Genomic DNA, 57671 nt, shown 5'->3' on the forward strand with positions numbered 1-57671 from the left:
ATTTTACCGCAACTCGGGGTGTTTTCAGCAAAATAGTTGTATTTTTTGAGCCAGGAGTTATTTTCTTAAACAGCTTTCTCAATATTATCAATTTTACATACGCTATGACTGAGATCGTTACTTCCAAACCAAAAGTAAAGTGGAAAAAAGCGGGAAATTTTTTAGCAAAACAAGCCCTAATTATGTTTGCGCAATTGATTCCGGTTGCCGTTGGGGTATACCTGGGTATTGTTGCCAGTGATTGGAATGCAGAACAAAAACAAAGAGCTGCACAAAAAGAGTTTCTGAACAATTTACACCTGGAGCTTTTATCCAACAAAATGAAAGTAGAAAAAGCTGTTGCCTATCATGCTGCTGCAGTTGCAAATGCAGAAAATTTACAAAAATCGTTGAACCAGGAAACATTGAACAAAGGTTTCTGGGCAGCCGGTGGATGGGGATTGCTTCAAAACTGGCAAGGTGTGCAAGTTCCTACCTTGGAAAGCTCGGTATACCAAACGGGTATTATTGGGAATACACTTTCAGGTTTAGATTTTAAGACCATTAATACCATTGCACAAGTATATAATTATCAAGCAGATTACAAGCCTTTATCAGAAAAATTGTTTACTGATAAGATTGTGAATTTAGAGGGTGACGAATCGGCAAGCTATGTTTTGGGAAATTTTGGATGGTTGAAAAGTTTTGTTGAAATCGAAAAAGAACTTTTGTATCAATATGACATAAGTTTAAAACACTTAAAAGGTAAAGCAGCAACTTTATAACTTTCTTTCTCTGAACATTTCATGCTGACATCCGAAATTATTCAGCACAGCCTGCTATTAGTTACTTCTTTTGAAAAAGCAACTGGTAAACAATTGATCCCTTTATCAGCTAACTCAACTGAAACAGCGGAAACCTTATATGCAGCGCCTTTTGTACTGGTTTCTCATGGAACAGAAGCTGACCCTGTTTTTAACTACGCCAACCTGACAGCTCAACAGCTCTGGGAACTGGATTGGAAAAACTTTATTAAAATGCCTTCGCGCTTATCTGCCGAAAAAATATCGCAGGCAGAACGGCAAGCCATGCTGGAAGAAGCCCGGAAAAACGGATATATTTCCAATTATCAAGGTGTACGGATTTCCAGTACAGGCAGGCGGTTTATCATTAAAAATGCCATCTTATGGAATATATACGATGAGCAGGATATCTACTGCGGACAAGCAGCCACTTTTGCCCAATGGGAATTTCTATAAGCTTCTCGCTACCACGTATAGTTTATCGGCTGCCAGTAACAGACTTTTCATATTCAATAACCACAGGTGGATGCGATGGGCGGTAACGGATATCCAGATAACTGGCATTAATATAGGTAGTTCCCTCCTGCTCTATTTGCCCATATTGCTCGTGAATATGGCCGAATATATGGTACTTTGGCCGGATATACGTAATCTTCTTTCTCAAGTCTTCGTCACCTACTGCTATTTCTCTCACCGTCATATCCAGGATACCGGCTGGGGGGCCATGGGTTACTACTATATCCGTATCTTCTGAAATGAGTTTCCAGTGTTTGCGGATATCATCTCCGGGGTAGCGGTTAAAAGCCCAGTTGTGATAAAATGGCGTAACTGGTGATCCCCAAATTTTTATTCCTTCTACTTCTACCATCGAATCGTTCAGGTAGATACAATTCTTCGGTACCATCAATTCAAACAATTCCGGCTCTTTTTCGAGGTAAAAATCGTGGTTGCCTCCGATAAATAGTTTATAGGGATGTGGTAATTGGCTATACCACGTTAAAAAGTCTTCTATTTCTTCCGCCTTGCCAAGGGTACTTATATCTCCGGCATGAATCAGTATGTCTCCTTGCGGTAATTGCAGCGAATGGTGCTGCCCATGTGTATCAGAAATGCAGATTATCCTCATAATGTATTTGGCCATGGTCCAGAGTCAATGGTCCACAGAAATAGGTCTTTTGTCAGTCAACAGTCATTACTCATTCGTGTCGTACCATTGTTTTCGTAGGTCTACCAACAAGGCGTTTACGGCAGCATACGCTGGTTGGTTGGGTAAAAGAGAGTGTTTATATAGCTCTTCCATCTGTCTGGTTTTTTCTTCAGCCATATGTACCAGTTCTTCATAAGAGAATTCTCCCCGCCTGATCTGTAATAAGAATTCCCGGTTTGGCCGCCTGACCAGTACCTGATGTTGCGTAGCTATTTCGGTAGCCATTTCTAGCAGCCGGATGGTGTGCATCATATTTTTAGCATCGTAATTTTTACCATGTTGCAAAGTATTGGCATACCGTTCTTCGTTGCGTTTGTCTACCCATTCCCAATATTCTTTGTAATCTTTACAATAGGTAGAATAGCCATCTTTGTTGAAATACAGGTATGTTGCCGGAACCATTCCTTTCGGTACACTGCTTACGGCCACATCGTTGGATGCTTCTTTCCGGTATATACCTTTAAATCCTAGCTTATCCTGCCCGTCAGTCAGTTTAGCCTGCAGGTCAATATATATAGCATAGACATTCCGCATGTGCGGCACATTTACTAATCCGCAATATTCCTGCGGTACCCCTTCCCTTTCCAGCCACTCTTTAGCTGCTACTGCCTCTGACCCTGAGGTGATATAACAAAAATCCAATACATCTTTCCGCTTCTGCTCTACCGGATTCAGGATTTTTTTGTTCAATCCTCTGGCTTTCTGTATCTGGCTGATGGCATATCCGGCAAAGGTATCTTTGCAGAGTTTAGACAGAAACATTTCCGGTTTAATTAAATTGAAAAGCGAATGTTTGTACAGAATGCAATCTTCCGGTGCGTTGAGCATTTCCAGAATATTCGGGTTGTTCCGGTTAAGCAGTTCAATAAACCGTTTCAACTCATAGTACACTACATCATTCGATTCGTTATTAATCTGTTCAATATACCGTAAGCTATAATATTCTTCTTTAGGAAGCACAAATACTCCTTTAATATCAGTGTCAGAAGTGGGTAAATCTGTGCCATAGGCTCTACTCCCAGAAATACATTCAAACAATAGCCAGTTTTGTTGTTTTAGTTCTTCTATGGTCATAGGGTTGATGGGCTAATGTACTGATATGCTCATGGGCCGATGATTTAGTAAGACCACTTTAAGAAACAGAATATCTGCAATTTAGCATTTGGCTAATAGAAACTGTTAAGTCCTTTGAAAGAACCTAACAGTTTCTATTAGATAGGTCTACCTTGTAACAGTTAAGATTCCTCAGTATATGCTATACTAACCAATCAGCATATAACCACATCAGCAACTTACTCTGCTTTCGGAAACCGGTCAGCCATTTGCCTTTCTACCATCCAGCCCGGATATACCTTTGGCGGTTTACTTACTTCATCGAGTTCTTTCAGGTCTGCATCCGTAAGCTGAAAGGTAGTGGAATGAATGTTTGATTTTAATTGCTCAGGGGTTTTAGCCCCAATAATGGTACTGGTTACGCCTTTTTGCTGCCGTACCCAGGCTAAAGCTACTTCCGCTGCAGATACGCTGTACCCCTCTCCAATCCTGTTCAATACATCAATTATATCATAGGCTTTTTCTTTATCTATAACCGGGAAGTCAAAGGTATCTCTGCGGGAACCTCCGCCAGTATTGCTTTTCTCTCGGCTGAACTTCCCTGATAGAAATCCCCCGGCTAGCGGACTCCAGGGCATAAAACCCAGATTCTGATCTACAGCCAAAGGAATTAGGTCATGCTCTGCATCCCGGTTAGCAGCCGCATAAAAATACTGCATGGCGACAAATGAATGCCAGCCCTGCTTATTGGCTATGCCTATGGCTTTCATCACCATCCAGGCAGGCCAGTTGCATACCCCTACATACCGTACTTTCCCACTTTGCACCAGGTCGTGCAGGGTATGTACAATTTGCTCTACGGAGGTGGCATAATCTACCCCATGTACATACAACAGGTCAATATGATCCATTTGAAGCCGCTGCAAGCTTTCTTCCACCGACTGCATCACATGGTATCTGGAAAGCCCTAGCTGGTTCACTCCTTCTGCCATGCGGCCCCGTACTTTGGTGGCAATAAACAGATTATTCCGGGAAATACCTGTTTGTTTCAGGCTTTCACCCAGCAGCTGTTCTGATAAGCCAAAAGAATATACATTGGCTGTATCAATAAAATTAATGCCGGCCTCTACCGAGGCTTTTACCAATTGGTTTACTTCGTCCTGGGTTTGCCGGCCTATAGCTTCCCAGTAGCCTTTGCCTCCAAAGGTCATAGCTCCCAGGCAAAGTTCTGACACCAGTACACCAGTATCAGCTAATACATTGTATTTCATAGGGTTTTAGGGTTTATAAAATGGTTAGAAAATTAATTACACCTATAAATGGGCAAGTTCATCAAGTCAATTATGCTAGCCGGGCAACGTTCCTTCGCTAGAAACTATGCCCATAATCCGGGTTTTTATATGTTTCCTGTGTTAATAGACGTATATTTGGTTTTTCTATTGTATTCAACCAACAGCCTCCGCACAAAACGTATATGAAATTAGTCTTACGCAGATTCGACCTGCCTTTACGGCATACCTTCACTATTTCGTATGACTCCAGAGATATTCAGGAAACCCTGATTGTAGAATTGCAGGAGGGTGGCATCAGCGGGTATGGAGAAGCTACGGCAAATCCCTATTATGGCGTTACCGTGGAAGGCCTGATAGAAGTGCTGGAAAAGCTACGTCCGGCTATTGAAAATTACACCCTGGAAAGTCCGGAAAACTTCTGGGATTATATGCAGCCTCATTTAAAGGATCATTCTTTTGCCCAATGTGCCCTGGATATGGCAGCGCATGATTTATACGGAAAAAAACTAGCGAAACCCTTGTATCAGCTTTGGGGCCTAACTACTGAAAAAACACCGCTAACTAATTATACCATTGGTATTGATTCTATTGAAAAGATGGTATCAAAAATGAAAGAAATGCCCTGGCCCCTGTATAAAATTAAGTTAGGTACGAAAGACGATGTAGCTATTATCCAGGAGCTTCGCAAACATACCCATGCTACCTTCCGGGTAGATGCCAATTGTGCCTGGGAGGTGGAAGAAACCCTCCGGAATGCAGCTATATTTGCTAAATTAGATGTGGAATTTATTGAGCAGCCACTAAAAGCGGATAACCTGGCCGGCATGAAAGAAGTATTCAGCCAATCGGTGTTGCCACTGGTGGCCGATGAAAGCTGTATCGAGGAAAAGGATGTAGCTAAATGTTATGGACATTTTCATGGCATTAATATCAAACTGGTAAAATGTGGGGGCCTTACCCCTGCCCGCCGCATGATTGCCGAAGCAAAAAAACTGGGCATGAAGGTAATGGTTGGCTGCATGACGGAATCCAGTGTAGGTATTTCAGCTATTGCCCAGCTGCTGCCGATGTTAGATTATGTAGATATGGATGGCGCTTTGCTGTTGAAAGAAGATATTGCCAGAGGCGTAACCATTCATGATGGCAAAGTAAGGTACCCGGCAACCAATGGCACTGGCGTGGAACTGCTGAAGTAAATTCAAACAAACAATGAAATACACTGTAGCTTGGCTTCTAGAGCAATATCAAAAAGACAGTAAAATTAAGTATGTCTTTTTCTGGGGGCATCAGCCTACAAAAGACGGCAGTATCAGTGAAAGTTGCTTTAGCCAATGGTGGCCATCTCCATTTACGGTAGATGGGATAGCATACAAAACTGCCGAACACTGGATGATGGCGCAAAAAGCCCGGTTATTCGAAGATCAGCATCAGTTGAACCTTATTCTTACTTGTTCTTCTCCGGCTGAAGCCAAAAAACTAGGCAGACAAATAGCTAACTTTGATACTAATTTATGGGATCAGCATAAATATGCATTTGTTGTGGAAGGGAACTATCACAAATTCTCCCAGAACGCAAATTTACGCACGTTTCTTCTCCATACAGGCGAAAGAGTGTTGGTGGAGGCTAGTCCGGTGGATAGTATTTGGGGAATTGGTATGGCAAAAAATGATGAAGCTATTTATGATCCTACGAAGTGGAAAGGAGAAAACTTGTTAGGCTTTGCTTTAATGGAAGTACGTGACCAACTTAAGGCTTTCCAAACAATATCCTACAGTTAGTAGTAAGGATGACGCTACTGATTATTGAGTTATAAAACATAGTTTCTTTTAGTTACTACCCATTTACTTATCACTTGAACGAGGTTGTACACATAGACCATTTACCAGGAAGAACACTGACTGTAGAAGGGAAAGAGCACCTCTATTTCAGTGGTACCTCATACCTGGGAATGGCCAGAAATGAAGCTTTTCAAAAGCATCTACTGGAAGGAATACGGTTATATGGCTCTAATTATTCCAGTTCCCGCATCTCCAATCTAAAACTCCAGATTTTTGAAGAATCCGAAGCGTATCTGGCTCAGTTTACCGGAGCAGAAACTGCCCTTACCATGTCCTCCGGCTTTCTTACCGGGCAAATGGTAGTTCGGCTTCTGGAAAATAAAGGCCGATTTCTGTATGCTCCACGTACGCACCCGGCCCTCTGGCGCACTCAGGCAGATTTTTATGATGGTTCTTTCAATACCTGGGTGGCTACACTCCCGGAAACAATTGGCACTTTTCCAGAAAACGACCTGATTCTAATCACCAATTCTCTGGACCCACTCCTGGCACAGCCGTATGATTTCAGCTGGGTTGCCCATTTGCCTGCTTCTAAAAGCATTACCCTTGTCGTAGATGATTCCCATGGTTTTGGTGTACTAGGAAAAGAAGGAGCAGGTATTTTTTCAAAATTACAGCCGTATACTAATATTCGCCTGCTAGTACTTTCTTCTCTGGGTAAAGCCTTTGGTATTCCGGGCGGTGTAATTCTGGGTGAGAAAGAAACAATTGACCAATTTAAAGCAAATCCATTTTTTGGGGGAAGTTCGCCGGTTATTCCAGCGTATTTATATGCCTTTTTGCAATCTAAAGCAATCTACCAGCAAGAACGGGAGAGACTGTTTCAGAACATCCAGTTATTTACCAGCCACATTGCAGGCTTGTCCATCTTTGACTACTTTTCCCGGTATCCGGTTTACTACACCCGGCAACACCAACTGTGCACTTATTTAAAAGATAATGGAGTACTCATTTCCAGCTTTCCCTATCCCTCTCCCCAAGATGACTTAATCACCAGGGTTATTATCAGCAGCCTGCATACGGAAGAAGATATTCATACATTAGCTAAGTTAATAGAGGAGTTTAGTAGCTGAGTTTATACACACTATTTGCTTTTTAGCTACCTATTCTACTATGTACGATTCTTGCAGAAACCTCTCATTTTTTTCTTCTCATCTTCCAACGTTTTTTGCTAAATCTCAAAAATCGCTATATGCTATAAGTCTGGCATACAAATTTGTATGTTAGAATTTTTTCGCAAGTCGGTTTACCTGGTAAATGCATGAGAGTTATCCATAAAAGGCACATCTATAAAACGGGTATTTCAAGCCGACACTGTTACTATGCGCTGGGATGCTACATTAAGGTGTAAAAAAATTTATTTATAACTTATGAGATCCTTACTGTTATCGCTTATTGCATTTCCTTTACTGTTTTCTTGTAATAATGTAGATGTATCACCCAAAGAAAAAACAACGGTTGAAACCCAAAAACCTACCACAAACACAGCACAAAGCCCATTGGTAGGTAATTATGTTAAGCTTGCTGATGATGACAGTTCACAGCCTATGCCTAGCGTATCGCAATTGGTATTTATTGATGATAAACATCAGTTGATTTTACGTGATCAAGTAGTTGATTTACTCTACACCGGTAATCCTACATATATCTCTACGCAACAAGACTTTCCTTATACGCCAGGCGGCATAGCCAGAGTAGAAATAGGTGGGTTAGCAGATCAAACAACTTACCGGATTAACATTAGTTACTGGGCTAAGGATGCGAAAAATGGTACGTATACTATGGGCGCTACCTACAGAAAAAATTAGACATATAGTATTAAACAAAAGTGCCTGTACTGTAACAGTACAGGCACTTTTGTTTTTGTATAAAGGTATACAAGCTTTATTTATTTACTTAGGCTTTCACAAATTTAATGTACCCTATTTAAGCAGTATAGGCGACTTAAGGCATTACTACCTATACTATTGGGCACTTTATCAATTGTTGCGCCATTTTCCTGCATTCGATTGAGTAAAGTCTATATTCTACTATCCTTGCTTATAAGGAAGAAATACTTCAAAGGCGCTTCCCTGGTTTGGCTGGCTTTCCACTTTGATTCTGCCGTTATGTCCCTGTAAAATAGTTTTTACATAACTCAGCCCCAATCCAAAACCCTTCACGTTATGCACATTGCCGGTAGGGACCCGGTAAAAACGGTCGAATATACGGCTGATGGCATCTTTGGTCATTCCAATCCCTTTGTCGGCAATCCGGATGCTGATCCCCTCTGGCTGACTCCAGGTGTGAATACTAATTTGTGGAGCTTGCGGAGAGTATTTATTGGCATTGTCAAGCAGGTTATGAATAATATTGGTAATATGTACTTCGTCTGCTTCAATTACGGATTGTTCGGCTTCCAGATGTAAATCTACGGTTCCTTCCCGTTTTTCGATTTGTACACCAATGTTTTGCAGCACATGGTCAATTACTTCATGCATATCTACCTGCGTTAGTTTTAACTTCACTTCTCCTCTATCTAACATGGCCGCTTGCAATACTTTTTCGACCTGTTGCCCCAGGCGTTTGTTTTCATCCCGGATAATATGCAGGTACCTGTTCATTTGGATAGGATTTTTATTTACTGCTTCGTCCTGCAATACTTCACAAGCGAGGGATATCGTAGAAATGGGTGTTTTAAACTCATGCGTCATGTTGTTAATGAAGTCATTCTTTACATCCGAAAGCTTCTTCTGCTTAAGGATGGTAGCAATAGCAAAATAGAAACAGCATAAAATCACGAGAATGAGTACACCCGAACTGGTAAATACTGTCCACATTTTACCCATAATAAACTCTTGCTGCGTAGGAAAATACACAAACAACATATCGTTATGGCTGAATACATCGGTTGGAAACAACGTAGTTTTATATACATTATCAGGCATTTGCATCGTAACCGTATGAGAAGAAGCCATCACTACTTTATGTTTTTGTCCGGATATTACCCCATACTGGTAAGGGATTTCTATTTGCCGGTTGCGGATTTCTATGCTTAGCAGCGAATCCAGGGTTTGCTTATTTACCCGTTCGGTAATAGGGAGTTCTTTTTGTACCAACTCCCGGAAAACCTCACCAACCATTTCAGATTTGTGTTGTACCTTTTCAAAGTTCTTCTTTAAGTCGTCTTTTATGCGTACAGCTGAATCGGCCGGAGCAACTGCTGCCTGCACAGGCTTGGGAGTAGCTTTCTTAACGTTAGGCTTCTCCCGTCGTCTTTTGCCAATCATCAAATCAGTGCCTGGTACCCGTTCCCAGGTAAATGCCTGCAGTAAAGAATCACGGTTGAGCCTGCTCTGCATAAGTTCTGCCGGAAAAGAAAGCGTAAGATTGGGTAAATCTGTGCGGTTTGGCCAGGATAGAATATCTCTTGGATCATCAGAAAAGGAATAGATATAGCTGTTGGTAGCCTGCTCTTGGGTGGGCACATCTTCCGGCTGAACCTGGCTGTTTTTTTTCCCATCCTTTTTTGGCAAGGGTGTGTTTTTTTTGCTTCTACCCGGAACATTCTCATCTTTAAGGGCAGGTGGCAATCCCATCTGTTCCCAAGGAAGATCCTGTAATAACTCCTGCATATGAATATCCATCAGCACATTTATATCAGGGAAGGATACATGCGTATTGTGCTGCGACCATTCATCCAGAGGCAGATAAATGGAATCATAGAGAGAAAGCTTATCCATGGTTATGGGTTGCCAGGCTTGTAGCATGTGTGAAGGAAACGTAAAAGCCCCCTCTTCTAAGAAATTAATTGTGTCTGCCATTAGTCCATCTTCATTCCAGCTGAAGAAAAAACTACCTGGACCTAACTGATTTTCCACCTTCAATTTGTTGTTGGGGACAAAGGCGATAACTGTTTTTTTGTCTGTAGCCTCCTGTGTAGTTTTGGGCGCAGGCTTGGGTTTCTTTGTAACCGCAGGCTTGGCAACTTCGGCAGGTGTTTGCGGATGGTGTGACGTCTGAATAGCCGGATGAGGGCTTTCCAGATCTTTTAGCTTCCGGGTTACGGTTTGTATAGCTTCTTGTCTTTCTAATTTCACTACTACCGCCTGCAAGGCATCTTGTACCTGCTGAGTAAACTGTTCATTTTTTACCGCAATGGCGTGGTTAATCCAGAATAATTGAAAAGCTACAACGCCTAACAGTGCAATGGCCATAGAGGCTATAATTAATTGTATCTGCCGCTTCTTCATACACGTTAAATTCTCTGATGCAACAACTTATACAAAAATACGGGGTATTATGAGTTTTAGTAAATCTTTAACACATTTTAACATTCTTTAACTGTTCTTTAACACCCCTGTATTCACTTGTTGTGTATTTTTGTAGCATCAGTCAGTGTCTCCGGTATTTTTATTTTAGCTTATGAAACCTTCTGCCTATCCATTTATTCCAGTTTTAGGAATGTTTTGTCTTTGTTTTTTCCTCGCAGTTCCCGCATCTGCTCAGAATGAGAATAAAACAGATAAAGAGAAAAACAAGAAAGACGGTACGATTCATCTGCGTATAGAAAAATCTGAGAATGGAGAAAAAAAGGTATATGAACGGACCTACAAAGAAAATGAAATGGATGGGCATTCTTTTCCGGATGGTTTTATGTTCCAGAATGGCGATTCAGTAAGTAACTTTAGCTTCTTCGGCGATAAACTCTTTGACTCGATACGGGTAATGAATCCTAGCGGAAAAATGTTTTTTGATTCGCTGCAAAATGATAGTTCAGACAGATCATTCTTCTTCAACTTTGATATGGATAGCCTTATGAACCATTCAGGAAATATGTTTTATCAGTTTGACCATTCGCTGATGCCAGCTATGGATAGTTTGCTTAGAAAAACCCTGGATGCCAACAGCTTCTTGTTTGAGAACCTGGGAGAAAATTTTCAGTTCCGGATGGATACAGCCTTCAATAAAGGATTTGATTTTAGCTGGGATGATAAAAATTTTCCTTTTGGAGGGGGCAACATGGATTTGCTGTTAGACAAAGAGCATTATGAAATAGAGGAGATAGAAAAAGATGGAAAAACGATGCTGCGGATTGTTCCTAAAAAATCTACTATAACTCCAGATAAAAAATCTGAAAATTTCTCTGGTGACATGCAACCTTCCGGCACTGGTTTGAATCTAATAGCCAAAGGGAACAAAGGAACAGTTAGCCTCTACTACCATGTGCCAGCTGATGGCCTCACTACCATCACTGTAACGAATGAAAAAGGTAAACGGGTATACCGGGAGAAGATCAAAAACAAAGCAGGAAAAATAGTGATGGATATTAATTTGAGCAGACAAGCTCCCGGCGACTACACAGTACACGTGCTGCATAACGGAAAAAGCGTTAGCAAGACGGTTACAATTCGATAAAAAATTCAATAAGAGGTAGCAATAGGCAAAAGTAAAAAAATATAGTACTATGTTATACAAGGTATTGTTTAATGTACTATATTTGGTATACAATAGTAGCATTACCCATAATAGTCAAACTTTACCGATATGAAAACGCTGCAATATTACATGTATGGTATCCTGTTCTGTGTACTGAGCATGGGTATGGGCTTTCCAGATATCATTTTGGAGAAGGATTTGCCAAAAGTGGCTAAACATAAAGAAGTTAAAAAAGCTGTTTCTACAGCCAAAAACACTTCTACACGTGAAGCAGTTTATTGTACCAAAGCCGCCAAACCTGCCAACAGGCACGCCCAGCAAAAACCTAGTACTAGTGTAAGCTGTGCTGAATTAGCGGTTGATTCGCTCCGGGATATTTATCTTAAACTTTTTGATAAAAAAGGAAATCTGTTACTGATTGAAAATATCAAGGTAGAAGAATTTTTGAGTAAGCATTACGCTTCCCAGCATTTACCGGTGGGGAGTAAGTTTGTGATGTTTCATGGAAATACAGCTTATTACTATATAGAAACCTCCATTTAAGAGAAGATACACCAAAAATGACTACCCACTCAGATAGGCAGTAACAACTTTTTTTGAACTTTTTTCTTTCAAAGACATTATATAAGTACTCAATTGGTTTAAGGTTGCACCAAAAAGGAAGTATACATCTGTATATACTTCCTTTTTTATTATCTATACTCCTACCTGATACAGGCAACCAATAATCAAAAGGATTTTTAGTTTTTTACGAACCTGTTGCTACTTGCAAAGGTTTTGTAAGTATACTCGCAACAGATTTTGTAAGTTAGCAACCTAAAATAAACGTATATAAATTCATTCCTATATGATCACCGACACCAGCCATTCTCTTTTTGAAAAAGCTAAATCCTATATCCCTGGAGGCGTAAACTCGCCTGTGCGGGCTTTTAAAGCTGTAGGAGGCAATCCGCTATTTATCAAATCTGCGAAAGGCCCTTACTTATACGACGAAGATGGCAACCGCTACTTGGAACTGATTAACTCCTGGGGGCCCATGATTTTGGGTCATGCTCATGAGCTGATTGAAAAAGCCGTAAAAGATGCAGTAAGTAGCTCACTTTCTTTTGGTGCTCCTACACGCAAAGAAGTAGAAATGGCGGAGCTGATTACCCACATGGTGCCTTCTATTGAAAAAGTACGTATGGTAAATTCTGGTACTGAAGCTACTATGTCGGCCATACGTTTAGCCAGAGGGTATACAGGCCGGGCGAAAATTATCAAATTTGAGGGGTGTTATCATGGACATGGAGATTCGTTTCTGATTGCCGCTGGCAGTGGAGCTGTTACAACAGGTGTACCGGATAGTGCTGGTGTAACTAAAGGTACAGCCAATGACACCCTCACAGCCCCATTCAACGATTTGCAGGCGGTACAAACATTAGCCGATGCCAATAAAGGAAATATTGCCGCTATTATTGTAGAACCAGTAGCAGGAAATATGGGACTAGTACTTCCTCAACCAGGATTTTTGGAAGGTCTCCGGCAGCTATGCACCAAAGAAGGAATTGTTTTAGTATTCGATGAAGTAATGACTGGTTTCCGGCTGGCGAAAGGAGGAGTTCAGGAACGGCTAGGGGTATTGCCGGATATTACAACACTCGGAAAAATTATTGGAGGTGGTATGCCTGTAGGTGCATATGGTGGAAAAAAAGAAATCATGGATTTTGTATCACCGGTAGGCCCGGTATATCAGGCTGGTACCTTGTCAGGCAACCCCATAGCTATGTCTGCCGGTCTGGCTATGCTGCATTACCTCAATACCCATCCGGAAGTATATACTCAGTTAGAAAACATAGGCAACAAACTTGTCAGTGGGTTTACTGAAAACCTAAAGAAGCTAGGATTGTCTTATACCATTAATCATATTGGCTCCATGTTCAGCATTTTCTTCACAGACAAGCCAGTAGTTGACTTTGATTCAGCCAAAACATCTGATACCGTTCTGTTTGGAAAATACTTCCAGGCTATGTTAAATAAAGGCATATACCTGGCTCCTTCTCAATATGAAAGCTTATTTTTATCTACTGCACTTACCGATGAGCACATTCAAACTATACTACAGGCAAACTATGAATCTTTAGAAGAAATTCTGGTGAAAGCCTAAAATTTAGCGTGCCTATATTGCATTAATTAATTTAACGCAGATAATTTATTGTCTGCGTTTTGTGTTGTTAAAACTAGGTAATGGTTAGTAAATAAGGCCCGCAATAATAATCGCAATGGTAGTTATTAAAGACACACATATAGTATAGGGAATGAATAACAGAAATCCTTTGAATACAGTTTTGGTCCATGACTGCCGGTAAACGTTTCTGGCAGCGACAACACCATACACTAAAATGCCTAGGAAAGCGATAGTTCCTATCCAGTCATTACTCCAGATTTTTTCTACACCCATCATCAGCAGCAGTACCAAAAAAGCAAACGCATGAATGTGCAGCGAAAAGGTTAGATGCTCCACATAATACCGTTTGCGACGTAGGTAGAACAGCTTTAACAGCAGCGCAAAAATAGGTAGCATAAAAAACATTAAAAGAGAAGCCTTATTTAACAGATATTCCCTGAAGTAGGCTCCTATAGACTGGGAATCAGCCCGAGCAAATTTAATTACCTGATGAGCCATATACCGGTTGATAGCTGTTTGCTTCCACCCTAATGAGTCCACTACTTGTGGATCCGTTGTACGTTTGTCTTTCAAAAAATCTATAGAAAAAGACTTCCCAAATATATCTATCTCCTCTCTGTTATCTCGCCTTAACGAATCAGGATTTGTAGTGATGTTTACACCTGTAGGCAAGTCATCCACATCCACATCAGTTGCAGGGGAAGTTTGCTCCTTTGAATTTGCGGAAGCAGTATCTGTAGTTTGTTTATAAGCCAGGGTTAAAGCAAAAAAATAAAAAAAACTGATAACAAAATACAGCCGCAACGGGTGAATATAACTTGCCCGCCTCCCGGCTATAAACTCATTGGTTAAGTAACCTGGCTTCCACAGAAATGGCTTCACAGACTTGGCAAGTTTGGAATCGTACCCAATCAGGTTACTGAAAAATTCAGACACTAACGTAGAAAAAGGAACGAGTTTATCAGAATTATCCTGTCCGCAGTGGGGGCAGAAATTATAATTGTCAAGTAAGGGATATTGGCAATTCTGGCAGTTGGATTTCTTTCGGTAAAAAGTGCGCATGGAAGGCTAAGGAAATACCTTAATATTAGCAAGAATTACGTAAGCCAACAAAATACCAGCCATCTACCTTTGTAACGCCTCTCAAGAAAACAAGATACACATTTCAGTAAACAACCTTAGACAAGTAATATTTCAGGCATATTCATGCAAAGCAGGTCTGGCTATGTAAGTACCTTGAAAAAGGTAAAAATCAATACTGTTGACAAAATACATAAGAATCGTGAAAAAAAATATATTCTGGATAAGCCTCATTTTTATTAGTTTCGGCACTTGCCCTTCTCTTTTTGCCCAGCAAAGTGCCGCACCCAGTAAGAGTGACATAGAATACGATGCAGTGTATGACGACCCATACGACATTAACAAACTATGGCTGCACTTCTATCCGATGTATGCCGATGGGTTTGTAACAAACTTCAATGTAGGATATGGCGGCCAGGCCAATTATTACCTGAAAGATAAGTTTGATTTCCGCCTGCATATGCGGAAAACATACACCAGAGGAACCGACTTTTCGAGGACTAATGGTGAAAAAAGCAGCACTGTAGATAATCCTTTAGAGATTTATAAACATTTTGAAGGGGGTGCTACCTATCACTTCAAAGACAATGGAGATGCAGGCGAATCAAAAATTGTGGTATATACCAAACGGTTTTCAGCCAACAAGTGGGCTTCTACTGTTCCTGAACATATTGCGGTTCCATCTAAAGTTCGTAAAATTACTGGTATCCGATTGGGAGGTATGTACTGGGGTAGTTCTACTAATCTGAATGAGGCACTTATCAAACAGAACAAGTTTCTGGTATCTGCCGCTGGCGATACATTAAGCAAGACAGAGAAAATATATGGCAACGTAAGCTCGGCTGCCATATATGTGGGTGGTTCCATGAGCCGGATCAGAAATGTAGTAGTGAAGCCTAAAAAATATGATCTGGCTATGAACGATTTAATGGTTACGATGTATGGGGATATTATTGTGGCACCAATGGTACAGGTAGATAATATTGTAAAAAACAAAACTTTGTATACTACCGATCATATTAAAACCCGGATGCTGGGGTTCAGAGCGGGGGTAGAAGGAATGTTTAACCGGGATTTTGCCTGGACATATGGCGCAGAATTTGGCTACAAGCCATCTATCCAGAGCCGGGGTTTTTATGCTACCGTAAAAGTAGGGTTTTCGTTTGCATCCCGCTTACAACAGCAACGGCAGTCATACCAGATGGAAAAGAAAGAATAATAAGCTGATCATACTTACCTTTAACAGTCGCTCACAGCTATTCGAATCTGTGAGCGACTTTTTTTATCTCAGCAGGGAAACCGTACCTTTGAACGTGCGGCTCCGGTAATGAATGAGATAGTAATATATGCCCGTAGGAAAATCCATTCCGGTCCAGCTAAATTCGCGGCTTTCTCCTATAAAAACTTGTTTACCCCACCGGTTATAAATTTCAATGCTCTCAAACCCATCCCGGCAGTTATCAGCTGGTAAGTTAGGAATGAAAAAAGTGTCATTCTTTCCATCGCCATTAGGTGTAAATACATTGGGAGGCTCAAATCCCTCAAAAGTCATTTCGGCATCAGTAATTTCCAGCTCCACGGTTATAGTATCGGCCCGGTTGCGGGCACAACTGTTATCAATAACAATAAAATCAATAATGTACGTACTTTGGTCAGCCAGAATATTCTGGCAGACTGGTTGCCAGGAGAAAGGCTCGGTAATCTGGCCGATGCCTGTAGAATTATTTTTAAACTTCATCCCTACCTGTTCCAGGCTGAATCCTCTTCCGACGGCACGTAGCACAATGGCATCATTATCAGGATCAGTGGCGAGTACATCAAATTTAATTTCTTCATTGGTCAGTAGTTTTGCTTTATTACCCGGTAATGTAGTAACAACAGCTGGCTGATTGGTAACTCTGGATTTGTAGGTAAGATTTACGGTAACTGTATCTACTTTTTGCTCACCCGGACAACGGCTGTCTTTTACAATAAAGTCGATCGTATAGAGTTTATCTGCTTCTGTTTTTTCACAATCTGGCGCCCAGACAAAAGGGGAGGCAACCATGCCAACCGCTGTGCCATTGGTAAAAGCCATACCGGCAGCGGCCATATCAAATCCGCGGCCAATACCAGTTAAGCTAATCTGCTCATTATCTGCATCAGTACCGGTTACCATAAACTGAATAGACTCTCCGGCAATAACTGTAGCAGCATTGCCTGGTAAGTCCGTAATGCTTATGGGAGCTTTATTGGGTTTCTGCTCAAAATCAATTGCCACTTGCAGGGTGTCACGTTTGGGAACCGGGCAACCGTTATCACTGGCAATAATCTGAAACAGATAAGGTTCGCCAGGTTTATTATAGGCGCAATCCTCAAAACATACTTTCGCCCGCAAGGTGTCACCTGGCCCATTCAGTGTACCTTGGGTAGGAGACAAAGTAGCCATATTGGCGGAAAAGTTCAGCGGACGCAGAGACAAGTTAATTTGCTCCTTGGCATTAGAATCAGCAATGGCTATATTAAAGCACCGCTCGGCATCAACAGATATTTTCATTACCTGGCCTGCACGATAGACTTTGTTGGTGGCTGGCTCCCGCATCTGTAATTTGGGCGGCATATTTTTGGGGCAGTCAATTACCATCAGCTGAAAGTCGCGCCGTACCTCGCCTATCTTTTTGCCGTCCCGGTATTCTTCACATAATACCGAAAAAACAAATAGCCCGGTACGGGAGGAAGTAAACGTAAGCTGTCCGGTGGAAGGATTTACCCGTAAGGGAGCTTTGCCAGAAATAACATTTGCCAGGTTGAATCCTTGTGCCCACCGCACTTCCGGATAAGGAGCTGTATAAAACCTGCCGGTATTATAGGGATTCCTGTTCCAGGTGGGCTGAGAAGAACTATGGCCATTATAAGGGGTTACCAGTTTATAAACCAGTTGATCCCCATCCGGGTCGGTTGCGCCAAAGTCAAATACAAAGGGCTCATTTACACACGCATAATCGCCTTTAGGCACAATAAAGGAAGGAGAACTATTGTAAAGCCGGATATTATTCAGCACAACTGGAGGAAATTCCATATAGAAAGCCATACCGGCATCTTGCGGATTAATAATATTAGAAATAGTATTATTCCGGCAGCATCTTTCCCATACGACATAATAGCCTTCAGGGTCTGTATACACATTCTGCGACAGGGTGATGGGGGCCGAATACCGGATCAGGCGGGTTTGTAGACGGGCTGAAGTACATTCAGGGTTGGTATAGTTTACCTGCCCATACGACACACGAGGCAACACTACTACCTGCATTTGCTGATTATTTCTTTTGCTATAAATGACTGCATACACACTTGCATCTTCCGCGCCTTTATCTCCATTAATATCGTCGAAATATAAATTCAGGGTGAGGGTATATTGGTTGCCCCTTCCGGCAGAGGTAAGCTCAAAATCTCCTCCTACTATATGGGTGGCAAAGGCGGAACAGAGCGTTAAGTAAAAAAGTATACAACAGATGTATAGGTGTTTCATGGGATAGCAATCGAATTAAGATAACAGGTAATGGGTAAGGTAACGCTGGTACCAGACCTGGCACTGCTTTATTTAACTTTGAGAGTAAAGTAACTTTAGCGCGTCTGATTGCAATAGTTTTTAGCTAAATTACTTAAATATTTTTTTATTACAAACCTCACTTTCGATTGGATTATTTCCACAAAAGCAGGCTCCTTTTTATTTGCAGGTTGTACAGATGAGATAAAAGGCTTATCCGGCAAAAGTATTGATAGGCTAGCCGCTATTTGGTATATTTGCAGGCCTCATGAGAAAGAACAACAAAGAAAAATTCCCTTTACTAGAAAAAATACCCATCACCGGAATTGCTGCTGAAGGCAAATGCATTGCCCGTACCCTAGACATGGTCATATTTGTGGAAGGCGTGGCTGCTCCTGGTGATATTGCAGATCTGAGAATAACCCGTAAGAAAAAGAATTTTATAGAGGCGGTTCCAGTTCGTTTTCATCAGTATTCCTCTCAACGGGTAGAAGCTTTCTGTGAGCATTTTGGCGTATGTGGTGGTTGCAAATGGCAGCATATTCCCTACCAGGGCCAACTTGCCTATAAGCAGCAACAGGTAATTGATAACCTGGAGAGAATAGCCAAAGTACCTTTACCAGAAATACAGCCTATCCTGCCTTCTGCCCAAACCCAGTACTACCGCAATAAATTAGAATTTACCTTTTCGCCTAACCGCTGGCTCACCAATGAAGACATACAATCTGACAAACAGTTTGACAGACGTACCCTGGGATTTCATATACCCAAACGTTTCGATAAGATACTGGACATTGCTCATTGTTATTTGCAGCCTGAGCCTTCTAATCCGATCCGCCTGGCAGTAAAAGACTATGCCCGGAAACATAATCTGTCCTTCTTTGATAATGTCAAAAATGAAGGTTTTCTGAGAAATCTCATTATCCGCACCTCTGGTACCGGAGAGATTATGGTCATTCTGCAAGTATATCATGATGATCAGCCGGTTATCAGAGAGTTACTTAGCTACTTACTTAGCCAGTTTCCGGAAATTACCTCATTGCAGTATGTAATTAACCCAAAAGGAAACGATACTTTTCATGATTTGGAGGTACATCTGTTTGCTGGGAAGCCTTTTATTATGGAGCAGATGGAGAATTTGCAGTTCCGGGTAGGGCCAAAATCCTTCTACCAGACGAATTCTTTACAAGCCTACGAACTATACAAAATCACCAGAGACTATGCCAGTTTGCAAGGACACGAGATTGTGTACGACTTGTATACCGGCACAGGCACCATTGCTAATTTTGTGGCCCATCAGGCAAAAAAGGTAGTTGGATTGGAATATGTAGCCATGTCTATTGAAGATGCAAAAGTAAACTCCCAGATCAACCAGATTACAAATACTGCTTTTCTGGCCGGAGATATGAAACATTTACTTACCGAAGAGTTATTTTCACAGCATGGCAAGCCTGATGTTGTCATTACTGATCCGCCAAGGGCTGGTATGGACCCGCAAGTAATTGACATGTTGCTGCTGGCGGCTCCGGAAAAGATTGTTTATGTAAGTTGCAATCCGGCTACCCAGGCCAGAGATATTGCCTTGCTGGATGCAAAATATGCTGTAAAAGCCGTGCAGCCCGTAGATATGTTTCCGCATACCTATCATGTAGAAAATATAGCTCTGTTGGTGAAAAAGTAAGCCGATGTAGTATATAACTAAGCTGTGTAGTAATGGCTAAGTGGCCATGGTAAAACTTATCCCTGTCTTTTGTTCAAATGCTGTTCCATCCAATGGACGGCATAGCTATTCAGCCGGGTGGCATTGAACAAATAACTGGTGGCATTACCTACTTTGTGGGGAGTAATCTGATTTTCTAACAGGTATTGATTCATCAGGTCGAGAAAATAGTCGCCTTTGTACCCATCTACTACACCTTCTGAAGTGTCGAATTCTTCTATCCCTACCCATTCGGTGAGCCCATTGCTGCCAAGCATAGGCATAGAATACCTTACTATTTTTTTAGCCGGAATAGCAGCTCTGTCTTCTGCATGGTGAAGCAGGGTAACGGTGGTTAGTGGCGCACCAATTAAGGCAACGTATCCCTGTAAGGCAATAAGTTTGGCTAAAGGAGAATGAATACCATATCCATACTTTAAACTATGATCTTTTGTTAAAAAAGCAGCATGCTTCCCTACTGCTGCAAACGATCCATCGGGGTGCATACTTCGCCTGGCACCGGGCCATTTCCGGAACAGTTCAGCCAGTATACTCCAGTCTACTACTGCTCTGGCAGTTTCCGGATCATAGGGGGTACACTCCCGCAAATAAGCCGATTTCATTTCCGGACTCCATCCCTCCATGGTATAGGGGCTATCTTCCCAGCCTATATACATCATCAGCGTTCCTTCCTGGTCTAGCAATTCCAACAAAGCCCGGATAATTATTTCGGGGCCACCTACAAGCCATCCAATACTTTTTACAGAAATATGCAGCATCACCGTCTGGCCAGGGGTGATCCCTAGTTTTGAGAAATAAGCTTTTAGCTGTGATTTAGTAACCGGCCTGTCAGGTTGAATATCCATAGAGTAATTATATATTGCTATCCTGGCTATGCGCCAATATTAGAAAAGCTACCCATTCATGGCAGAAAACCGGAAGGGTGTGGGATGCCAGAACTCTGTGTACATCTATTTGCTTATCTATTCCTCAGAATAGGTAAAATGCACAACCTTTTCGGCCATTCCGCCAGTGGCCTGGTAAAACTCCAGTGCATGTGTATCTTCCGCATGGGCGGCTACAAATATCTCTGGTATATTCTGCTGCTGGCAATATTTTTTTAGGGCCGTAAGCAGTAGCTTTCCTATGCCCCTTCTCTGATATTCTGCTGAAACAGCTACGTCATAAATAAACATTTCTGAGGATGCCGAATAGTACATAGGAAGTTCATACGCCGTTAGGCCGCCAATCACTTGGCTATCTTGAATAGCAGCAAAAGCAACAAAGGTATTATTCCGAAGTAACTGGGACAGGTAATTGGGTTCGGCGTCTGTTTCATCCTCCCTTTCGAATACGTCCCGGAATAACTGAATCAGTTGTTGAGCCAAGGCAACATCTCCTGTGCCGAGGCGTTTTATTTCAATTTCAGTAGTAGGTGTGTTCATTGTAGAGAAAAATAAGGTATATGAATATACATAAAAGAATAGATAGTGTAAACTTGTTGAGCAAACGGCTACTCTCCCCTATCGAATGAAAACGAATGAACGGTTTATATGGGCTGCTTCCTTAATGGATGTAAAACCAACCGACCAATTACTGGAAATTGGCTGCGGAGCAGGGTTATTGGTAGAGCAACTGGCGTTGAAGGCAACGCAGGGACATATTACCGCCATAGACCAGTCGGTTCCTATGATTACAATGGCCTCCAAACGGAATCACGCCTTTATCTCTTCCGGAAAAGTAACTTTAGTAGCAGGAAATTTTGCAGATTACCAGTTTGTAGAAGCTAGTTTCGATAAAATAGTGGCTTTCAATGTATCTGTTTTCTGGAAAGCGCCTGAAAAAGAGCTTTCTTTAATTAAAAAAGCCCTTAAACCAGACGGACAGCTTTTTGTATTTTATCAAACGCCGAAAGGGGCTGACCTGAAAATTGCCGCACTCATCAAGACACACTTACAAAATGCGTCATATCAACTTGTAGACGAACAAATCTATTATGAGGCTAGTAGTGCATCTGCATTCGGCATTATTGCTAGGCCGAAATCCTTATATGAATACTAACATTTATTTACACCATCCAGCCGCTTATACCTACTAGGATTTTACTCTGGCAAAATCTCTATTTTATATCCGGCAGCCGTTACCAGATCCATTACACTTGATTTGTAGTAGTCAATATATTTCCCCTTGGCCCGAAGAATTTTATCGCAATCAGCCAGATCGAAATTAAAAGAACAATCGGGAAAGTAGGCGGTTAATAAATCCACTAACCTTGCCGCTTCCGATAATTTTACCACATTGGTTCTGAAAACTTCTACATCGGTAATGTCTGCTGAAACCTGTGGAAGAACTAAGCTTTCTGTCTGATCAATCATAAAGTGTATGCTCTAAAATATTCAACTTACTGTACCATATTTCATACAAATAACCACACGTGCAGCTACCCTAACAGATTAGCTGCACGTGTGCAATCTATTCAATAATTGAGTTGTTAATCCCGCAACCAGAAAGCTGGCGGCTCTATGCCTAATGACCGTAGGTAAACATACCCCTGGCCGCGGTGATGAATTTCATTGTCTATAAAGTAAAATATATGAGAGATAATGGTTCCTTCATAGATTCCAAAGATTACTTCTTCTTGCTGAAAGCGGTTTGCCGGAATCTGTGGCCATAAAGCATCTATTTGCTGTGTTACCTCATCCCACAACTGAAGCACTTCCGCTTTTGTGGTTGGTGCAGGGGCATCTTTATATTCTTCCCATTGAGCAGTAACTAATCCTTTAATGCCTGGGCTAGCCATCTGGATCATTTCCATTGCCAAGGCAGCGAAGGGACGCATTCCTCCGATAGAATAGGTAAAAAAAGCTTCTTCCGGAAATGCTTCAATTACCCGGCGGGTTAACCGGCGGTGGCCTTGCCAGTGATTTAGCAACTCTTCGCGGGTAATTACCTGGGTAGACAAATCGGTTTCGTTTAATTGCATGCTGTTGCTTGACATAAGTAAAAAGTTTTGGTTGTTGAATTTGTTTTACTTTACAAAGAAACAACCACCAGGTGACAGCCTTATGTCAGTAGGGTATGGAAAATTTCATTCTTTTTTAACTACCTATATACATCAGATACTTAAGTGAATTTAATAAATAAACCATGATACCATACCAATCACTTAATATACTAAAAATCAGTAATTTATATAGCAATTAGTATAATTTGAGGCAGGTTATTTTTGTTTAGACAGATGCTTATTATGTAGTACTAAGCCGTCTATAAACCTGGCTATTGCATTCGGATTTACCTCAGGTTTAATTTTAATATATTCATGGTTGCTGTCTTTATCTGAAAGCCATTGATTACTGCCATCTTTGCTTACATAACAATACCCGTTGGTTACCCTGTCAAAATAGGTAGAGGCTTTTTCTGTTAACAGAAGTACGGCTATCTGATCCCAGCTGGGCCTGCCAGCAAAACCATTATATAATTCATACGCCCGGTATACTGGATTGTTAGTAGGGAGTGACTTTTTCAGGTATTGTCCTCCGGTAATTACCTCTTTTCCTACTTCCCATCCGCAAAAAATCACCTGCTTATCCCAGGCTTTCAAACAATACACCGTAGAAAGTGGATCGGGCCGGTAAAAATTAGCTTCTTTCCCTTCAGGAAACATCCCGCCCATACAAATCCATCTGGCTACTTTTTTAGAAGCAAGTGCTTTTCCATCAAGAGGCGAATAGGTATCCGCACCAGATTGGAGCAACTGTTGAAAGCTGGTTAAGTGCCCGATTGTGATAATAACTACCGAAGAGTCGGGGCTGTTGCTTAATATTTTTCTGTATAAAGCAGTGGATTCCTGTGCATTTTCTAAAGATCGTAAGCGGTGCGGAAATTCTTCGCTGATCTGCCTGGTATATTTTGAATGGTTTTTAAGTTCCTTCTGTGACTTCAGAAACCCTACCGGTAGGTTAGGTCTTCCAAAATAGGTGTTAACGGCATCTACACAGAGTGGCGCATATGGGTCGTCGCTAGTCACAATTACTCCTGCAAAATCTACCTTCTTTTCATCGGCAAGGGTATGTAGCATAGCTAAGGCTGCCACATCGTCTACATCAGAATCTATGTCGGCATCCAAAATAACCCGGAATTGTGCAGAAAGTATAGGCACAGAAAACAGTAGTAAGCAAAAGCAGATCAACATTACCTTCATGAATGATGCATGGTGATTTGATTAATTAAAATTTGAGTAACTCTTTTGGACTAGGCTATTTCCTAACAGATTTTCCAGGTTGGTGCATCATCAACTGGTTAATAATGTCTGTAACCTGTGCTACGGGCATTTTCTCCACCAGATAAAAGTGTCCTTTTTTACTGGCGTCCCAGCGGTTATTGCCGCTTGTCAATGTAACCATCCGGCCCGGTTTGAGTGTATAATAAGGCTCCACTCCTTTTATAGCCACCAGTACCGCCGTTTGGTCCCAGCTCATACGTCCATCTTTGTCTTCCTGAGCCTTAGGAATACTAATGCGGAATACATCTTTAACCGGACTATTCTGAATACTAGTGTTTTGAATCAAAGGCAAGCCTGTTTTCACTTTCTGGCCAATTTCAAACCCGGAAAAGATAATTTCGGTAGGCCAGTTTGCAAAAGCGTTTACAGAAGCCGTAGAATCTCTGTGTACATTGTATTCCCTTCCTTCCGGAAACTTTCCAGCCATGCTTACAAGTCTGTTCACTTTTTTGCTTACCAGTTCTTTACCGGTAAGGTTGGAGTATTTATCGGGCTTAGACTCCAGTAAGTTTGCCAGATTCGTTATAAAACCAACGGTTACAATGGTTACACTTTTGTCCGGTTGTTTGGCTAGTATCTGCCTGTATACCTCAACGGACTCTGGTACACTGGCATTAGAGGTAATCTTATGCGGATATTTTGCAATTACGGTATCTGACCAGCCTTGTGTGTCACGGTCGGTAACGGCATTGCCTTTCGGTACGCCAATGGGTATATCTGGCCTGCCAAAATAGGTATTGAATACGCTTAGCACAGGAGCTACTCCAGCATATTTACTACTGGCTATGGTAGCTAATATAGTAGCTTGTCCGCTGTCAGCCAGGGCATGCAGCATAGCAATGGCGCCTACATCATCGTAGTCAGGCCCTATATCGGTATCAAAAATAATATTGACTGGTGCTGACTTTTTTTGAGCATAGCTACCTGACAAGGTAAACATTAGAAGAGCAGAAATAAGCAAAAAAGGTAAATTTTTCATTTATGGTATGGTTCATTATTCACTAATTAACGGGCGGCAATAATAAAGCTCAGGCCTATCAGGTAACAGAGGATCATACTGCCCAGAATTACACCTGTACCTTTAGGTGCCTGGGCAAATTCTTTCCAGATAAATATACCCCAGATGGCTGCAATAACGGTAGCTCCCTGGCCTAAGCCATACGAAATAGCAGGACCTGCGGCTCCGGAGGCAATAATATTGAACGACATGCCAATGCACCAGATGATGCCTCCCAATACACCCATTAAATGGTTGCGTATATGCCCTTCAAAGTAATTTCTATAACTAACCGGCGGGCCATTGAAGGGGCGCTTCATCAGTAAGGTATTAAAAAGTAAATTACTTACTACTATTCCTACAGCAAAAAAGAATACAGCGGTATAGGGACTCAACTTTCCTGTCTCCGGAATTTTAAAATTTGTATACATAGAAGCCGCTACATATTTATAAAAATAGCCCATTAATATTCCGGCCGTTACCGATAACAGGAGTCCTTTAGTAGAAATGCCTTGACTGGAAGAAGCTGCCCGGCGGTAGGCAAACGCATTCAATAGAATGGCTGCGACAACCAAGGCTACTCCGGTAAACAACAACCCCGAATTTCCGACCGGATTATCGGCATAGTTCACCAGCACACCCAGTACCAGGGCAAGACCAATGCCCACCGGAAAAGCTACCGACATCCCTGCAATGGAAATAGCTGCGCCTAATAATATGTTTGCTGCATTAAATATAATGCCTCCCAGCAAAGCTGAACCGATATTATTTATTGAAGCCTGGCTAATATCCTCTATAAATCCTCTCCCCTCTTCTCCACTACTTCCCAGAGTGAAGGCAAACATCGTAGCCGTTAAAAGAATACCTATGACATAATCCCAATAGAAAAGCTCGAACCGCCAATTGGAAGCGGCCAGTTTCTGTGTATTGGCCCATGATCCCCAGCAAAGCATCGTTACAAAACAGAAAATAACTGCGTTAGCATACGTATCAATAATAAACATAGATAGAGGGAAAGGTTAAAAATTCTTGTTTAAATAGCTACCTGCCAGGCTTTACAAATTGGATGGCTATTCAGTTATACCTGCTTCAATTCCTGCAAATAAGGAGCAGAAGCCTGGGCACCCAACCGAGTTACAGAAATAGCCGCCGCCCGGCAGGCAAAATTTACAGCATCTTCTAAAGACTGGCCCTGGGCAATAGCCACTACTAACGCTCCATTAAAAATATCGCCGGCAGCGGTTGTATCTATAGCTTGTACTTTGGGTGCGGCTATGAGTTTATTGCAGGAATCTGTCAGTACGAAAGCCCCTCTGGGACCAAGCGTGATTACTACTTGCTTTACACCTTTTTCCCGCAAAGCAGTGGCCGCTTTGGCAGCCGTCTCTTCTTCTGTTACCCGGATACCAGTTAGTATTTCGGCCTCCGTTTCGTTGGGTGTAATAAGATACAGGTGCTTAAATAGTTCTTCTGGCAATGCCTGGGCAGGAGCCGGGTTTAGCACTACTTTTTTTCCCAATTCTCCAAGCTTCTTTATGGCATAATGTACGGTTGAAAGGGGTATTTCCAGTTGCAGCAAGACTATATCCACTGTCTCCATCTCCCGCATTGCCTCGTCTATATCTTCTTGTTTCAGCTGTGCATTCGCCCCTGGCGCTACGGCTATTATATTTTCACCAGCTTCATCTACCATAATAAGCGCCACTCCGGATGGATGATCTGGGTCGGTGTGTATATACCTGGTGTGGATGCCTTCTTTAGTAAATTGTTCGATGGCTTGTTTGCCAAACACATCGTTGCCGGTGCGGGCTACAAAAAACACCTCACCTCCCAAACGGGCGGCCGCCACTGCCTGATTAGCCCCCTTACCTCCGGGAAACAGATGAAATTCTCCACCAAGGATGGTTTCGCCCGGAGAAGGAAGCTTTTGGGCTTTAATAACCATGTCCGTATTGGAACTGCCGATTACCATAATTTTTCCTGGCATGCGATCATTAAGTTAGAAATGAAAATTTATATTTTTGTATTGAATAATCCAATCGTATAGTAGCTCTGTAGTACATCTATTTTTTTCCGGGGCGAACACAGAAGTTTAGGGAATGGAGTTTTTACCCAAACTTATAAAAGTTACTTTCGTAAATTATCAATCACATCAACCACCAAACAGCATGAATAAAAATAATAATGGAAACCATAACGGTAAAAAAAGCAATGGAAAAGCCGTTACCGGAGCCCCATCTAACACACTTACTACACGTCAGGGGCACCCGGTGTACGACAACCAGAATATCCGGACGGTGGGTAACCGTGGCCCAGCTACCATGGAGAATTATCCGTTCATTGAAAAGATTTCACATTTTGACCGTGAACGTATTCCGGAACGAGTCGTTCATGCCAGAGGAGCAGGTGCCCATGGTGTTTTTGAAGCGTATGGCAAAGTAGGTGACCAGCCAATAGCCAAGTATACCAGAGCCAAACTATTCCAGGAAAAAGGAAAACAAACACCTGTATTTGTACGCTTTTCTACGGTTGGCCATCCTTCCGGTTCACCTGAAACCCTCCGCGACCCACGTGGTTTTGCAGTAAAATTTTATACCGAAGACGGCAACTGGGATTTGGTAGGTAATAACCTGAAAATATTCTTTATCCGGGATGCGATGAAGTTCCCAGATTTAATTCACTCACAAAAACCAGATCCGGTAACCAATATCCAGAGTGGCGAACGTATTTTCGATTTCATTGCTAATACGCCGGAATCCACTCATATGGCTACTTTTTTATTCTCTCCCTGGGGTATTCCGGCTAACTACCGTCAAATGCAAGGCTCAGGCGTAAATACCTATAAATGGGTGAATAAAGATGGCGAAGCAGTGCTGGTAAAATATCATTGGGAACCCATGAAGCAAGGAATACGCAACCTGACTCAGAAAGAAGCGGAAGAAATACAAGGAAAAAACTTCAACCATGCTACCCAGGATTTGTATGAAGCCATTGAAAAGGGCGACTATCCGGAATGGGAACTTTGCGTGCAGATTTTGAGTGACGACGATCACCCGGAACTAGACTTTGATCCGCTGGATGATACAAAACTTTGGCCAAAAGAGCAGTTTCCCTGGTTGCCAGTAGGCAAAATGACGCTGAACCGTAACCCGGTTGACTATTTCAATGAAGTGGAATTATCTGCTTTTGGAACAGGTGTATTAGTGGACGGGCTTGATTTCTCCGATGATAAAATGCTGCAAGGCCGTACATTCTCTTACTCCGATACCCAGCGTTACCGGATTGGTGCCAACTACCTGCAATTGCCTATTAATGCTCCAAAAATACCAGTAGCCACTAATCAGCGAGGTGGCCAGATGGCGTACAGAACAGATTTTGCTGAAGGTCAGAATATACATATTAACTATGAACCTTCTTTCCTGGGAGGATTAAAAGAAGCACCCAAGGCAGGTAAAGATTATACTCCCCGGTACGATGCGAATTTAGTACGCCAGAAAATTGACCGCACCAATGACTTTAAGCAAGCTGGCGAAACGTACAGAAATTTTGAAGAATGGGAACGTGAAGACCTGATTTCAAACTTATCTAATACATTAGCCGCCTGCGATAAACGCATTCAGGATAAAATGGTTGAGCACTTTACACTTGCCGATAAAGATTACGGGCGCAGAGTAGCTGAAGGAATTAAACAGGCAATGGAAAAGATGATGCAAATGAAAGAAAAAACAGCAGGAACCGATGGCCCACTGGGCAATACCTCTTCCAAAGAAGGTGTGGAACAAGCCAAAAAAGTATCGCATCCGGCTAAGCCTTATTAAATGCATACCACAAAGTAAAAAAGCTAAAAGAACAGCCCGTCGAAGGCTGTTCTTTTTTATTTCTGTGCTTTGACAGGGTTAGTAATAGTAACCTAACCCAGCCATAACCTCACTTATCGGATCGGAAGGTAAACTGCTGCCAGATAAGTTTAGCCGGGCGTTTGCTTCTTTACAACAACAAACTGGCTACTTCTTGCCAGTTATTTACCCTAGGCGTCCATTTTTCATGCACATTATGGGGTGAGGTGAATAAAATGCCCTGCCCGGAAAATCTGGCAAAATGCTTTACATGATCGTCTATCAGATAATCGGCCTGAATGATGCTTTTATCGCCGCAGAAAACAATATGTGTCCAGGGAATAAACGGGAAGTGTATTTTCAACCATTCATATTTGTGTACAAACGAAGTAGGAAACTCCATAGCTGCCGTCGTAATAAATATCTCGTACTTCTTAGCTAATGCTTGTATTACTTCCTGGCTGCCTTCTATTACAGCCATGTCTTTAAAAAAGCCGTCCGTATGCAAGTATTGAACAATATGTTCCCGGTGCTCTGGGGTAACTGCTTCTCTAAAGTATTTTCCATGTAATTCGCTGGGTAAAATCCGTGTGGCAAAATCTCTTTCATACCATTCTGAAAACCGAAGATTTGCATCGGCTATTACCTCATCCATATCTATAGCAATTCTTTTCATAAGCTACGAGTCTTGGTATCTGTTTTAGGTATCAATAACATTGATATCCAGAAAGCTTTCCCAGTTTGCTTCCTTCTGCAAGTTTACTGGTACTAACAGATACTATAAAGTTTTCGGCTACTTATTTTATCAGACTTGGCTATATTTTTCTGCCAATTGTATGGAATTCTATTCTGTAAAAAGCTTGTGTAAAGACTTTTTATGTGTTTACTATCAGTTACAATAGTTACCGATTTACAGGTTTTATAAGCTCTTCTATAAAACTCTCCGGAACTCTGGGGGTGGCCCCACGTTGGGTGGCTACATAAGCCCCGGCTGCGCAAGCATATGGCAAGGCTTCTGCCGGCGTTTTTCCCTGCAAATATTGATGTAGAAAAGCAGCCAGAAAAGCATCGCCGCTACCAATGGTATCTTTAACCGTAACTTTAAATCCCGGATGTTCACTATAGCCGTCTTTCGTTAAACAAGAGGCACCATTTTCGCCTCTGGTGACCAATATCAGCGGTATATTTAATAGCTTCCTGATGTACTCCATATTTGCCTTTTCATCAGCGGATATTCCATACCAACCGGCTATTTCTGCTAATTCATGGTGGTTCATTTTTATGATGTCTGCAAAAGGAAGTAGCTCTTTTATCCCTTCAGCACTATAATGCGGAGAACGCAGGTTAACGTCGAAAACTTTTAGGCTTGCCTTGGGTAGGTATTTCAACAGCGTTTGGCGGGTAGTAGGATTGCGTGAAGCCAGGCTCCCATAAATAAATACATTACTTTCTTCTATAACCTGCGCTAAGGCATCCTCATAGCGGATATAATCCCAGGCTACTGGGTCCACAATAGTGTAGATTACATGCGTGCTTTCGCTTACATCTGCCTCAACTATACCAGTTTGGTATGTGTCGTCTTGCTGTATGTAAGCAGTAGAGACACCTTTTTCCTGTAAAAATGCCAGAAGTTTAGTTCCAGCGGCATCTTTGCCAACCCGGCTAACCACTACAGGAGAATGACCATAGTAGTTCAGGTGGATAGCTACATTCATAGGGGCACCACCGGGTACAGCTCCATCCGGAAGTACATCAAACAAAGTTTCGCCAAAACAGATGATGGTAGGTTGCATGGTATGAGTAATTAGTGTTCTACTGTTGACCTTTGCCTATTAAAATTATTCAGTATAGGCAATGCTTTTGATTGGAAAATCTCTTGCACGCTTATATTCCAATAGCATAAGATAAGCAAATTCAGCCTTGTATAGCTATATATCTGGCAAAACCATTTTTGCTACCAACAAATAGCATATCTGCACAAGCCACAGTATTTTGGGCAGTAAAAGGCTAAACTGTTCATTTGCAAAGGTTAGCAACGTAATATTTAAGCACGATGTAAGGGTTACTTTTCGCAAAAACATCGAATGAATGCTAACTTACTTAAACAATATTAATAAAATTAAAATTATTATAACTTTAATACTAAATCAATCTTCTTACAAGAATTTATAGTAAACACCCGTGTAAAAGTACTTAGCTGAATAAAGAATCATTTTTATAGTAAGATTGAGCAGATTGTACACGAGAATATTATTTATATAATTCTATTTTATCTAAAAATCGTATAAAATTTTACGTAAGTCTGCCACCTAAATATGGCTATTTTACGTATAGAGCTATACAAACTGATTAACTTCAGAAACTTGTAATAAAACCAACAAACTAAAAAATTAACCCATACAAAATTACTTTAACTTCGGATATGAAACGATTAGATTTAAATGAATCCGCCATAACTCCTATTTATACAAAGCCCACACTTGAGCTTACGATAGACAGTTATAATACACAGGTTCAGCCTTTAACAGATTTAATGGTAGAAATCATTACTTTTCAGCTGAATGAACTTGCTTTATTCTCTAACCTGGAAATCCATAAGAATTCATTAAATTAACTAAATGCTGTTTTAATTGGCTATTAGGCAGCCTAACCACTGCTTAAACATAAAAAGCGTATACCTGTGTATACGCTTTTTATGTTTAAAATTTATTTTTTTCTCCGTTAACTTCTGGACCCAAAATTGCTACTTATTCTACTATTATGGATTTGATTTCATAATGCAAAAGTGTATATTTATAAAGGCCTTTATCCGTGATAGAGGCTTTTTTTATGGATTCTACCTTCTGCTTAATCATTGCTCTCCCCCCCTTTCAATCGTGCTTTCGAGTAAGTATACTAATTGCTAGCTAAAGCCCCAGGTAGGAAATAAACTAACTCATACCAATTCGCTTGAAGAAATCCACTAACAGTTATTGATTCGCCTAAGTCTATATAGCTTGCTGATGTGTACCCCACTTCTATGAGAGCCATTTTATTTTAACTTCTGGCTATGATCATTAGGAAAATCCTCACCACTCCATATTTTTTGAGCACTCCATTTAACCGGGGCATCTGCCCAGAAAGGATCTGTAGCAGGTAAGCCCAGAGGCAAGAAAATAGCCGTACATAAATATAGGCTACCTTGGTTATTATATGAATCAGCAATATCCGGCTGTTCGCCATATAGGCCAATGGTGAGCCAACCGTTCCTATAAGTAGTAGGGCTCCCAAGTGTTTTTTTAATAACAGCTGTCAGCGCGCACCGCACTTGTGCTGGGGACAATTGAGCTGGCAAGGCTTTACGCCAGGCCATATCAGCCAAGTGGTGAAAAGCGGCACCGCGGTAAACCAGAGACCGGCCGATAGCCGGAAAACTGCCGTCAGAATGGATTACCCGTTCCTGAATTACTGCATAACGTTCATTACGTTTCCTGATATTAGCAGCCATTTGATTATAGCTATTGGTCTTTGTGGCAATTGTTTCGGTTATGGCTGCCAGAAAAGGATGAATAACATAGCTATTGTAGTAGTCAAAAGCAAAACTCTCCCCATCTGAGTACATCCCATCTCCTACATACCACTGTTCATGTTGTTGCAAGGCATAGTCTACCCGCATTGGGTCCCACTCGTAGCCATACTTGCAGAAGAAAGCCTCTGTCATGGCAGAAAACAGCAGCCAATTAGAAAACGCCGGCTTGAATTTCCGCGTAGCTTTTAAAGAAGCTACCAATCGGTGCTTGTCAGGTTCACTCAGGTTTTCCCACAACCAGGGTGCCCGGATGAATGCATACGCCAGAAAAGACGCATCTACCAGCTGCTGGCCGGCAATGTCAAAACGCATGTAATCCTTAGCTGTAGAATCCAGGGCATGGGTTAGCCCCTGAAGTACCCACTGCCTGTACTGATTCCGTAGGGCTACTTCCTGAGCATTGCCACCTTCCAGTTGCAGCCAGGGAGCAATGCCACTCAACACGCGGCCAATCACTTCCAGGTATTGCACTTGGATGCGCTGCTCTCTGTTGTCAATCCTTTTAGAAGTAATCTGCGGCATTACTATCCGCAAACTATCCTGCGCCAGACTATATAAAACAGGCCTAACCATTTTGTCCATTTCCTGCAACCACATTTCCCGGTCTTTCAGTTCTTGCTTATTGGCAGAGGTTCTTTTCCGTTGAGCATAGGTTTGCGTAAATGAAAAAGCCATGAGCAGGGAGAATAGCAGGAGCGGACGGAGCAAAGTAGCCATAAAGAATCAGGAAGGTGTATACGCTGTTAAACTTGTCAAAATAAAGCAATAAAGATAAACTAGCAACTATTCTCCCGAATAGGTAACCCTCTGGGTAAAAATAGCCTTCTTTTATTCCCCTTTGTACCGATTATAAATGTATAAGTGGATAAAAATCAAGCGTTTTAGCAACATAAAAAATGGCATTTTCGAAATACATTTTGCGGTAAATTTCTATTTCTTTCTTAGTAAACCTTCATTTAATTATATTTTGTCTCATAACTATCCTATAACTTAATTCACTAAATCAGGGTATACATACCTTATTTAATTTGGTGAGGTAGATAAATAACGAACTATGAGATTATTGGAGATAGTAACCGAATTAGCTTTATGCAAAAAACGATTAAAGCAACGGACAGAGGAAGTAGGGAAACTAGACAGTAATTCTTTGAAACATGATATTTTGTTGATGGAAATAGAAATACTGCGGATGTTGATTGATAATTTACAAGGGATGTTAAACAAACATATGCAGCTGAAAATAAACCGGAAAACCCGCAAAGCTGTTTTTGCAATTAAGCCTACGATTAATTAGGCAAGTAGCTGGCAAGGTTAGCCAGCAGTAAACAAATTGACAAGGAGTATATCCAGGTAACTTATGTGATCTGCTGAAAAACCGTTCCGGACATATAACTCAACAGCATATTCAATAGAAAATTATTAAATAGGCTGAATGAGTGGTTTTACTACTTATTTGTCTGTAAGTGACTTCACCTATCTGGAAGGTTTGGAGTACGCGTATCCGTCCAACAAATTAGTTAAGTGAAATACCTACTTTTAGCCACAAATACCAGCATTCCTTTCAGGCATAGTAGCCTGTGAAGGCTATCGGCTATGATACCTCACATCAATTATAGCAAATTGGCTACCTGTTGAGGCAGTAAAATACCAGGCAGAAAACTGATACATTTAGGGTGATATATTTTATCCCATCGCTTTGAAATAATAGGATATTATTGTAATTTAAAACAATCAGCTCCATCCAGCTAAATAAAATCAAAGTAAGAAAAATCTGCTTTTTAGAGGTCGGCTCACCAAATGAGTAGCCCTCTGTAAAACAGTATCTTCTTAGTTCATACAGCAGGTAACACAAGTAAACGTGTAAAATTTCTTTACTTATTTGTATACATATTCAGTACAAATGGTTAGATATTCTCTTACTCAGTGGGCAGCACTATACTATAACTCATACACTTTTGAGACTTTTCGAGAGATAACACTAGCTATTTTTTTACAGATATCTTATTTATACAGGTATCTTGTTTATATTAATCACTGGTTACTCATCTACATGCCGGGGCATACTTTAGTTAATGAATAGGAACTGCCGCTTGTTGAAAATGCCCGTTGTCAAAACCCTAGCCGATGTAGTTGAAGTATGCCTGTATGGGTTGATTTAACCACATACGTTAGCTGGTATTATGCCCTAATTTCTGTAGATGCTGTCATGAACACAGAATTTATGCGACTGTAGTATTTGGGTTAGCCATCATTCATAAACCACTTTAATATCTATTATATGTTAGTACGATTACCTTCTTCTCCCTTTTTGGAAAGCAAAGTTCCCGACTTTTCAAAAGCCTTCAACTACGGTACATCTTTCATTGTAACCCGCCCATGGAATGAGTCAAAGCAAGTACCACTGAATTCAAAAACAGACCAATGCAAATTACCGTCCGGGACTTTGTATGGATTGCTGTTGTTACTACTATGGATACTACAAGCCCCTACTACTCTATATGCCCAGGGGTGTAACCCTTTGAGTACACTTCCCTGTGCAGACTTACAAGTAAGCTTACCTTTCTCCCTTGATTTTACTGGGAGTGAAGGCAAACTTGCCAATACAGGCTTTACAATGGTAGATCCCCCATCATCCATTGCTCCTTCCACCAGTAACCCAGTTCCTGGATTCGATCCTGGCAAGCTCTCCTTTGAAGCAGGTAAGCTCAAAATAGTTACCTATAGTGGAATTGCCAGTTCAACTAATAATAACCAGATGAACACATTGGGTGTAAAGTTCAGCACTACTCAAAGCTTTACTATGCAAACCACCGTAGTTAATCCATTTACAGGTACTGCCTATCAGCAAGCAGGTATATGGGTTGGGTTACATGATAAGACGTTTGTTAAGCTGGTAGTAATTAATGGAAAAGTAGAAATGCGAAAGGAGTTGAATGATGTAAGCAGTGGCCTCAGTGACACATCGAATCCCGATCAGCGAATTACAGCGGCAATCAGTGGGTTAAGCAGTTCCTCTGTCCGCTTACGCCTGGTGGTTAACACGGTAAGCAATACTGCAGAAGGCTTTTATTCATTAGACGGCATAACCTATGTGAATGTGGGAGCGGCTTATCCTACAAAGACAATTAGCCTTTCTGGAACGGGACTAACTGGTAGCACAGCCTATGGAGGTATACTGTCTACGCACCGCAATGGAACTTCCGCGGTTAGCTACAGCTTTGATAATTTTTCTATCTCCTCTCCTGTATCCACCACCAATACAGCACCTGTATTCAGCAGCAGTGCTTATAGTTTTTTAATTGCTGAGACAGCAGGTATTGGCACGCAAGTAGGCATAGTAACAGCCACCGATGCCCAGGGCCATTCGATCAGGTATGCCATTACCGGAGGTAACACAGCAGGTAAATTTGCAATAAATCCGACAACAGGAATACTCACATTAGCTGCCCAGCTAAGCTATGCACAAGCCTCTAAATATACTTTAACGGTAAGTGCTACAGATAATGGTTCGCCAGTGCTGTCATCTTCCAGCCAGGTAACGGTTAATGTAACGCAGACATCTGCCGTTTCCAATGCAAAACTATTCGTAGAAAATCTGGATAAGTTTCCAGACAATACCCGCGTAACCTTTTCATTAATCCGTGAACCCTGGCGTCGCAGCACCAGTACGCCGTACAATGCCAATCATGATACAGTTACTCTTCGGCTGCACAACAAAGGCTTTGGCTCTTTACGAATAGATAACCTAATACTATCCAGGCCAACCTCTTATAAAATTCTACGCCTGACTACCCCAACAGGCATCTTTGTTATAGACCCAGCCAAACCATTGCCACTGCCCTATACACTAGCTTCGGGTAAATCCATAGATGTCATGATAAGCTTTGTGAATGATGCAAGCCTTTCTGTGACAAGAATACGCATCCTTCAGGATAAGCTCTCTATCGTTTCAAATGATGATGCAAGTCCTGTAAAAGAAATTACGTTATTTGGCCTCTTGCAGAATAAAGGAGAAGGTGGCAACGAACCCTATGCGCAGGAAATAATAGATGCTTTTGGCTTCAAAACTAAAACAGGTTTTACTGCCAAAAATTCTACACATACGGCTCCTTTGGCTAATTCTGACGAGATTTACAGCTCTTATTTTCTAAAAGCAGACAACACTAAGCCCATAACGGTTACCCAGCTGGGAGCTTATCATGGCTGCTGTGCACAGACGGAAAGTATCCGGTGGGAAGCTAAAGATGGCTTTACAGGATCAGGCTATATTCTCACCCATACAGCCATAGATGCCCAATCCCTGCTTCCCAGAATGAATAATTCTACCCGCTTGCCAGGTACCGCCACCTTTAACCCTACGGTACCTTTCTCTCTCAGAATCGGAGGTGATTGTACAGATCCGGCCAGAAATAGCTATAAAGGAACAGTAACGGTGAATGGCGTAGTTTATCCAATGCGGGGAGCACGCATATGGAAAGCCCGGGATGCCAACAGCAATATCATTCCCAATGCGTACTTTATCTCGCATGATTATTTAAGTACAACTGCTAACCTGGACTATAATGATAATCTCTACTATATAAGCAATATCAAACCAGAAGTAGGTTCAGATTTCTCCTCAGAGCTGGCGGCTAAACCCTCTGCCCTCAACTTTGATCAGCGGAATGTAGGCTCAACTACTACCTTGCCCATTACGTTGCAGAGCCTGGGTAGTGTAGCAAATGCAGACCCAAGCATCACTATTGCTTCCGTTCAGGTAGTAGGACAACATGCTGGTGAATTTAGTGCGGTAAAACCCTCAACGGTTACCTTGTCTCCGGGAGCTACCACCTTATGCAATGTAAGCTTTACCCCTTCCAGTATAGGTATCAAAAATGCCACGCTGCTTGTTTATTATAACAATGCCCTATCTCCTTTGCGTATTTCCCTGTATGGCATAGGCAGAAATACAACTACAACTGTAAATGTGGTCAAGCGGATTAAGGGTGCCGCTACGTCTACAAACAGTGTAAACATCAATGGAAAAGTATTTGAATCCGATGTGAATTACCGCAAACCAACCACTTCTGTAAAACTCGATAATACGGCTGATGTAACCAGTGCAATCCAAGCAACTGAGGATGATGCCTTGTACAGATCGTATTTATCTTCTCTAAGCGACCTGCAGGAAATGCGGTATGAAATACCCCTTGCATCGGGCACTTACTTTGTGAGGCTGCATTTTGCAGAAAACTTTTTTACGGGTGCCGGCTCAAGGGTGTTCAGTGTTCGGATGGAAAATCAGTTAAGGGTAGCCAACCTGGATATTTACGAAGAAGCAGGGTTTAAAACGGCGCTGGTTAAAGACTTCACGGTTTCTACTACCGATGGGTTGCTCAATATTAATTTTACGCCTACGGTAAACCGCTTGGCCCTGGCTGGGGTAGAAATATTTAAGGCTACTTCTACGTCTGCCCATATAGCAACCATGGAAAGTGAGCAACCTCAGGAGACTAAGTTCCAGATGTACGTATATCCTAATCCAACAAGTGGTAAGCTGCTAATAAGCGTAGAGAATATACGGGCTAGTCAGGTTAAAACTGCTACTATCACTAATGCAATGGGAATGGTACAAGCAGATTTGCAGCCTACTGTGGTGGATGAGCAGCATTTAGAACTAGACCTTGGTTTGCTAAAGGCAGGCACCTACTTGCTGAAGGTACAATCGGAAGACAGTTATCAGATTCTTCGGGTGGTTAAATATTAATTAGTATAAAGCAATCCAACTTCAAACTACTTGATGTTGGATTGCTTCTCTACATAACAGGAAGATAAAACTGCCTGGCAGAATCGACTAGTACAGATCATTACATCATTAATTTGAAGGTCTTGACCCAATAAAGCCTCGCCAACAACAGAAAATGAATATTTTCTTCTAATGGAATTTACAAATAATTACCATTAACCAGTTTTTTATCTTAAGATGGCCAGGCCAAGAGCAATTCTTTGTTTTGAAATTAAGCAGGAAAGTCAATCACTGTAATGGTTTTGCTATGATCTCCCTTCTTAGCACAGGTTTTGTTCAAAATAATTATTGCAATTTGCATCCTTCGTCAAAGTTACTTCTGTACAAAACAATCACTAAGCGTAAAAGCCCTAATGAATGCTGTACCTACATACCGGCGTCGTACAAAGCCTATTGCTGTTAATGCCTACATCCCGGCAGTGGTAATGATTTTAGCAGGAGTTGTTCTCCTGACAAAATTTGTATTTGCAGGGCTTTTATTTATAGTAATTGCCCTGTTTGCCCTTACTCTTACCGAAGGCCTGGAGATAGACTTTACCAACCAACGGATTAGGATTTTCTCTGGATTCTTTGGTCTACGATTTGGAACATGGGAACCTTTACCCGTTATGGAAAGAATTACGCTTGTAGAAGTGATCCAGAAACATTCGTTGATGAGCCGGACTAACCTCACAACAGAAATTCCTGTTTCGTACGCACAAGTTCGATTATACTCGCAAGGGTCTACGGAGTATTACGTGGCTTCGTATGGTAAATTAGCTTCCAGTCGAGCCGATGCACACATATTATCTAAGCACTTTGGCTTAAGATACGAAGATTACACCGTTGCTCACAAGCAATAGGCTGTGGCTTTGCATCCATCTAATTGGTACTACAGAAACACAAATAAATAAGCTAAAAGGCTACAGCGGATTTCAGGCAGCTTGAGGTGTACATTTATGTGTATCCTCTATATACTAGTCTCATGCCTGAATAAAAGAATAAATACACCTTGTGCATGTATTCGTCCGGTGAGCCTGTTCTTCAGGCAGTCCGGTAAACCCTTCAAAACAACCCTTCTGATATTGGGGAGATACTGGTAAAGTATCTACCTTTACAACAGCTATATATTTAACTGCTACTCTTACCCTACATGCCATTGCTTACTATTTGCCAACCCTTTGCTGACTTAACTCCTGCACAACTTTACGATACTCTGCGCCTGCGAAGCGAGGTTTTTGTGGTCGAACAGAATTGTATTTTTCTTGATATGGACAATAAAGACGGGCAGTGTCACCACTTGCTGCTCTATGACGATAATGTACTGATTGCCTGTGCCCGCCTAGTGCCACCAGGAGTCTCATATAAAGAAATGTCTATCGGCAGAATTGTTACCAGTCTTTTGGTAAGGGGAAAGGGATTTGGCAAGACAATAGTTGCCCAGGCCATTGAATATTGCTACCAGCTATATGGCAAAGGTCCTATTAAAATTGGCGCACAATTGTATGCCAAGGGCTTTTATGAACAATTCGGATTTCAGCAAGCCGGCGAGGTATATGATGAAGATGGTATTGATCATATACCTATGATAAAAGCCTGAGCTATCCGGTTTTGGCAGATGATCTACATGTTGCTTTAGTTAATAAACAGCAGAAAATACCATAACTTATGGGTCATAAACTACTCTGCCGTTTTCGTGATATCTTCTTGAAGGTGCCACACTTGCCCAAAAGCATTTTCATTTATTGGCAAAGGCTTTGAAATTACTAAGAGAGCCCGAATAGACAAGCCGTACAATAGCCTGATGGATACATGAGATGGTCTCTACACAAGCAAATGCCCTACGCTGCTCAGCAGTAAACTAAGAAAGGTACAGAGAACATGGCCTGAAATGACATGCAAAAGATGTAAAGGCTGTTTATTCTTTAATTTTTGTATTACGTGCATTATCCAGCTGATCATTCAAATTCAGAGCTGAACTGATCAGGCCTAAATGGGTAAAGGCCTGCGGAAAATTACCCAAATGCTCCCCTTGCATACCCAGTTGTTCGGCATACAGCCCTACGTGATTGGCATACCCTAACATCTTTTCAAAAAATAATCGGGCTTTATCCAGTTGGCCTGCCCGGGATAAGCATTCTACATACCAGAATGTGCACATAGAGAAGGTACCTTCCCCACCGGTTAAGCCATCTATTCCTTGTTCGGTCCGGTAGCGGTACACCAGAGAGTCGGAAACAAGCCGTTGTTCAATAACCTGTAAAGTAGAGAGCCATTTTGGATCTTTGGGGCTAATAAACCGGAGAAGAGGCATTAGGAGTGTAGCGGCGTCTACGGTAGTTGCCCCTTTGTATTGCATAAAGGCTTGCAGGCTTTCGTTCCAGTAGTCTGTGTGAATAGAATGAAAAATTTTATCCCTCTCTGTTTGCCAATGCTCCGGTAAAGGATAAGAATGATTCATGCCAATTTTGATACCCCGGTCTATGGCTACCCAGCAGAGCAGACGCGAGTAGAGAAATTCTTTTTTTCCACCCCTGACTTCCCAGATGCCTTCATCCTCTAAGTGCCAGTTTTGGCATACCCAATCTACCTGCTGAGATAACTCGCGCCAGAAATCATAGGAAATAGGCTCTACATATTTGTCATACAAGTACACGGAATCGAGTAGTTCTCCGTAAATATCTAGTTGTATTTGGGTATACGCCTCGTTACCAATCCGGACTGGTTGAGAGTTTTTATAGCCTTCCAGATGCGTTAATTCCTGCTCTTCCAACGGCTCCTGGCCAGCAATGGTATACATTAAATTCAGGTGGCCGGCACTGCCAATATCTTTACACTGCTTTTCGACCCAGCACATAAATTCCCGGGCTTCTTTGGTATAGCCAAGCCGGATAAAGGCATAAATAGTAAAAGACGCATCCCGTATCCAGGTGTAGCGGTAGTCCCAGTTACGTACGCCGCCTATTTCTTCCGGCAATCCAAAGGTAGGAGCCGCCACCATAGATCCATATTTGTGGGAGGTCATCAGTTTTAATACAAGGGCAGAACGGTTTATGATTTCCATCCAGCGGCCCTGGTATGTAGATTGTGCTACCCAGTCTTTCCAGTAGTTAATATTTTCATACAAACTTTTGGTAACAAAGGCTTCCAGATGGGTGGTTGTGGGATATTCCGGAAGTATCTGTTCCAGCAGGAAATCGGCTGTCTGGCCAGTATCCAGGGTAAATTGAGCGTATCCGTCTGTATCTTGTAGTTGAATAGGTACTGTACTTTTGAGTCGGATACGGATAGGTGCAGGGTCTGTACTGGTAAAGATTATTTCATACGCACTAACTTGCTCAGTGATATGCGCTGAACGGGCATAGTTAAAGCGTGGACAACAATTCATCTGAAAAGTTAATTTTCCACGTACTGTAGTTATGCGTCTGATTAATTCTTTACAGGGATAAAGCTCTTCAACAGGCATAAAATCGGTTAACTCTCCCACGCCATCCCGGGCCAGGAAACGGGTTAAGAGCACATTGGTATCCGGTAAATACAGTTGCTTCAGCTTAACATCTTCCTGCAAAGGATGTATCTGGAAATACCCTCCTTTGTGTTTGTCCAGTAAGGCGGCAAATATAGTAGGCGAGTCAAAATTGGGGAGACACAAAAAGTCTATAGAACCATTGAGGCCAACCAGTGCCACGGTATTGAGATCGCCTATGATGCCATAATTCTCTATTGGTTGATAGGCTGTGTTCGTGGATGTTTCTAGTTGTTTTCCGTCTGGCTGGGTAGGCTGCATAGCTGATTTATCTTCTTTAATCTAGTAAGCAAATACGGATTAGGTTGAGAAGAGTTTAAAGCCATGCCTTTTGAAGACGAATGCTTTCTAGATGAACTATATCCGGAAATGATGTTCAGCTTGATTTGTTCACTCTTATAGAACTTGCAAACGACAACAGCGGGAGCATGCTCCCGCTGTTGATATATCCTTTTAATATAATAGCTGAAGCCAGAGGAGATTACTGGAACAGCCATTGGCATTGGTAACTAGTGCCTTGGGTCATCAAATTTTCCATTGCCCTAGGGTATATTGAACAATTATAATGGCAGGTTCTTTAAATAAGCTATACTCTGCGGCACTTGCTGGGATACACTGGGACTTTCGTCTTCTATATAATAATGTTCAACCCCCGCTTTTTGAGCAGCTTTTAATATTGCAGGCAAATCCAACTGGCCGGTTCCTAAAGCTACATCGTTCTCGACAGGTGTTTGCCCGGAAAAATCGCCGGTTACGCCTTTTCGCAAGTCTTTCAGGTGCATCAACTTAAACCGTTTGCCATACTTGTTAAGCAATTGAGCCGGATCTTGTCCGGGATGGAACACCCACAAAATATCCATTTCAAAACTGACATACTTCGGGTCTGTCTGCTCTGCCATATAGTCGAAGAACGTGCCTTTGCCATAGGGTTGAAATTCATATCCATGGTTGTGGTAACAGAAAGTTAAGCCATGTTCCTCTTTCAATATTTTTCCTGCCCGGTTAAAGTCGTCGACTGCTTTTTTGGCTACTTCCAGGGTGAATGGAGCTTTATGCGGAATCCAGGCTACCCGTACATATGTAGCGCCTAATGTTTTAGCATTTTTAGCCACTTCTGCCGTTTTATTTACCATCTCATCATAGCTTACCCCAAAAGAAGAGCATTTCATTTTCCGTTCGTCTAACAACTGACGGAGTTCCTGGGCTGTTTTTCCAAATAAATTAGAAAATTCCATATCGGTAATGCCCAAGGTTTTAATGGTATCCAGGGTTTTCGCTACATCTTTCTGAAAACTGTGCCGGTAAGTATACGATACCATGCCAATTTCAGCGGAGAAGGCCTTCTTGCCTTTTTGAGCTACCGATGGCAAAATGGCGGTGCTCAGAAAAATGAATAAAAGTGCAACGGTTTTTAACATGAGGAATAGGTGAAAGTAAAAAGTATCTACTAGAAAACAGATGTACTCAACTATGTTGGTATTGAGGTTATAAATTTAGTGTAAAAAATCCAATTTTACTGGCATTCTCTTATCGTCTTTCCCCGTGCCTGGCGAATGCCAGCTGAATACGTGGCAGGTAGCGTTCGTTTTGTTTACCTTTTGTATACCACCCTTAGGCTGTCTGATAACCTTTTGATATCCCCTAAACTCAGGATCAGTGTTAGTTCCGCTATACTTTTGTGACAACACGCATCAACAACTATTCTTACAAAAAATGTTTATGTTTTCATTTGCTACATTTGGTATTTGCCTGGCCATCACCATTATACTTTTAATTGTATTGGCAGTACTTATAGGTCCATTCTTTCTATTACTTTTTGTTACGCCACCCCTCTTATTAGCGGCTCGCATCACTGGCGACAGAACCAATTTTTTTGCGCCCAATGGCGGGGGTAAACCAAAGCCCCTGACAAACTTGTTAACGGTGTTCTTTTGTATACTCATTGTACTGTTACTAACAGGTGGATTATATACTATTTATCCACATATACACCGGGCAGCATCCTTTTTGATGGCTACTGGCCAAACTATCCGGAGGAGCCTTAACCCACTGCCAGTTCAGCAGTTAATTATTATTAATAACATACTTTGGGTAGGGTTATGTTCTTTTATGGGAATACTGTTAAGTAGCCTATTGCGATTTTGGCAACAAGTAAAACAAATGAGTAAAGACCAGCTCTTTTCCGGGTATGTCTGGCCGGTGGTCATGCATATACTATCTCTTCTTTTTCTATGGGTTACCCGCCAATACCTGATGCATTATTCAGCCAACAACGCTTCTTTGGGTTTTGGCATTATCGCCATAGGCTTGCTTTATGGTAAGTTTTTATTTGATTCACAAACGCAACGGAGCAACGCATACAAGAATATCAAACAAACAGATAACGTAGCTTTTGGCAAGAAAAGCCACCTGATGAGAATTCTAGTGTTGCTGCATGCCTTCCTGTTCGCCTATTTTCTGGTACGTATTCTTTTATCTTTATAAGGCAAACACATGTTCATTCTACAAAAGTATAGCGGTGCTCCTGTTTTAGGTACATAACATTGGGAAAACTCTCCTTCAATGTTACCAGGTGAACAGAGCTTTTATTGTTTAGCTGGCATACTCATCCGGGCAATATGAATGAGACAGGGATAGATTCTCTCCCATGTTAATTTTTCCCAAGTTTTAGCCATTTATACAAACCGGCAGATTGTTTACACTAACGAAGGCCAATAGCTTGGTTAGCCGGCAGGCTTAACAAAAATTCCCGTACAGCTTTTAATTCCACCTCAGAAAATTCTCTCGTGCGGGGCCAAGGCATTTTGGTGCTGTCAATCTGATGGCCATCTGGGGTAACACCTGTGCGCAGGGTTTGCATAAACTCTGCTTCCGTCCATTTACCTACTCTGCCGGTAGAAGTGATATTGGGCACTTGCGGAGCACCTGGTGCTAACGGCGGTCCTCCCTGAAAATTATCCCGGTGGCAAGCCGCACAATTGGTTGTCAGGTACGCCCCATATTCTGCCGATACTTCTGCTTTTTGCTCAGTAATGGGTATAAGTTCATGATCAATATGCTCAGCAGGCAATAACTCCAGTTTGTTAAAAGCAATGAATGTTTTTAATACCGGACCCAGCGTTGGTTTTTTCTCCAGTTCGTTGTCTTGGGGAGGGCGGCTTTTGCAATAAGCAATAATAGCTGCCAGATCCGTATCAGCCAGTTTGGTAGTTTCATTTGCCGGCATAATTATCAGCGTTTTACCTTCCCGGGTTACGCCATGTTTCAATACGCGCAGCCAATCCTGGTCGCTGTAGTCTGCCGGAAGCCCGCCTTTGCCTTTGGTCAGGTTCTGGGCAGCTACGGTACCAAGCAGGGTTTCGTTCGCCATATAGCGGCCTTTCAGGTCTGTTCCATGGCAATCTTTGCAGCCATGTACCACAAACAGGTGGCTACCCCGTGCAATAGAAGCTGAATCGGTGGGAATGGCAACAGGCAGTATTGCGGTGGGATATACTTTATGTAAGCGTTTTTCTATATTCCAGTAAATATATCCGTATAGAGCCAGGCCGATCAGCAGAATGCTTACGAAAGCATAGCCCATCCATTTGCCGATTTTTTTTATTGTTTTCATTTGTAGTTGAGATAAGTAGAATGAGATAAGTTAACCCTTTGCATTTTCTAAGCTGCTTTTAATCGTGTATCTACTTAGCTGTGCAAGGGCAAAGTAGCCAGCAAGTGCAATCAGGAAAACAAAAACGATCAGCTCGGCAAAGTCCCAGAAGGTATCGTGCCGAACCCGAAAAATAACCGGTATATAGTAGGTGAAGCCAAGTCCAAGCTGGAAACTGCAAAGGGCCACAATCGACCATAAGGTCCACCTTTTGTGAACCAACGAAAGGGATGACCAGCCAAACAAGATTGCATACCCAACTATTTCAGTAGTCGCAAAGGTGTCGTAGGCGGGGTATTGGTATACCTGGGAGCGGTAAAATTGATACGCCATAGAAACAGCATAAGCCATAATGAGTATCCAGAATATTTTCAAATTGCTTTTCATGATAATATGTAGTTGAGGCGGTTGTAGAAACTAAAGGGAAACGTATCTTTCTCCTTAATTAAAAAATACTTCCAACGCTTTGTCTTCGCCTTTCCATTGGGCAATTTTGGCTAAAGAATTAATTAATGGTTCCTGGATAAAACCTGGTAATTTAGGAAGGTACGTTTCGCTGTATCCGAGCAATAGTGGTAAATGCCAAGGATTTTTAGGAAGAAAACCTTTCCCCCATTGTCCGGTATTGTGCAAGCCATATCCAACCCTGACAGATTTTTCCAGTCCTTTGGCAGGTGTAGCCTTTACCAGAATAGTAACAGTCGTATTTGTAGCATTGTGAAAGTAGTGCATAGACTTTCTGGGAGCAGTTGCTCCTTCCCCAGCTTTCAGCACAATGGTTTTTCCATTCATCCCAACCGTGAGCTCGCCGGTAAGTACTGTAAACTGTTCATCGAATGATTTATGGTAATGCCAGCTATTGCCACCTTTTGGCTCTACCTCTACCTGTATGAGTTCATAGGCACCTCCGGTATCGCGTCCGGTTTCCAGAAAGGTAGATTCATAGTTGCCTTCATTATTCCGTATGGTACGATCCTGTCGGTTGCCCACAGTCAGGTCCAGGTCAGGCAGAAAACGGGCAAACCCTACAATGGCCATAAACGAACACAGCAGGAGTAAAATAGGTAAGCCCAGAATGGAGCAGGCTATTTTTACAAAAAATCCTAATTCCCATTGCCAGACCATATAAAGGCCTGATAAACAAAGTAACAAGAAGAAAAAAGCCAGCCAATGTTTTGCATGAATAGCACCAGTAGGGGTTGTTTTTTTAAGTGTTGCGGTAGTCATAATGTCTGTTGATTTTATGCTACAAATGTTTAACTTTATTACCCAGATCTGTTTATTCAAAACGGATAAAGATTTACGAGATATGGATAAGATAGCTCTTCCGGAATGGGCCAAGCGGTTCGGAAGTTTTGAGGCGAAGGTATTGAACAGCAATGAGCGGTATACAGCCATCCACACCCAATTTAAAGAACCTGGCCTGGCATCGGGAGAATCAGTGATTGTCCAAATGCCTGGCATGGTGTTAGGGAATATGCTGTTCAACTTGCAGGAGCCTTTAAACATGACGCACCCAAGCAATGGCGAAGGGGCGGAGTCCGTGTTTGTTCTGGAAGGCAGAGCCACTTCCCATTTTAGCCATATTTCTAAACCTGTACTTGCAGAAAACAACCGCCATACTTTTCAGTATAGTCCTGAATTTACGGCCGGGCATACCATTGAGAAGGGAAGATTTAATGTAGTACATATTGGGTTTGATATGGATTTTTTCAAATCCATTATGCAATCGGCAGAAGACAAACAGATAGATATTATCTGTAATAGTATAGAACGGAAACAGACATTTATTCCTTCCCATGAACATCTATTGATGCAACCCAGAATGCTTGAGATCCTCCGTGCAATTAAAACCAGTCAGTTTAATGGCCTAACCCGCATGCTGTATCTGGAGGCCAAAGCCCTGGAACTGTTCTCCCTTCAGCTTGATCAGTTTTCTTCGTGGAGTGCTGGCGGCAAAAATGACATCAGCAGGGCAGATAAAGAAAAGCTCAGCGAGGTATATGCATTTATTGAAGCTAACTACTTGCTGCCTTTATCTCTGGCTAAGCTATCGGCAGGCTATGGGTTAAATGAATTTAAACTAAAGAAAGGATACAAAGCCTTATTCCATATGACTGTTTTCGGGCATATTCATAACTTGCGTATGCGGAAGGCAAAACAATTACTGGAAGAAGGGAGCTTAAACATTTCCCAGGTTTCTGATTGTATCGGCTATAGCAACATACCTGCCTTTTCGGCTGCATTCAAAAAACACTTTGGTTACCCACCCAGTAGGTATACCGGAGCTGCCTTACTTGCTCACTAAAAACCTGCCTGATTTGTGGATATATTCCCCGATGATTCCTTGATCTAAAGTAGTCTCCGAACAGGATAGAAACAGTAATTTTTATTCGTATTCCTTATTCATACTCCCACTTGTGTATCCAGGGATCGTGGGTTTGCTGCTGAAATTGTTTGAGCTTTTGCAACAACTGATTAAATATTGCTTTGTATTGAGCATTGTCTGCCAAATTATGGATTTCATCTGGGTCTTTTTCTATATCATAGAGTTCAAATTGAGGCCGATGCAAAAATGCCTCAATACGTCGTTTACCAAATTTGGCCGAACCTGCTTGTAAGCTGCCTTGCCAGGTAAACGACTTCACTAAATCAAGGGCCAGGGGAAAAGGAAGCTGATGAGCAATATTATAAATCAACTTATATTGCCTTGTACGCACAGCCCGCATCGGATAATACATAGTTATTTCATGCAAGGAATGCGAAGCATATACCTCGTCCCATCCACTGACATGCTCTTCCTCCAGAAGTTTCCGGAAGGAACGGCCATGAAAAGTTGGGTTGGCCGGTATGGCTCCTGCCAGATCCAGAATAGTTGGTGTAATATCTGCCCAGGATACCATCCCATTCTGAACTATTCCTTTTCTTTTTGAGCCAGGGTTCCGAATGATGCAGGGCAGTTTAATACCTGCTTCATAAAGCGTTGTTTTTGCTCCCGGGAACGCTACCCCATTGTCGGATAAGTAAATAATAATGGTATTTTCATACTTGCCCGCTGCCTTCAAATAGGTTATCAATTTCCCAACGCCTTGGTCTACTCGGGAAACAGCCTGGTAATATTGTGCCAGTTCAGCCCGGCTTTCTTTAGTATCTGGCAGAAATGGAGGGACAAGCACCTGGCCTGGCTGATAGGTAACCTGTTTTACACCAGGATAACCTTCCTGACGGTTACCAAATGAGTTGGGTTCGCCAGCTGTACCGAAATCGGGTTCACCATTAGGGAATACTTTATTAGACCGGTGTGGGTCATCGGTAGCAAAATACAAGAAAAATGGCTTAGTAGTAGAAGTAATGAAGTCTTTGCTGAGTTCGGCCATTTGAACAGCATTACGTCCTAAGCTAGTAGGATCATTGGCCTTTCCGCCAGATAATACGTTTTGAAAGGCATATACTTCTTCTGGGGCTACATGAAACTTACCTATTCTGGCTGTTTGATAACCTGCCTTGGCTAACAACACAGGTAAACTCTGCACATGTGCAAATGAATTAAAATGATGATAACTGTGCTCAAGCCCATACATGCCATTTGCATGATTATGCAAACCTGATAGAATTACCGTACGGCTAGGACTACAACTGGCAGACGTACAAAAAGCATTGGTAAAGCGTACTCCCTCAGCAGCCAGCTGATCCAAATTAGGGGTTTGAATTACCGGATTTCCATAACACCCCAGGGCATCTGTTCCATGATCATCGGCAATCAGTAAGATAATATTAGGTTTTGCGGTATTCCCTTGTGACCATGCACTCACCATATGCAACCACATAAATAACAGCGTAAAATAGCAGCGCTTATATATCATAAAGTTCAAAAAGCTAAGAAGTTGATTTGTAAATAACCCACTCAAGCTAATTTATACATAGAAATTGGTGAGACGATATTCTCTGCTAAATATAATTTTTAAAAATAGTTTGCATTGTATTTTCTAATATATAATTTTGTCTATAGATTTTATAGAGATTAAAATACAAGCACATGATACAGCAATCTTTACTCTGTTATACTTAGCTAAATAGGCTATCTATAGTGTCAATCTTTTACTTATAAGGCTTTACACACTAAATAAGAGAAGCATTGCTACAATGAAAGGTAATTTTTAACAAAGCGTAAAATCTAGTCTAACATTCATTTACTATTTATTAGCTGCAATGCCTATCATAAAAGGCAGGGGGAACCCTTATTGAAAAATTTAAAATATACATACCATACTAAACTAACATTTGTCGCAATGAAAAAAATAGTACAAGTTATCTTACCCATCTTATTGTTGGCTAACGTTGCACTTGCCCAAGGGGTAGTGGTGGGAAAAATTAAAGACAGGGAAGGTTTACCTGTAGTTGCTGCAACGGTTGTAATAAAAGGAACTAACACGTATACAGTTGCCGATGCTGAGGGTCAGTTCAAGATTACTGCACAAAAACAAGCCCCTTTTACATTAGCTATTAGCTCTGTCGGGTTTAAACCTCAGGAAGTCAGGCTTACGGAACTACCAAATTCACCCTTGACAATAACCCTTATCGATGATAATTTACTGAATGAGGTGGTAGTTACCGCCAGAAGACGTAGTGAAACGGTGCAGGAAGTTCCCATTCCTATTTCAGTAGTAGGAGGCACTACCGTAGAAGAAGCAGGCGCTTTTAATGTAAACCGGATAAAAGAACTCGTTCCAACCGTGCAACTTTATTCCTCTAATCCGCGCAACACCACACTTAATATCCGCGGCTTAGGTTCTACCTTCGGGCTAACAAATGATGGCATCGACCCTGGTGTAGGCTTTTATGTAGATGGAGTATACTATGCCCGTCCTGCGGCTACTACTCTGGACTTTATTGACATAGAGCAGATAGAGGTCCTGCGTGGTCCGCAAGGAACTCTTTTCGGTAAGAATACAACAGCTGGCGCCTTTAACGTTACTACCCGTGCTCCTAGCTTTACGCCAGGTGCAAATTTTGAAGTAAGTTATGGCAATTATGGCTACATACAGGCAAAAAGTTCAGTTACAGGTCCGTTAGGAAAGAAGTTTGCCGGGCGGTTATCTTTCTCTGGTACACAGCGGGACGGCGTTCTTGAAAATGTAATTACCCAAAAATCGGTGAACGATCTCAATAATTTGGGTTTGCGGGGGCAATTGCTGTTCGTGCCAACAGACAATATTAAGATTACACTCGCAGCAGACGCTTCACGCCAGCGGCCAGATGGGTATGCACAAGTGGTAGCTGGCGTTGCTCCTACCCTACGCCCAGCTTACCGCCAGTTCGAGCAAATCATTGCCGATCTTAACTACGATTTGCCAAGCAGAAATCCTTTTGACCGCAAAATTGATCATGATACACCCTGGAGATCGGGAAATGAATTAGGGGGTGTATCACTCAATATTGACGCCAACATTGGGCCAGGAACATTAACCTCTACTACGGCCTGGCGGTATTGGAACTGGGACCCATCCAACGACCGGGACTTCACAGGATTACCAGTGCTCACCTTATCCCAGGCAACCTCAAAACATGCACAATGGACACAAGAGGTACGTTACGCCGGAGATATTTCCTCCCGCTTGAGTGGGGTCATCGGCCTTTTTGCCATCGGTCAGGACTTACAGACAGATCCGGTTCATACAGAGGAATCTGGTGCAGCTCAATGGCGGTTTTCCCAGAGTTCCACTAGCCCCCTCTGGCAAACACCAGGCCTGTTTGATGGCTATGGCATTCGAACCACCTCCAGACTTCAGACTTTCGGTGCAGCTGTATTCGGGCAGGTAGATTGGGCGATTACAGAACGGTTGCATGTATTACCCGGGCTCCGGTTCAATTACGACCAGAAAAAAGTAGATTTTAACCGGCAGACCTATGGTGGTTTGCAAACAGAAGATCCTGCGTTGATTGCCCTGAAAAGAGCCGTGTATACAGATCAGGCCTTTAATGCAGAGGTAGATGAATCTAACTTGTCGGGCCAGTTAACGCTGGCTTATAAAGCCTCAACTAGCATGAATGCATTTGCTACCTATTCCAACAGCTATAAGCCTGTTGGGGTAAATTTAGGTGGTTTACCTACCGCAAATGGTGAAATTCTACTTGATCTGGCCAGAATCAAACCAGAATATGTAAGTCATTTTGAGGTAGGAATTAAAACCAATCCGACTCCACAATCTACCCTAAATATTGTGCTCCACAACACGGATATTAAGGATTACCAGACCAATGTACAGACAGCAGAAGTAGGCGTAAACCGGGGTTATCTGGCTAATGCTGAGCGGGTACGTGTATTGGGTATTGAACTAGATGGAAACATCCGGCTGAACAATCATCTATCTTTCAATGGGGCAGTTGCCTACACAGATGGCAAATATGTTTCCTTCAAAAATGCACCAGTTCCGCTGGAAGAGACAGGTGGAGAAGCAGCCTTCAAAGATATATCTGGTGGTGCTTTACCAGGCATATCTAAATGGGCTGGCTCATTAGGTGGTGAATTGGTCTCTAATCCAGGCAATTTCTTTGGCCAGCATGGGAAGTTCTTTCTTGCCGTGGACAGTTATTCACGTTCTTCCTTTTCTTCAAGCCCATCGCCTTCAAAATACCTGAATATTGGCGGATATGCATTGGTAAATGCCAGACTTGGATTTAGAGCGACTGACGGATTATCTATTTTCCTATGGTCACGTAACCTACTGGACAGAGATTATTTTGAGCAATTATTACCGGCAGCCGGTAATGCCGGTCACTACGCAGGTGTACTGGGCGATCCGAGGACTTTCGGTGTCACCTTACGTTATTCGTTTTAAAATTAACAAACCTTCTTAGGTAACTTAAAGAAGATACGTGGGACTCATCTACCATTTATCTTCTTTTGCATTTTATTGATTGTTGATTGCAGCATAGTATCTCTTTTGTCAAAAACATCTTGTCACCCCATGCAATTGGGCTTGGATTTGTAAGATCCCTATACAATACCCACAATTTTTAAACATAGCTTTGAATAAAGCATAGTAACACTTCTTTTCTGATACGTATATGTTTGTCGGGCACTATGTAATGATAAGGCTGTATGGAATACTAAGCTGCTCTTTATTCTATTTCAGTCTTTACTCTCAGGCAACCGATACATGGAAAGAAGAACTTAACACACACCTGGATATACGCCCCAGAGCAGAATTCAGGAATAATTTTATGTTAGCTGCCTCTGACAGCACCATGCCAGAAATATTTGCCAGCCAGCGCAACAGAGTACATCTTACGTATCAGCGTAGAAAATTAAAATTTCTTGCCTCAGCACAGGAGATCCATTTGTGGGGAAAACAAGGCAAACTGTCTAAAACTGGGAGCATTAATTTTTATGAACTTTATCTTGAACCTTCCCTAACCAAAAATCTATCGTTTAGGATAGGCAGGCAAGGAATATCATTAGACAATGGCCGGTTATTTTCGGATGCTCCCTGGTCGCAGCAAGGCCGTGCGCATGAAGGAATACGGCTGCTATATGCTAGTTCTAGGCTGGCTGCCGATTTGATTGCTGCTTTTACCAGGAACTACGCAACCCATTTTGATGCAGCATACTCGCCAGTAACTGCCCATACTTATACACTGCTTTTGGTACAGCATGTAAAGTATGCATTGAGCAAACAATTTAGTTTTACACTTATTAATTCTGCTGAAGCATTCAAGCGGATTGATAAAACATCCGGACATTATTTGAGAGTTACTAATGGCGGAAGAGTGGAGTATTTGTTTAATAAACTGTATTTAACTCTTAATGGCTATTCTCAATATGGAGAGAATGCCACCAGAAAAAAATCAGTGCCTATTATCTGCAACCAGAAACAAGTTATACCATCAATAAAATCAAGTTGCGGCTAGGTGCAGAAATTTCAAGTGGAGAAAATATAGCTTTTGCCCATACTAACTCCCATTCTTTTATTCCTTTGTATGGTGTGGCTTGGAAATTTATGGGAAATATGAATTTTTTTACCAGGTTCCCTGCCGATGTAAATAATAGTGGGCTTATAAATCCTTATTTGTTTATAATTTTTACACTAACTAACAAAATATTTTTGCGGGCTGATGGAAATTTATTTTATATGCAGTACCCACTTATTTATCCAGACAAATCTACCGCTAATAGGTATTTAGGGTTTGAAAACGATTTGTCGTACAACTACAAGATTTCACCTGCTATTGATATGCAAGGCGGTTTTTCTTACCTGCTTCCAACAGCAAGCATGGAATTGCTCAACAAAGTGAAAGATGCTCAACGAATTCCTGTGTGGAGTTATCTTATGATATCCTTCAAACCTCGGGTATTTTCCTGGACCAGAACCCATTCTATGTTTCGGAATAATCTTTAGCGGTCGTAATAGGTAAAAATGATTCAATATATGCCAAACAGCGGTTTATTCTACTTTAACCTTGTAAAGATGAAAGGTAATCTTACATGCTGTATCCCATAAACGGTAATAAAATAAAAAATTTATTTGCTTTTGAAACTAAATTTGTTCTATTTGCCTATATAATTAGTAGACTAACCAAAAAGTCAAATGAATTACACAAGAACATATAAGCCGGTTATGGTTTCAGCCCCGAGTAGTGCTGATTTCATTCATTGCCTTTATGCTTCTTCTGGTTGCTGTTGTTGCCTCTAACAACTGTACCTTACTTTTCCCATCTTAGGTTAGTTTTGGAACAGTAATTTGCTCAAAAGACACTATTCCTTGTCTTTAAAAATCATTTCTCTTGTTGCGTGCCTTTTTATAAAGTAATTCCTGTTTTTGAGTCTATCTCAGGGATACTTTAGTAAAATAAATGCTGTTACTATCCGGCTTTAGCTATGCTTGGTAAACACAGCTCTGTATTCAAACTATATGGCTTCACAAATAAACATTTTGTTTGATAAACCAACTATAGCAATGCTCCAACAGGGCAACTATTATCCCTGGTATGACCGATGTTGTTGCTTACCCAGGTTTTCATTTATTGTTATGTTATTATTTCACATTTAACTTATCTATTACTGATCATGAATATTCAATCAACATATTTTCCTTCTAAGAACGAAACAAACTCATTTACTGCTCCTGCGCTGTTCCATGTTGAACCTGGCCAACCACTTAGTAAAGGAGATCAAGCACCTGCTTTTTCTTTGCCGGCTAATTTTGGAAAGTGGACTGGCTCTCTGGCAGAACTAGCCTCAGTTACTAAGATTACATCCAATGAATTAGTGAGCAGCCGCCCACTTGTTATCAGTTTTTACTCCCCTCAGTGGAATGACTATGGACATCAGCACATACAAGCCTTAGTTCAGTTGTACACTGGAGTAAAAGCCCTGGGTGGAGAAATGCTAGTACTTACACCTGAGCCTCTGGCACAGATTTACCGACTGGCTAATCACTACCAGATTCCATTTAGTATTGCCCACGATGCTGACAACCTGATTGCTTACCTGTTCGGCGTTTACGACACGCAAAATCCGGTATGGCACCGGATAGCCGGTATTACAGCCGATGTACCTGCGCCTGCTACCTTTGTAATTGCCGGTAATGGACAGATTACGGCTGCCTTTATAGATTCCGACTTTCAAGATGCTTTACCTGCCAGGCCAGTGCTTTCAGCGGTATATGCTACCAGGGACAAGCGAATAAAAAAAGTAGCTTAAGCAGCGCACGAACGTTTTATCTCGTATACTAAGCAGATTGCAGGAAGCCTCTTAAACGGGGCTTTTTGCCTTTTATAGTCTTCTATAGAAATCAGATAAAACGGCTATAGTTTACCGTTGAAACAATGGGATAGGCCGGGTAAAAAGTGATTCTACTTTTATTCCGATTGTGCAGAAAACAGAATAATTTACTCTTTCTGCTTATCATCATTCGTGAAAAATGAATACCTTATTTAAAATTCAAGGTTATGCCACGTATCAACCCGGTGAATCCCCAGCAAGCGCCACCTGCAATACAAGCGGCTTTTGAGAAACATATTACAGATTATCAGGCACGTATCACAAACATGAAAGCTACCTTAGGTCATTCTTTGCTTGCCTTTGAAGTATATATGCAGTGGTACCCGCTTTATGAGCAAGTAAAGCAACTTCTTGGGGAGCGACTTGCCTACTTATATGCCCATGCCATTTCATCGGGCTCCAACTGCCCCTTGTGTACCACCTTTTTCCGCCGGATTATTATTGAGCACGGTGAAGATCCGGATAAACTTTCGATCACGCCAGAGGAACAGCATGTATTGAACTTAGGGAGTGAAATGGCACGTAACCAGGGACAAATACCTGATACTATTTATGAGCATGTTGCTCCACGTTATACTGAACAGGAAATGGTTATACTCCTTGCTTTTGCAGGCCAGATGATTGCTACAAATGTATTCAGTAATGCCATACAAACAGAAATAGACCCTTATTTAATACCGTATACAGTCTCCACTACGCGCAAACCAGATCATCCATAACTATTTTATTGCCACCTAACTCTTGACTTTTATGTCTGCTTACTTAAAGGATAAAGTTGCTTTTATTACCGGTGCGGCTCATGGACAAGGCCGTGCTACGGCTTTGGCACTTGCCGCAGAGGGTGTACATATTGCTGCCTTTGATATTGCCAGGCCTCTCTCCTACCCTGGCTATACCATGGGCTCGCCAGATGATCTGGACAGTTTACAAGAAGCCTGCGAAAAATTAGGAGTAAGTTGTCTTACATTTAGAGGGGATGTCCGCTTGGATGCAGATGTTACAGGGGCCGTAGCAAAAACGGAAGAAAAATTTAAGCACATAGATATTTTATTTAATAACGCTGGTATTTGTGCGTATGGACTGGCAGATGAACTAACGGAAGATGCCTGGGATGCCATGCTTGCTATTAATCTGAAGGGTGCCTGGCTGGTAGCCAGAAGAATAATTCCCTTAATGAAAGCCCAATCTTCAGGCGTAATTATTAATAATTCCTCTATTGCCGGCTTGAGAGGAATGAACCGGCTAAGTCATTATGCGGCTTCTAAATGGGGATTAGTTGGCCTTACCAAATCATGGGCCATTGAACTGGCTCCCTATGCTATCCGGGTCAATTCCATACACCCTACCGGCGTAGATACCCCCATGAATGATGGATTAGCTTTTCTGGAAGGCAGCACGCCACAAGAAATAGCAGAACGTTCGGCAGGCAACTTACTGGATGTTCCCTGGATTACTACCGATGATGTAGCCAGGGCAGTGCTCTATCTAGTTTCCGAATCTGGCAGATATATCACTGGTTCGCAACTGGTGCTAGATGCCGGATTGCTGACCAGGTAAAATGACTATTTCTTTTAAATTTGATAGTTTATGCAGTCTGCCTTATATCAGTAGGTAACTTTGCAATACTTAATATACTGTTAGATTGAATATAATCGCTGCAATTGCCACAGTGACAATAGCTAAAATGGATTCTGGCATTGCTTTGTATTTTCTCTGTGAGTGATGCTTAACAGAATAAAGGGAAAATATGGCAGAAAAGTAAAGAAAGTAGTCATAACAAGGCTTAAGTTCCCATAAGTAAAGCTCGTTTATAAAGTGGGCTATGCCTGCAAGTGCCAAAGTATTGATAATAGAAGTAGTTACGCGGGTTAAATAATATTTGTGTGCTACAATTTATCTACCCCAAACAAAAAGTGAGAAAAATATACCATTAAATAAAAAGCCCCCAGAAATGAATCTAAGGGCTTTTGTAGCGAGGGGGGGAATTGAACCCCCGACCTCAGGGTTATGAATCCTGCGCTCTAACCACCTGAGCTACCTCGCCAATTGTGACGCAAAGGTAGGGATATTATTTTTTTTTAAACAAATAATTTTAAAATATTTGCAGGAGTTGTTTTGCTGTAGAAAAACTCATACATTACCTTTTACAAACACTTCTCTGACCGATGGGCAAACACAAATACACGACAGAATTTGAAA

At 41.8% G+C, this 57671-nt stretch carries 50 protein-coding genes and 1 tRNA gene (1 of these 51 running past the window's edge); 27 read left to right on the forward strand and 24 right to left on the reverse strand.

Features of this window, described 5'->3' with window-relative positions:
- The first annotated feature begins 320 nt into the window (after nucleotides 1-320).
- Nucleotides 321-764 carry a hypothetical protein gene (locus tag Q0590_RS11505; protein WP_302037687.1) on the forward strand — a complete coding sequence of 148 codons (444 nt, stop codon included), beginning with the start codon at nucleotides 321-323 and terminating at the stop codon, nucleotides 762-764.
- A 21-nt stretch (nucleotides 765-785) separates the two neighbouring features.
- Complete coding sequence (locus Q0590_RS11510) at nucleotides 786-1238, forward strand: MEKHLA domain-containing protein (RefSeq protein WP_302037688.1); 453 nt, start codon at nucleotides 786-788, stop codon at nucleotides 1236-1238.
- A 22-nt stretch (nucleotides 1239-1260) separates the two neighbouring features.
- Here Q0590_RS11510 and Q0590_RS11515 read toward each other — a convergent pair whose 3' ends face one another.
- The 3 genes from Q0590_RS11515 to Q0590_RS11525 all read right to left on the reverse strand — a co-directional run bounded on the left by Q0590_RS11515 (nucleotide 1261) and on the right by Q0590_RS11525 (nucleotide 4313).
- Nucleotides 1261-1908 carry a metallophosphatase domain-containing protein gene (locus Q0590_RS11515; RefSeq protein ID WP_302037689.1) on the reverse strand — a complete coding sequence of 216 codons (648 nt, stop codon included), beginning with the start codon at nucleotides 1906-1908 and terminating at the stop codon, nucleotides 1261-1263.
- A gap of 66 nt (nucleotides 1909-1974) precedes the next feature.
- Entirely contained in the window at nucleotides 1975-3063 is a 1089-nt protein-coding gene (locus Q0590_RS11520; RefSeq protein WP_302037690.1) for a nucleotidyltransferase domain-containing protein, read from the reverse strand.
- A 218-nt stretch (nucleotides 3064-3281) separates the two neighbouring features.
- Nucleotides 3282-4313 carry an aldo/keto reductase gene (locus tag Q0590_RS11525; protein WP_302037691.1) on the reverse strand — a complete coding sequence of 344 codons (1032 nt, stop codon included), beginning with the start codon at nucleotides 4311-4313 and terminating at the stop codon, nucleotides 3282-3284.
- Nucleotides 4314-4516: 203 nt separating this feature from the next.
- Between Q0590_RS11525 and Q0590_RS11530 the strand changes: the two genes are divergently transcribed.
- From Q0590_RS11530 to Q0590_RS11545, 4 genes are all read left to right on the forward strand, one after another.
- Nucleotides 4517-5530, forward strand: a complete 1014-nt coding sequence (locus Q0590_RS11530) for a dipeptide epimerase (RefSeq protein WP_302037692.1) — start codon at nucleotides 4517-4519, stop codon at nucleotides 5528-5530.
- 13 nt (nucleotides 5531-5543) lie between these two features.
- On the forward strand, nucleotides 5544-6113 hold the full coding sequence (gene ybiA / locus Q0590_RS11535; protein ID WP_302037693.1) for a riboflavin biosynthesis intermediates N-glycosidase: 570 nt from the start codon (nucleotides 5544-5546) through the stop codon (nucleotides 6111-6113).
- A gap of 74 nt (nucleotides 6114-6187) precedes the next feature.
- Nucleotides 6188-7246 carry an aminotransferase class I/II-fold pyridoxal phosphate-dependent enzyme gene (locus Q0590_RS11540; protein WP_302037694.1) on the forward strand — a complete coding sequence of 353 codons (1059 nt, stop codon included), beginning with the start codon at nucleotides 6188-6190 and terminating at the stop codon, nucleotides 7244-7246.
- Nucleotides 7247-7543: 297 nt separating this feature from the next.
- Nucleotides 7544-7981: a hypothetical protein gene (locus tag Q0590_RS11545; protein WP_302037695.1), complete on the forward strand. Its 438-nt coding sequence runs from the start codon at nucleotides 7544-7546 to the stop codon at nucleotides 7979-7981.
- A 222-nt stretch (nucleotides 7982-8203) separates the two neighbouring features.
- On the opposite strand, the gene Q0590_RS11550 is transcribed toward Q0590_RS11545, so the two are convergent.
- Nucleotides 8204-10405 carry a sensor histidine kinase gene (locus Q0590_RS11550; RefSeq protein WP_302037696.1) on the reverse strand — a complete coding sequence of 734 codons (2202 nt, stop codon included), beginning with the start codon at nucleotides 10403-10405 and terminating at the stop codon, nucleotides 8204-8206.
- 172 nt (nucleotides 10406-10577) lie between these two features.
- Between Q0590_RS11550 and Q0590_RS11555 the strand changes: the two genes are divergently transcribed.
- The 3 genes from Q0590_RS11555 (at nucleotide 10578) to hemL (ending at nucleotide 13737) form a co-directional block, all read left to right on the forward strand.
- Nucleotides 10578-11570, forward strand: coding sequence for a DUF3244 domain-containing protein (locus tag Q0590_RS11555; RefSeq protein WP_302037697.1), 993 nt, complete (start codon nucleotides 10578-10580; stop codon nucleotides 11568-11570).
- 129 nt (nucleotides 11571-11699) lie between these two features.
- Entirely contained in the window at nucleotides 11700-12134 is a 435-nt protein-coding gene (locus Q0590_RS11560) for a hypothetical protein (RefSeq protein ID WP_302037698.1), read from the forward strand.
- A 304-nt stretch (nucleotides 12135-12438) separates the two neighbouring features.
- Nucleotides 12439-13737 carry a glutamate-1-semialdehyde 2,1-aminomutase gene (gene hemL, locus Q0590_RS11565; RefSeq protein WP_302037699.1) on the forward strand — a complete coding sequence of 433 codons (1299 nt, stop codon included), beginning with the start codon at nucleotides 12439-12441 and terminating at the stop codon, nucleotides 13735-13737.
- 84 nt (nucleotides 13738-13821) lie between these two features.
- Here the strand turns inward: hemL and Q0590_RS11570 are convergent, their stop codons facing one another.
- Nucleotides 13822-14820 carry a DUF3667 domain-containing protein gene (locus tag Q0590_RS11570; RefSeq protein WP_302037700.1) on the reverse strand — a complete coding sequence of 333 codons (999 nt, stop codon included), beginning with the start codon at nucleotides 14818-14820 and terminating at the stop codon, nucleotides 13822-13824.
- A 220-nt stretch (nucleotides 14821-15040) separates the two neighbouring features.
- Between Q0590_RS11570 and Q0590_RS11575 the strand changes: the two genes are divergently transcribed.
- Entirely contained in the window at nucleotides 15041-16057 is a 1017-nt protein-coding gene (locus tag Q0590_RS11575) for a hypothetical protein (RefSeq protein WP_302037701.1), read from the forward strand.
- A gap of 63 nt (nucleotides 16058-16120) precedes the next feature.
- Here the strand turns inward: Q0590_RS11575 and Q0590_RS11580 are convergent, their stop codons facing one another.
- The gene (locus Q0590_RS11580; protein WP_302037702.1) at nucleotides 16121-18346 is read right to left on the reverse strand and encodes a T9SS type B sorting domain-containing protein; all 2226 of its coding nucleotides are present in this window, start codon (nucleotides 18344-18346) and stop codon (nucleotides 16121-16123) included.
- Between the two features lie 286 nt (nucleotides 18347-18632).
- Between Q0590_RS11580 and rlmD the strand changes: the two genes are divergently transcribed.
- Entirely contained in the window at nucleotides 18633-20045 is a 1413-nt protein-coding gene (gene rlmD, locus Q0590_RS11585; RefSeq protein WP_302037703.1) for a 23S rRNA (uracil(1939)-C(5))-methyltransferase RlmD, read from the forward strand.
- Nucleotides 20046-20101: 56 nt separating this feature from the next.
- Here rlmD and aac(3) read toward each other — a convergent pair whose 3' ends face one another.
- Together aac(3) and Q0590_RS11595 are read right to left on the reverse strand one after the other, a co-directional pair.
- Nucleotides 20102-20929, reverse strand: a complete 828-nt coding sequence (aac(3), locus tag Q0590_RS11590; protein WP_302037704.1) for an aminoglycoside 3-N-acetyltransferase — start codon at nucleotides 20927-20929, stop codon at nucleotides 20102-20104.
- A 117-nt stretch (nucleotides 20930-21046) separates the two neighbouring features.
- Entirely contained in the window at nucleotides 21047-21508 is a 462-nt protein-coding gene (locus tag Q0590_RS11595; protein ID WP_302037705.1) for a GNAT family N-acetyltransferase, read from the reverse strand.
- Nucleotides 21509-21593: 85 nt separating this feature from the next.
- Here Q0590_RS11595 and Q0590_RS11600 point away from each other — a divergent pair, with 85 nt between their 5' ends.
- The gene (locus tag Q0590_RS11600; RefSeq protein WP_302037706.1) at nucleotides 21594-22124 is read left to right on the forward strand and encodes a class I SAM-dependent methyltransferase; all 531 of its coding nucleotides are present in this window, start codon (nucleotides 21594-21596) and stop codon (nucleotides 22122-22124) included.
- A 41-nt stretch (nucleotides 22125-22165) separates the two neighbouring features.
- On the opposite strand, the gene Q0590_RS11605 is transcribed toward Q0590_RS11600, so the two are convergent.
- From Q0590_RS11605 to rbsK, 6 genes are all read right to left on the reverse strand, one after another.
- A complete protein-coding gene (locus Q0590_RS11605) occupies nucleotides 22166-22438 on the reverse strand; it encodes a hypothetical protein (protein WP_302037707.1) in 273 nt (90 codons plus the stop codon).
- 116 nt (nucleotides 22439-22554) lie between these two features.
- On the reverse strand, nucleotides 22555-23061 hold the full coding sequence (locus Q0590_RS11610; protein WP_302037708.1) for a DinB family protein: 507 nt from the start codon (nucleotides 23059-23061) through the stop codon (nucleotides 22555-22557).
- 222 nt (nucleotides 23062-23283) lie between these two features.
- Nucleotides 23284-24222 carry a nucleoside hydrolase gene (locus Q0590_RS11615; protein WP_302037709.1) on the reverse strand — a complete coding sequence of 313 codons (939 nt, stop codon included), beginning with the start codon at nucleotides 24220-24222 and terminating at the stop codon, nucleotides 23284-23286.
- A gap of 97 nt (nucleotides 24223-24319) precedes the next feature.
- Complete coding sequence (locus Q0590_RS11620) at nucleotides 24320-25324, reverse strand: nucleoside hydrolase (RefSeq protein WP_302037710.1); 1005 nt, start codon at nucleotides 25322-25324, stop codon at nucleotides 24320-24322.
- A 26-nt stretch (nucleotides 25325-25350) separates the two neighbouring features.
- Nucleotides 25351-26346: a GRP family sugar transporter gene (locus Q0590_RS11625; protein ID WP_302037711.1), complete on the reverse strand. Its 996-nt coding sequence runs from the start codon at nucleotides 26344-26346 to the stop codon at nucleotides 25351-25353.
- Nucleotides 26347-26420: 74 nt separating this feature from the next.
- Nucleotides 26421-27329, reverse strand: coding sequence for a ribokinase (gene rbsK / locus Q0590_RS11630; protein WP_302037712.1), 909 nt, complete (start codon nucleotides 27327-27329; stop codon nucleotides 26421-26423).
- A 181-nt stretch (nucleotides 27330-27510) separates the two neighbouring features.
- On the opposite strand from rbsK, the gene Q0590_RS11635 reads away from it, so the two are divergent.
- Nucleotides 27511-29160, forward strand: coding sequence for a catalase (locus Q0590_RS11635; protein ID WP_302037713.1), 1650 nt, complete (start codon nucleotides 27511-27513; stop codon nucleotides 29158-29160).
- A gap of 169 nt (nucleotides 29161-29329) precedes the next feature.
- Here the strand turns inward: Q0590_RS11635 and Q0590_RS11640 are convergent, their stop codons facing one another.
- Both Q0590_RS11640 and Q0590_RS11645 read right to left on the reverse strand, forming a co-directional pair.
- A complete protein-coding gene (locus tag Q0590_RS11640) occupies nucleotides 29330-29854 on the reverse strand; it encodes a 5' nucleotidase, NT5C type (protein ID WP_302037714.1) in 525 nt (174 codons plus the stop codon).
- Between the two features lie 226 nt (nucleotides 29855-30080).
- The gene (locus Q0590_RS11645) at nucleotides 30081-30971 is read right to left on the reverse strand and encodes a carbohydrate kinase family protein (RefSeq protein WP_302037715.1); all 891 of its coding nucleotides are present in this window, start codon (nucleotides 30969-30971) and stop codon (nucleotides 30081-30083) included.
- Nucleotides 30972-31600: 629 nt separating this feature from the next.
- Between Q0590_RS11645 and Q0590_RS11650 the strand changes: the two genes are divergently transcribed.
- Nucleotides 31601-31792 carry a hypothetical protein gene (locus tag Q0590_RS11650; RefSeq protein WP_302037716.1) on the forward strand — a complete coding sequence of 64 codons (192 nt, stop codon included), beginning with the start codon at nucleotides 31601-31603 and terminating at the stop codon, nucleotides 31790-31792.
- 417 nt (nucleotides 31793-32209) lie between these two features.
- Here Q0590_RS11650 and Q0590_RS11655 read toward each other — a convergent pair whose 3' ends face one another.
- Nucleotides 32210-33463, reverse strand: a complete 1254-nt coding sequence (locus Q0590_RS11655) for a DUF2264 domain-containing protein (RefSeq protein ID WP_302037717.1) — start codon at nucleotides 33461-33463, stop codon at nucleotides 32210-32212.
- A 337-nt stretch (nucleotides 33464-33800) separates the two neighbouring features.
- Here Q0590_RS11655 and Q0590_RS11660 point away from each other — a divergent pair, with 337 nt between their 5' ends.
- From Q0590_RS11660 to Q0590_RS11675, 4 genes are all read left to right on the forward strand, one after another.
- Entirely contained in the window at nucleotides 33801-34040 is a 240-nt protein-coding gene (locus Q0590_RS11660) for a hypothetical protein (RefSeq protein WP_302037718.1), read from the forward strand.
- 984 nt (nucleotides 34041-35024) lie between these two features.
- Complete coding sequence (locus Q0590_RS11665; RefSeq protein ID WP_302037719.1) at nucleotides 35025-38492, forward strand: malectin domain-containing carbohydrate-binding protein; 3468 nt, start codon at nucleotides 35025-35027, stop codon at nucleotides 38490-38492.
- Between the two features lie 392 nt (nucleotides 38493-38884).
- Nucleotides 38885-39373, forward strand: a complete 489-nt coding sequence (locus Q0590_RS11670; RefSeq protein ID WP_302037720.1) for a hypothetical protein — start codon at nucleotides 38885-38887, stop codon at nucleotides 39371-39373.
- A gap of 290 nt (nucleotides 39374-39663) precedes the next feature.
- Nucleotides 39664-40110: a GNAT family N-acetyltransferase gene (locus Q0590_RS11675; protein ID WP_302037721.1), complete on the forward strand. Its 447-nt coding sequence runs from the start codon at nucleotides 39664-39666 to the stop codon at nucleotides 40108-40110.
- 318 nt (nucleotides 40111-40428) lie between these two features.
- Here the strand turns inward: Q0590_RS11675 and Q0590_RS11680 are convergent, their stop codons facing one another.
- Together Q0590_RS11680 and Q0590_RS11685 are read right to left on the reverse strand one after the other, a co-directional pair.
- Nucleotides 40429-42297, reverse strand: a complete 1869-nt coding sequence (locus tag Q0590_RS11680; protein WP_302037722.1) for a glycoside hydrolase family 15 protein — start codon at nucleotides 42295-42297, stop codon at nucleotides 40429-40431.
- Between the two features lie 299 nt (nucleotides 42298-42596).
- On the reverse strand, nucleotides 42597-43454 hold the full coding sequence (locus tag Q0590_RS11685) for a sugar phosphate isomerase/epimerase family protein (RefSeq protein ID WP_302037723.1): 858 nt from the start codon (nucleotides 43452-43454) through the stop codon (nucleotides 42597-42599).
- Nucleotides 43455-43755: 301 nt separating this feature from the next.
- Here Q0590_RS11685 and Q0590_RS11690 point away from each other — a divergent pair, with 301 nt between their 5' ends.
- Entirely contained in the window at nucleotides 43756-44520 is a 765-nt protein-coding gene (locus tag Q0590_RS11690; protein ID WP_302037724.1) for a hypothetical protein, read from the forward strand.
- A 217-nt stretch (nucleotides 44521-44737) separates the two neighbouring features.
- On the opposite strand, the gene Q0590_RS11695 is transcribed toward Q0590_RS11690, so the two are convergent.
- From Q0590_RS11695 to Q0590_RS11705, 3 genes are read right to left on the reverse strand one after another with little or no spacing between them, the layout of a single operon-like run.
- Nucleotides 44738-45649 (reverse strand): c-type cytochrome, encoded by a 912-nt coding sequence (locus Q0590_RS11695; RefSeq protein ID WP_302037725.1) that lies wholly within the window; start codon nucleotides 45647-45649, stop codon nucleotides 44738-44740.
- Nucleotides 45650-45679: 30 nt separating this feature from the next.
- Entirely contained in the window at nucleotides 45680-46075 is a 396-nt protein-coding gene (locus tag Q0590_RS11700; RefSeq protein ID WP_302037726.1) for a hypothetical protein, read from the reverse strand.
- Nucleotides 46076-46129: 54 nt separating this feature from the next.
- Nucleotides 46130-46915, reverse strand: a complete 786-nt coding sequence (locus Q0590_RS11705; RefSeq protein ID WP_302037727.1) for a cupin domain-containing protein — start codon at nucleotides 46913-46915, stop codon at nucleotides 46130-46132.
- 25 nt (nucleotides 46916-46940) lie between these two features.
- Here Q0590_RS11705 and Q0590_RS11710 point away from each other — a divergent pair, with 25 nt between their 5' ends.
- Entirely contained in the window at nucleotides 46941-47996 is a 1056-nt protein-coding gene (locus tag Q0590_RS11710; protein ID WP_302037728.1) for a helix-turn-helix transcriptional regulator, read from the forward strand.
- Nucleotides 47997-48090: 94 nt separating this feature from the next.
- Here the strand turns inward: Q0590_RS11710 and Q0590_RS11715 are convergent, their stop codons facing one another.
- Complete coding sequence (locus Q0590_RS11715; RefSeq protein WP_302037729.1) at nucleotides 48091-49551, reverse strand: sulfatase family protein; 1461 nt, start codon at nucleotides 49549-49551, stop codon at nucleotides 48091-48093.
- 426 nt (nucleotides 49552-49977) lie between these two features.
- Here Q0590_RS11715 and Q0590_RS11720 point away from each other — a divergent pair, with 426 nt between their 5' ends.
- The 6 genes from Q0590_RS11720 (at nucleotide 49978) to Q0590_RS11745 (ending at nucleotide 57029) form a co-directional block, all read left to right on the forward strand.
- Nucleotides 49978-52527 carry a TonB-dependent receptor gene (locus Q0590_RS11720; RefSeq protein WP_302037730.1) on the forward strand — a complete coding sequence of 850 codons (2550 nt, stop codon included), beginning with the start codon at nucleotides 49978-49980 and terminating at the stop codon, nucleotides 52525-52527.
- 250 nt (nucleotides 52528-52777) lie between these two features.
- Entirely contained in the window at nucleotides 52778-53599 is an 822-nt protein-coding gene (locus Q0590_RS11725) for an alginate export family protein (RefSeq protein ID WP_302037731.1), read from the forward strand.
- A complete protein-coding gene (locus Q0590_RS11730; RefSeq protein ID WP_302037732.1) occupies nucleotides 53590-54087 on the forward strand; it encodes a hypothetical protein in 498 nt (165 codons plus the stop codon). The genes Q0590_RS11725 and Q0590_RS11730 overlap by 10 nt, the downstream gene beginning before the upstream one ends.
- A gap of 668 nt (nucleotides 54088-54755) precedes the next feature.
- Entirely contained in the window at nucleotides 54756-55391 is a 636-nt protein-coding gene (locus Q0590_RS11735; RefSeq protein WP_302037733.1) for a redoxin domain-containing protein, read from the forward strand.
- Between the two features lie 248 nt (nucleotides 55392-55639).
- Complete coding sequence (locus Q0590_RS11740) at nucleotides 55640-56191, forward strand: carboxymuconolactone decarboxylase family protein (protein WP_302037734.1); 552 nt, start codon at nucleotides 55640-55642, stop codon at nucleotides 56189-56191.
- Between the two features lie 31 nt (nucleotides 56192-56222).
- On the forward strand, nucleotides 56223-57029 hold the full coding sequence (locus Q0590_RS11745) for a mycofactocin-coupled SDR family oxidoreductase (protein WP_302037735.1): 807 nt from the start codon (nucleotides 56223-56225) through the stop codon (nucleotides 57027-57029).
- Nucleotides 57030-57442: 413 nt separating this feature from the next.
- Here Q0590_RS11745 and Q0590_RS11750 read toward each other — a convergent pair.
- Nucleotides 57443-57516, reverse strand: a tRNA-Met gene (locus Q0590_RS11750).
- A 121-nt stretch (nucleotides 57517-57637) separates the two neighbouring features.
- Here Q0590_RS11750 and Q0590_RS11755 point away from each other — a divergent pair.
- A protein-coding gene (locus Q0590_RS11755) for an START-like domain-containing protein (protein WP_302037736.1) crosses the window boundary here: on the forward strand, nucleotides 57638-57671 show its beginning. 362 nt of this gene lie beyond the right edge of the window; 34 of the gene's 396 nt are visible here — the first part of the coding sequence; the start codon lies at nucleotides 57638-57640; the stop codon falls past the right edge of the window.

The organism is Rhodocytophaga aerolata (assembly GCF_030503435.1).
Lineage (GTDB): Bacteria > Bacteroidota > Bacteroidia > Cytophagales > 172606-1 > Rhodocytophaga > Rhodocytophaga aerolata.

Bases quoted from the DNA above. Each gene is read 5' to 3' on its own strand.
- Q0590_RS11680 (WP_302037722.1), bottom strand. From the start codon at position 42,297: ATGCAGCCTACCCAGCCAGACGGAAAACAACTAGAAACATCCACGAAC.
- Q0590_RS11545 (WP_302037695.1), top strand. From the start codon at position 7,544: ATGAGATCCTTACTGTTATCGCTTATTGCATTTCCTTTACTGTTTTCT.
- Q0590_RS11530 (WP_302037692.1), top strand. From the start codon at position 4,517: ATGAAATTAGTCTTACGCAGATTCGACCTGCCTTTACGGCATACCTTC.
- Q0590_RS11610 (WP_302037708.1), bottom strand. From the start codon at position 23,061: ATGTCAAGCAACAGCATGCAATTAAACGAAACCGATTTGTCTACCCAG.
- Q0590_RS11560 (WP_302037698.1), top strand. From the start codon at position 11,700: ATGAAAACGCTGCAATATTACATGTATGGTATCCTGTTCTGTGTACTG.
- Q0590_RS11550 (WP_302037696.1), bottom strand. From the start codon at position 10,405: ATGAAGAAGCGGCAGATACAATTAATTATAGCCTCTATGGCCATTGCA.
- Q0590_RS11525 (WP_302037691.1), bottom strand. From the start codon at position 4,313: ATGAAATACAATGTATTAGCTGATACTGGTGTACTGGTGTCAGAACTT.
- Q0590_RS11510 (WP_302037688.1), top strand. From the start codon at position 786: ATGCTGACATCCGAAATTATTCAGCACAGCCTGCTATTAGTTACTTCT.
- Q0590_RS11665 (WP_302037719.1), top strand. From the start codon at position 35,025: ATGTTAGTACGATTACCTTCTTCTCCCTTTTTGGAAAGCAAAGTTCCC.
- Q0590_RS11620 (WP_302037710.1), bottom strand. From the start codon at position 25,324: ATGAAAAATTTACCTTTTTTGCTTATTTCTGCTCTTCTAATGTTTACC.
- Q0590_RS11715 (WP_302037729.1), bottom strand. From the start codon at position 49,551: ATGATATATAAGCGCTGCTATTTTACGCTGTTATTTATGTGGTTGCAT.
- Q0590_RS11740 (WP_302037734.1), top strand. From the start codon at position 55,640: ATGCCACGTATCAACCCGGTGAATCCCCAGCAAGCGCCACCTGCAATA.
- Q0590_RS11625 (WP_302037711.1), bottom strand. From the start codon at position 26,346: ATGTTTATTATTGATACGTATGCTAACGCAGTTATTTTCTGTTTTGTA.
- Q0590_RS11690 (WP_302037724.1), top strand. From the start codon at position 43,756: ATGTTTTCATTTGCTACATTTGGTATTTGCCTGGCCATCACCATTATA.
- Q0590_RS11675 (WP_302037721.1), top strand. From the start codon at position 39,664: ATGCCATTGCTTACTATTTGCCAACCCTTTGCTGACTTAACTCCTGCA.
- Q0590_RS11695 (WP_302037725.1), bottom strand. From the start codon at position 45,649: ATGAAAACAATAAAAAAAATCGGCAAATGGATGGGCTATGCTTTCGTA.
- hemL (WP_302037699.1), top strand. From the start codon at position 12,439: ATGATCACCGACACCAGCCATTCTCTTTTTGAAAAAGCTAAATCCTAT.
- Q0590_RS11605 (WP_302037707.1), bottom strand. From the start codon at position 22,438: ATGATTGATCAGACAGAAAGCTTAGTTCTTCCACAGGTTTCAGCAGAC.
- Q0590_RS11600 (WP_302037706.1), top strand. From the start codon at position 21,594: ATGAAAACGAATGAACGGTTTATATGGGCTGCTTCCTTAATGGATGTA.
- Q0590_RS11515 (WP_302037689.1), bottom strand. From the start codon at position 1,908: ATGAGGATAATCTGCATTTCTGATACACATGGGCAGCACCATTCGCTG.
- rlmD (WP_302037703.1), top strand. From the start codon at position 18,633: ATGAGAAAGAACAACAAAGAAAAATTCCCTTTACTAGAAAAAATACCC.
- Q0590_RS11595 (WP_302037705.1), bottom strand. From the start codon at position 21,508: ATGAACACACCTACTACTGAAATTGAAATAAAACGCCTCGGCACAGGA.
- Q0590_RS11645 (WP_302037715.1), bottom strand. From the start codon at position 30,971: ATGCAACCTACCATCATCTGTTTTGGCGAAACTTTGTTTGATGTACTT.
- Q0590_RS11520 (WP_302037690.1), bottom strand. From the start codon at position 3,063: ATGACCATAGAAGAACTAAAACAACAAAACTGGCTATTGTTTGAATGT.
- Q0590_RS11670 (WP_302037720.1), top strand. From the start codon at position 38,885: ATGAATGCTGTACCTACATACCGGCGTCGTACAAAGCCTATTGCTGTT.
- Q0590_RS11655 (WP_302037717.1), bottom strand. From the start codon at position 33,463: ATGGCTACTTTGCTCCGTCCGCTCCTGCTATTCTCCCTGCTCATGGCT.
- Q0590_RS11745 (WP_302037735.1), top strand. From the start codon at position 56,223: ATGTCTGCTTACTTAAAGGATAAAGTTGCTTTTATTACCGGTGCGGCT.
- Q0590_RS11720 (WP_302037730.1), top strand. From the start codon at position 49,978: ATGAAAAAAATAGTACAAGTTATCTTACCCATCTTATTGTTGGCTAAC.
- Q0590_RS11580 (WP_302037702.1), bottom strand. From the start codon at position 18,346: ATGAAACACCTATACATCTGTTGTATACTTTTTTACTTAACGCTCTGT.
- rbsK (WP_302037712.1), bottom strand. From the start codon at position 27,329: ATGCCAGGAAAAATTATGGTAATCGGCAGTTCCAATACGGACATGGTT.
- Q0590_RS11710 (WP_302037728.1), top strand. From the start codon at position 46,941: ATGTTTAACTTTATTACCCAGATCTGTTTATTCAAAACGGATAAAGAT.
- Q0590_RS11735 (WP_302037733.1), top strand. From the start codon at position 54,756: ATGAATATTCAATCAACATATTTTCCTTCTAAGAACGAAACAAACTCA.
- Q0590_RS11640 (WP_302037714.1), bottom strand. From the start codon at position 29,854: ATGAAAAGAATTGCTATAGATATGGATGAGGTAATAGCCGATGCAAAT.
- ybiA (WP_302037693.1), top strand. From the start codon at position 5,544: ATGAAATACACTGTAGCTTGGCTTCTAGAGCAATATCAAAAAGACAGT.
- Q0590_RS11700 (WP_302037726.1), bottom strand. From the start codon at position 46,075: ATGAAAAGCAATTTGAAAATATTCTGGATACTCATTATGGCTTATGCT.
- Q0590_RS11570 (WP_302037700.1), bottom strand. From the start codon at position 14,820: ATGCGCACTTTTTACCGAAAGAAATCCAACTGCCAGAATTGCCAATAT.
- Q0590_RS11725 (WP_302037731.1), top strand. From the start codon at position 52,778: ATGATAAGGCTGTATGGAATACTAAGCTGCTCTTTATTCTATTTCAGT.
- Q0590_RS11505 (WP_302037687.1), top strand. From the start codon at position 321: ATGAAAGTAGAAAAAGCTGTTGCCTATCATGCTGCTGCAGTTGCAAAT.
- Q0590_RS11660 (WP_302037718.1), top strand. From the start codon at position 33,801: ATGAGATTATTGGAGATAGTAACCGAATTAGCTTTATGCAAAAAACGA.
- Q0590_RS11650 (WP_302037716.1), top strand. From the start codon at position 31,601: ATGAAACGATTAGATTTAAATGAATCCGCCATAACTCCTATTTATACA.
- Q0590_RS11555 (WP_302037697.1), top strand. From the start codon at position 10,578: ATGAAACCTTCTGCCTATCCATTTATTCCAGTTTTAGGAATGTTTTGT.
- Q0590_RS11705 (WP_302037727.1), bottom strand. From the start codon at position 46,915: ATGACTACCGCAACACTTAAAAAAACAACCCCTACTGGTGCTATTCAT.
- Q0590_RS11635 (WP_302037713.1), top strand. From the start codon at position 27,511: ATGAATAAAAATAATAATGGAAACCATAACGGTAAAAAAAGCAATGGA.
- Q0590_RS11685 (WP_302037723.1), bottom strand. From the start codon at position 43,454: ATGTTAAAAACCGTTGCACTTTTATTCATTTTTCTGAGCACCGCCATT.